The organism is Desulfuromonas sp. TF (genome assembly GCF_000472285.1).
Classification (GTDB): Bacteria; Desulfobacterota; Desulfuromonadia; order Desulfuromonadales; family ATBO01; genus ATBO01.
Genome location: NZ_KI421412.1, coordinates 1 through 49,556, shown reverse-complemented (window position 1 = coordinate 49,556; position 49,556 = coordinate 1). Strand labels below are relative to the sequence as shown.

The window sequence follows — 49,556 nt, the reverse complement described above, 5'->3', positions numbered from 1 at the left end:
GCTGCAAATTCGGCTGCTTGGCCCATATTTCAGCTCCTTTTCGGCCCATAGCTATGGCTATGAGCTCTCAAACGAGCCGAAATCTGGTCTCAAGCTTCCAAATTTTCGCTTCGGCCCGTATAGTCCGACACCCTCCTAGTCAGTTTCTTTTACCGGTATCTCATTTTCTCGCATTATCGTACAACATGTAGCGCGAGGTTTCATAGGCGCCGTGCGCAACTTTCCTGAGGCGATCGAACTCTTCCGGATGACGTCCGGACACATCCTCCAGGGGCGAATCCGAAGACAGCTCATGCAGGGTGGCCTCGCTGCCGTCGCAGTTCATTTTGACCAGGTATTCGCTGGTCACCGCTCCGATGACAGGAAAACTCCCCTCCTCCAGCACCAGCGGAACCGCCCGGTCACGTCCTTGGGAAGACAGCTGCAGATCGCGCCCCATGGTCCGGTTGGTGTACTCCAGCCCCGCCAGACCGGCGACGGTGGGCAGAACGTCCACCAGGTTGACCGCTTCGTCGATCACCCGGGGCTGCAGCAGGGCCGGCGCATAAATCATGTGCGGGACGTGGTTGCTTTCAAGCCCCAGCTGCTCGAAAGCAGGGGGCATATGGGGAATGGTGGTGATCCTGTTGTTGTGATCGCCGAAAAAGACGAAGAGGGTGTTGTCGAAATAGCCGCTCTCGCGAGCCATCTGGAGAAACCGGCCGATGTCGTAGTCAATGAGACGCACGGCATTGAACTGCTCCACGGAGCGAAAGCCCCACTTTTGAACTTCCTCGAGGGGCAGTTCGACTGTCTTGAAATCATCGTTGTCCGTGGGAATTGTAAAGGGGCGATGATTGCCGGCCGTCTGGATATAAGCGAAGAAAGGCTCATCCGCCGGCAGGTCGCGCAGGATGCGGTCCGCCTCCTTGAACAAGTTCAGATCCGAGATTCCCCACACATCGGCATTGGGCGACTGCCAGTCGCCTTCCTGGATAAGCTCCATCCCCGTGCTCTCGCGGATGAGGGCGCTCAGGTTGGCCCAGCCGGCGCTGCCGCCGATCATGTACAGTTTGCGATAACCCTCAAAGGCATTGAGCAGGGTATGCTGGCGGGTAATCAGAGGGTTTCGCGACGCCGTTTCCTCCCGGGAGACGTCAGGGATTCCGGTGATGCTGGCCCATACCGTCTTCGCCGTGCTCACCACCGGGATATAGAAATGACGGAAGAACCAGCTGTCCGCGGCGATGGCATCCAGATTGGGGGTCGGTTTCAGGGGATTGCCGTAGGCGCCTACCCGGCTGGCGCCGAGTGATTCGAGCATGATGAAGATCACATTCGGCGGACGCTCGACCGACAGCCGGTGCGGCTGAGTGCCGATGTGGCGAACGAAGTTCAACGCCTTCCGGTCCGGCTGGTCGATGCCCAGGTAGTCGACCATGGTGTCGTAATAATTTGCAACTGTCTCACGGTCGTAGGGATCCTGGGGTATCAGCAGGGTGTCATAGAGGAAAATGACCGGATTCAAACCCGCTGCGGCCAGCTGCCGGTCGCCTGAGAAGAAGGCGTCGCTCCAGCGCAGAGGGATGGGATTTTTGATATTGATGTCGCTCACCCGGCCCATCACGCCGAGAAAGACCAGCAGAACAACCACGGCGCTGCCGAGGGCGGCGGACTTGCGGGATATGCCGACCGGCCGGCGCTCCAGGGTGACCCGCTCGAGGGAAAACAGGGCGAGCAGGACGGCGGCGCAGCCTCCCAGCCAGCCCAGGGTGATCCACACCACCGGATAGCTTTGCCAGAGCATGGTGCCGGATATGTCCGCATCGCCGGCAAAACGCAATACGGTGGCGTTGATCCGCACGCCCAGGTAGTTGTAATGGCCGAAATCGATGACATAGACCAGGCCGACAGCCAGCAGCGCCACGGCCAGATACACATTGCCGAGAAGGCGCGCGCGTCGGCTTCCGGACATATTCCAGAATGGAAGATAGCACAGCAGGGCGAGCGGCAGCATGATCAGCAGCGCCAGCCGCAGGTCGAAACGCAGGCCGATTCCCACGGTCTTCCACAAGGCGGAACTGTCGATCGTGCGAAGGTCGATATCCGCGAAGCCGAACAAAAAGACAAAGCGCAACAGCGCCAGGGTGAGCAGCAGTATTGCGGTGGACCCGGCCAGATAACGCAGACGCCGGGATTTAATCCATTGCATCGATAATTCTCCTTATCTTTCAAAGTCTGTTCGTGTAAGGTTTAGCCATCTTGTCGTGCGGCAACTCACCCGATTCTCCGCTTTTCTCGATCTCGGGTCAAGTCTTTCCTCCGGCATTAAAGCTCTACAGGCCCAATTTCCCGAAGCTTTCTGCAACGATGGTTCATCCTTGAAGGGGCGCAATGACAGACTGGTATTTTTTCAGTATCGCCGCCCTGGTTCTTCTGGGGGCTCAGCGTTTTCTCTACAAGGTCGCGGCGGAGCGAAACTGCAGCTCGGCTTTGACAACCGCCGTTTTCATGGGAACCGTCACCCTGCTGAGCGGCGCCGCCTTCCTCGCCTCGGGTGAAAGCGCCGGCGAAATTTCCATCCTCCTCATGCTGGCGCTGGTCAACAGCGCCTCTTTCGCCCTGGCCACCGTCGCTCATATGGAGGCCCTCAAACATCTGCCGGCGACAGTCACCTTTCCAATCACCCGATTGAGCATCCTGGTGGTGATTTTTTTTTCCATTGTTTACTTCGGTGAGCGGCCGCAGCCGCTGCAGATGGCGGGAATGCTTCTGGGACTCTCGGTGGTCTTCGTGTTTGCCGGGGAAGCCGGAGACAAATCCGGGCACCGGGGCAACCCCCGTACCGGCTTTCTTTTTGCCGCGGCATGCGTGCTCTGCGGCGCCGTCGCATCCATATCGAGCAAATTCGCGGCGGTCTCCACCAGCAAGGCAGGATTCATGGCCCTGTCGTACCTGCTGGGGACCCTTTTCGCGCTGGCTCTGGAGAGGAAGAATCGGGGCGGGAAAAGCCCCGGGGTAAAGTCCGGCGAGGCCGTCTGGATCGGCCTCTGTATGGGCGTGCTCAATTTTTTCGGATTCTATGCCTTTTTGACCGCCCTCGAAAGCGGTCCTCTGTCGGTCATCGCCCTCATCACCGGGATGCATTTCGTCATCGCCGTCGCTCTTTCGGTCCTGCTCTACCGGGAGAGGATGACCCCCCGTCGGATTCTCGGAATCGGCCTCACGCTCCTGGCCGTTGCCTTTCTGCAGCTATGACCCGGCTTTTCCCTGCTCCGCAAACCGCGCCAGCTCCTCCGCCATCCGCCGGCTGAAATCGCCGAGGGTGCGACTCATCGCTGCCACAACTGCCTCGGTCCCTTCCCCCTGAAGCGGCGATTTCCCTTGAAAAAGACCGTTGCGGGGGGCTTTTTCGCTCTCCTGCGGCTCGATGGTCCACTGGACGGTGAGATGGGCGGCATCACCGGTGACGGCCTCGAAGCGCCTGATATCCATGCGGATCAGGTAACCCGGCTTCCGGCCGCTCCGCCAGGGGAAAGTCAGGATGCGTTCGCTCTCCAGGAGCCGGAAAAGGTTCTCCGCCGTCACCCGCAGGATATTCTCTTCCAGGGGCTCGGCCCATTTGGCGAATTCTGCAAGCCGGTACTCGTTGGGCGCATCGAGGGTGATCACCTGGGTGCGCTGCAGATAGTCCGGAAGATAAACAGGCCCGACCCCCACGCTCTGTCCCGCCAGGCCGAAACGGGGCTCGGCGGCGGAGACCGTCGGCTGCAGGGTATACAGACGGATCCGCTGCCTGGTTCCCTCTCCCAGATTGATACAGCCGGACAGCAGGATCAGGACGCCGGCTAAAATCATCGGATGGCGCATTCAGGGTTCTCCTATCGTCCGCCGGCCTCGCAGCAGGGCATCGGGATTCGCTTCCAGAAAATCGGCGAGGCTGCGCAGGGAGCGGGCGGCCAGGGCGACTTCCCGAAGGGTTTCGGTCAGCCGGTAGCGGATCTCAGCATCTTCTCCGGTCATTCCCTCAAGGGAATTCATGAACTGCTCCGCGCTCTCCAGGGTCTGCCGGCCGGTCCTGGATGTCTCCCGCAGCGTGCTCATCAGCGGTTCGACCTGGCGGTTCAGATTCTGAAGGAGTTCCTGCGCTTCCCGCAGGGTTGATTCAAGGCGTTGGTCCGTCGAACCGAGACGCTGATCCAGGGTCCCCACAAGTTCATGGACCTCCCTCAGCGTGGAGTCCAGGGAGCGCAGGCTGCTGGTCAGCTCGGGGGCGTTGACGAAACGCTCGATTCCTTCCAGGGTCAGGAACGTTTTCCGGACCATTTCCTCCAGGGGGATTTCCCCGAGGGTCTGTGAGAGCCTCTCCAGATTGGAAGGAATGGTGGGGATCTGGATGTGGGGCGTATCCACATCGACGAGACGCGGCTCCGTATCGGGATAAATGTCCAGGTTGATGAGCAGCTGGCTGGTGAGGAAGCTCTGCAGCTGCAGCTGGGCGCGCAGCCCACGGGCGATGAGGAGACGCGCCATTTCGTCAGGAGATCGCTCCTTTCCAATCGGGGGGCCGTCGAGTACGCTGATGTGCTCGGGATCGATCTCGATGAGCACGGGAATACGGAAGCCCATCTTCTCGGGGTCCAGCAAGATATTGACGTCCACCACCGAGCCGACCCGGACACCCCGCAGGAGCACCGGAGCCCCTTCATTGAGGCCGCGCACCGATCCGGGAAAGAAGAGGATGAAGGTGCGCGTGTCGGTGAAATACCGGCCGCTGCCGAAGACCATGATGCCGGCCACCACCAGGGCGATGGCCCCGAGGACGAAGGCGCCGATCAGGGCCGGGTTGGCTCTTCTGCTCATGCCGCCTCCCGGCCGCGAGTCAGAAAACGGCGCACCCGGGGGTCGTCCGACGAACTCAGCAGCTCTTTCGGCGCTCCCCGGGCGATCATGGTGTGGGACTCGGCATCGAGGAAGATTGAATTGGTGCCGATGGCGAAGATGCTGGCCAGTTCGTGGGTGACCACTACAACGGTGGCGGAAAGGCTGTTGCGCAGCTCCAGGATTAGCTCGTCCAGCAGTTGGGCGCTTACCGGGTCCAGACCGGAGGAGGGCTCGTCGAAGAAGAGGATCTCGGGATCGAGAGCCATGGCCCGCGCCAGACCGGCCCGCTTCTGCATGCCTCCGCTGAGCTCGGCCGGATAGTAACCCTCGAAGCCGGAGAGCCCCACAAGGGCCAGTTTGAGGGCGACGATTTCGCGGATCCGGGGCGGCGCAAGATTCGTATGCTCCTGCAGGGGAAAGGCCACGTTCTCGGCCAGTGTCATGGAACTCCAGAGCGCGCCGCTCTGATAGAGAACACCGCACGAACGGCGAATGCGGTTGCGTTCCCCTTCATCCGCCGCCCAGAAATCGGTTCCATGGAAGAGGACCTGCCCGTGAACGGGGGCATTAAGCCCTATCATGTGGCGCAACAGGGTGCTTTTTCCGCTGCCGCTGGCGCCCATGATGATGAAGATGTCCCCGCGATTGACCGTGAAGTCGAGATCGCGCTGGATGACGGTATCCCCGTAGGCCATGGTCAGCTCTCGAACGGTGATGGGAGGTTCGGCAAGGAATTTCTCTGTGGTCATGCGGCGTCCCTTCAGAGGCCGAGTACATGGAATATGACGGTGAGAATGGCGCAGGCGATGATGATCCAGACGATGGCCGTGACTACCGCCGATGTCGTCGCCGTGCCGACATCGGCGGCGCTGCGGCCGCAGAGCATCCCCCGCAGGCAGCCGGAAAATGCCACGATCCCGCCATAGACCGCGCTCTTGGTCAGACCCACCCAGAAATGCGTCAGCGCCACCGACTCCCGCGTCTGCACCAGGTACTGGATGGGAGTGATATCGAAGATGGCCACCCCGACCAGTCCGCCCCCCAGGATCCCCATCACGTCCGCATAGACGGTCAGAAGCGGTACCATGAGGGTCAGGGCAATGAGCCGCGGCAGCACCAGGTAGTCCACGGGCGAGATGCCCAGGGTGCGGAAGGCGTCGATTTCGTCGTTGCCCTGCATGGCGCCCAGCTGCGCGGCGTAGGCCGCCCCGGTGCGGCCGGCCATGATGATGGCTGTCATCATCGGCCCCATGTCCCGGGCCATCCCCAGGCCCACCAGGTTGGCGATGTAGATTTCGGCCCCGAATACCCGCAGCTGAACCGCCCCCATGAAGGCCAGTATCAGCCCGACCAGAAGGCTGGTCAGGGTGATGATCGGCAGGGCTCCGGCGCCGCTCTCCTGGATGTAGAGAAGCAGGTCGGAGCCGCGGAACCGCCCCTTGCCGGCTACAAGGCGAGTCACGCTCAGGAAGGTCTCTCCCATGAATGCCAGGGTGCCGGCGGTGGAACTGCCAAGGGCCATGGTCCTCTCGCCGAGCCGGATCAGATAGGAAGGGCGCCTCGCGCCCCGGCGCATCTCCTTTTTCTCCGGTACGGCCTCTGCCAGGGCAAGGAGCCTTCGCACCCCTTCGGCCAGACCGGCCGCGTCCACCGATATCCCTCGTTCGGCGCACCGGGCGTCAACCTGCAGCAGAAAAGTCAGCAAAAGACTGTCCCATTCTCCCATATCTCCCGAGTCGTAGGCGAGACGACGCACTTCGGGGGCGCCACGGAGTTGCGTTTCTACCGCTTCCGCCGGCGGCAGGCGAAAATCCCTGCGCCAAGTTCCGGCGATGCGCAGCCACAAGGTCTCCCCCTCCCGGCTCATCTCCAGACGCGGGGGATCATCTTCTTTTTCCGAATGGATATCGCTGCTGGTGTTCTCCATTATTCGCCCGGTCTTTTCTTTAAAATTAACACAAATTCCACCGATTTCCCGGAAACGGGCAGGCGGAACGCAGGTTCTGCCCCGAAAAACGTCAATATCGGGTTGAATGTGGCCGTTTAAAGATCTAGGAGTGAAACGAGAAAGAGCACTCTCTTTGAATTCGGACGGGCATCAAATACTCTCCCGACCTCTGGTGTTTTCGTGCAGAAAATCGATGAACGCACGGTTGGCCCGTGAAAGGTGCCTGTTCGCTTTCCAGGCGATCACAAGGTCCAGGTGAAGCGGCGGATTAAAGGAAACGGCCGCCAATTCAGGATCTCCGCTGACGACCATACGCAGAAAAGTCGAGATTCCCAGCCGCTCTTTCACCAGCGACCGCACCAGGGAGAAGAGGTTTGTTTCGAAGACGACCTTCGGTTTCAGGTCGATCTTCTCCGCCAGCTCGTCCATCAGCTCCCGCATATAATATCCCTTTTTGAAAACAATCTGGGGCTCCTGCAGAAAGTCTGAAAAGGCGATCGCATCGTGTCCGGCCAGAGGATGGTTTGCCGGCACGCAGGCGACGATCTCCTCGCGCAGGAAGTGCTGATACTCAAGGCCCTCCGGAATCTTGTGTCCGGCGATTACGCCCATATCGATCTCTCCCTTGGAGATCATCCTCTGGATGATTGCGGCTCCCTCGCCATTGACGGACAGTTTCAGGTTCGGATAGCGCACTCGGAAATCCCTGATGATCAGCGGGAAACAGTATGAACTCATCATCGGAGGAATTCCGACCCGCACCTCACCGCCGCCCAGCCCCCGCAATTCAGCCATCTCCGCCTCGGCCGCCCTGAAATTCTCGAGGATTCCCCTGGCATGGATCAGCAGGGCTTCTCCTTCGGCGGTGAGGCTCACGCGTTTTTCCTGGCGGTTCAGGAGGATGAGATCGAGTTCCTCCTCGAGTTTGCGGATCGAGATGCTGACCGCCGGCTGGGCAACGCGCAGGTATTCAGCGGCCCGGGTAAAGCTTCCCTGGCGGGCGACCTCGACGAAAACACGGAGTTGGCGCAAGTCCATCAGATATCCATAAAAAATTTATATCGTAAAAATAATAACAATATATTTTACTTATGCATAGCCTGGAAGTAAGCTTTTGATGGATAGTATTGAAAGGTGAAAAAAGAGGTTGAGCATGGGGAATGCAAAACTTATTTTCCGGGGAACCAGGGAGTACAGGAGGGCCAACTTCGCTCTTTTCATTGCCGGATTCGTTACCTTTTCCACCCTCTATGATTTTCAGCCCCTCTTTCCGAATCTGGTCAGTGAATTCGGGATTACCCCGACTGTAGCCAGCCTTTCCCTTTCCTTTGCCACCTTCGCCCTGGCTTGTACGCTGCCGCTCTCCGGAACTCTCTCCGACGCCCTGGGGCGGCGGCCTCTGATGGGACTGGCGGTCATCCTGACCTCTCTGCTGACCTTCGCCACCGCCTACGGCGAGTCCCTGTCGACTCTCCTCGCCCTGCGTCTGGTACAGGGGATCGTTCTGGCCGGCGTTCCGGCGGTAGCCATGGCCTACCTGAGCGAAGAGATGGAACCTCGGGCGGTCGGAAGCGCCATGGGTCTCTATATCGCCGGGAACGCCTTCGGCGGCATGACGGGGCGCATCCTTACCGCCTGGCTGGCCGACTTCATGCCCTGGCGGCCGGCCGTCGGGGTCATCGGGATGATCAGCCTGGCCTTGGGGCTGCTCTTTCTGCTCCTGCTGCCGCCCTCGCGCAATTTCGAGCGCCGCTCCTTCAACCCGGGGCAGCTCACGACGTCACTTCTGAGTCACCTGCGAAACCCCGGATTGTTTTGTCTCTTCCTGGTAGCCTTCACCTGCATGGGAGGATTCGTCACCCTCTATAACTATGTCACCTTCCGCCTCCTGGGCCCGGGATTCGGTCTGAGCCAGACCCAGGTGGCCTCCATCTTCCTCGCCTATGCGTTCGGCGCCTTCGGTTCGAGTTTCATGGGTTCCCTGGTCAACCGGTTCGGCCGAAGCACGATCCTCTTCGCCTCCTTTTCGATCATGGCGTCAGGGCTCATTCTAACCATGTTTTCCGGTTTGCCCGCCGTCGTGATCGGCATCGTGATTTTCACCATCGGATTCTTCGGCGCCCACTCGGTAGCCTCGGCCTGGGTCGGCTTCCTGGCCACCCATTACCGGGCCCAGGCGTCTTCCCTTTACCTGTTTTCCTATTACCTCGGGTCGAGCGTCTCCGGAACCGGCGGCGGTTTTTTCTACGGTCTGTGGGGATGGAACGGAGTCGTGCTGTTGATCCTGCTTTTGATAGGCCTGGCGGGAATTGCAGGGATGCGCCTTATGGCCCTGACCCGGGAGGCAGCGCCGGCGACACCCATTGCGGGGCAGGCGGAATGTGAATAAGGCGGGTTACGGAAAACTCGCCAGCACGTCCACTGCCGCCTGGGCAAGGAACGCCGCACCAAAAGGGAGGGCGGCTTCATCCAGAAGCATCCGGGGATGGTGCAGGGAGGTCGCATCCTGCTGCGGATCTTTCGTGCCGAGCAGGGCGAAGCAGGACGGGATCCGTGCGGCGATATAGGCGAAATCCTCGCCGCCCAGCATCGGCGGCACGGCGACGATCCCCGGCGTAGGGAATATCTTCGCCGCCGCCTCTCTGGCGACCGCGGTGACTCGGGGGTCGTTGCGGGTGACGGGCACGGCGTGCTCCACCTTGAAGTCGATGGCGGTATCATGCATCCGGGCCAGGTTGCGGCAGATGCTCTCGATGCGGCCGATATTCCTGTCGTAAGTCTCGTCATTGAGGGCGCGGGTGGTGCCGGAGAGGACGACCCGGTCGGCGACCACGTTGTAGTTAGATCCCCCTGCGATGGTGCCGATGCTGACGACGGCCTGGTCGTTGGGACCCACGTTGCGTGAGACCACCGTCTGCAGCAGGGTCACCAGTTCGGCGGCGATGACCACGGCGTCGATTCCGGCCTCGGGATTGACCCCGGCATGGGCCGAGCGGCCGTGCACCACGAAGCTGAGGCGGTCGGCGGCGGCCAGCACCGGCCCATCGCGCAGGCTGATGATTCCGGTGGGGAGCATCGGCGCCTGATGCAGCCCCAGCACCGCATCGACCCCCTCCAGAGCCCCTTCCATCAACATCCTCTTCGCACCGGAGAAGCCCTCCGCGTCCCCTTTGTTGTCCTCTTCCGAGGGTTGGAAGAGGAGGCGCACCCGGCCCGTGAAGGATGCCCCCTTCAGCAGCCGCGCCGCGCCGAGCAGCATGGCCACATGCGCGTCATGACCGCAGGCGTGCATGAGCCCCGGATGCTCCGAGGCGAAGGGGAGGCCGGTCTCCTCGGTGATAGGCAGGGCGTCCATGTCGGCCCTCAGAGCGACCGTCGGGCCGTCGCCCTGCCCGATCTCCGCCACCACGCCGGTGCGGGCGACTCCCCGTCGGCAGGGGATGCCGAGCGCCGCCAGTTCGCCGGCGATCAAGGCAGAGGTGAGCTCTTCCCGATATCCGAGTTCGGGGTGACGGTGGATCTCCCGACGGATGCGGATGATGTCCGCGGCGATGGCCTGCGCTCTGTTCAGCATGAGAATTCACCCGGTCGAAGATGAGTACGCTTCTTAAGTATATAAGGGCACGGCTGAAGTACCACCTGGACTGTAACTGCAATGGATTATTCCAAATGCGGACACCACCCTTCGCAAGGTTCACGCAGGCCGACTCAGGATCAGTCTGACACCTTCCGACCCGATGAACAGGGGATGACTTGACGGGTTGGAAAAGCGGGATACAGTGAATTCGCAAGAGATGGCTGATCCCGACAACGCCAAACCTGCCGAGAGGCAGGGACGGAAAGCCACGGGTCTCCGAGGCGAGAAGATGGCCGAGCTGCCGAAGGATGGATATCCTGAGAGGTGGTTCGGTCATTGTTTTTGGGAATTTTCCGGACGATACACCCGCTGCAGGCCGCGAAGATCGAAGGCCTGGAGATCTTCCACCCATCGATCAACCGTAGGAGGAGTCATCATGAGTAAATCGTTCACGTACATCCGGCTTTCTAAAGACGATGCCGCCTTGTTGCTGGTGGACCATCAGGCAGGCTTGATTTCGCTGGTTCAGGACTTTTCTCCTGGCGAGTTCAAGAACAACGTCCTGGCCCTGGCTGCCTGCGGCAAGTACTTCGAGCTGCCCACGATTCTGACCACCAGCTTCGAGAACGGCCCTAACGGACCACTGGTGCCGGAATTGAAGGAGATGTTCCCGAACTCGCCTTACATTGCGAGGCCCGGGAACATCAATGCCTGGGATAACGAGGATTTCGTCAGGGCGATCAAGCAGACCGGACGCAAGCAGCTCATCATCGCCGGTGTGGTGACGGAAGTCTGCGTGGCCTTCCCGGCACTTTCCGCGATTGAGGAAGGATACGAGGTTTACGTGATTACCGATGCCTCCGGAACCTTTAACGAGGTCACCCGTCACAGTGCCTGGTTGCGGATGCAGGCCGCGGGCGTGCAATTGATGAACTGGTTCGCCATGGCGTGTGAACTGCACCGGGACTGGCGCAACGACATCGAGGGTCTGGGCACGCTTTTTTCAAACCACATTCCAAACTACCGGAACCTCATGACGAGCTACTTCACCAGAAATCCGTAAAGCCCGCCGGGAGGACCTCAACAGGCCGGGGGCAAAGTTTTCGGAAGGTGTGCGCGAAAAATCACAGCTCTGGAGGCTTTCCGACCAGTTCGCTCGGGGGCGGTTGACTTTCCGCGAGAAGCTAAAGGAGAAACGTCATGTCAATAATGAGAGTCGTGCGTGGTTTTTTACCCTGATTCGGGTTTGGATCGAAGGCGCGGAAGGCGTCTCAGGAGCAATGAGATGTACGAGAAAAAACTGATGGCGGGCTGGGGCGACATGGACTTCAACGCACATATGAGGAACACGGCCTATCTGGACAAGTCCGGCGATGTACGCATGATATTTTTCTCGGAACATGGTTTTCCAATGAGCGAGTTCTCTCGACTGCGGCTAGGGCCGGTCATCCAAAAGGACGAGATCGAGTACTTCCGCGAAGTCAACCTTCTGGACGAACTCAAGATTACTCTCTCCATCGCCGGGCTTGCCGAAGATGGAAGCCGATGGATCATTCGGAACGAGTTTTTCCGTCCCGACGGTAAGCTTGCAGCCAGGGTGACCAGTGCAGGAGGTTGGCTCGACCTGTCGGCCAGGAAACTTGTCGCCGCGCCGGCGGGACTTCTCGAAGCTGTTAAAGCGCTGCCAAGGACCGATGATTTTCAACAGTTGCCTTCCAACGTCAGGGTGCTATAGGGACATTGCAGCCCTCAAGCAGGCATACGCGAGAGGATAGTATGAGAAAACTGGTTGTTCTGTCTTTCATAACCCTTGATGGAGTGATGCAGGCTCCCGGCGGGCCTGAAGAAGATCCCACTGGCGGGTTCGAGCACGGCGGGTGGGTTGCCGGTTACTTTGATGACTTCCTTGGAAAAGTGATGGACGGGCAAATGAACAAGCCCTTCGATTTACTGCTCGGCAGAAAGACGTATGAGATATTCGCGGCGTACTGGCCGTACAGGAAAACCGATGAAAATCTCATTGCAGCCGGATTTAACAAGGCGAAAAAATATGTGGCTTCAAAGACCCTGACAAGGCTCGACTGGAGCAATTCCAAGCTCATCAAGGGAGATGTCGCGACGGAAATTAAGAAACTGAGGGAACAGGACGGGCCGGAAATACAAGTTCATGGCAGCGGCAATCTCATTCAAACACTACTGAATCATGACCTGGTCGACGAGCTGCGGCTGAAAATATTTCCCATCACTCTCGGCAGGGGCAAGCGCCTGTTCGCCGAAGGCACGATTCCGGTCGGATTCAAATTGCTTGAAAGCGCGTTTTCACCAAGTGGAGTCATCGTTGCCACGTACGTCCGCTCAGGAGAAGTCAAGACCGGATCGTTCGCGCTTGAGGTCCCCACTGAGGCCGAGCTTGCTCGCCGCAAGCGGCTTGCCGCGGAAGATACTGATCAGCCAAAAGAGAAAACGCCTGGTTAAGGCATCTACCTGAAAAAGGAGAGGGTCACATGTCAGCCAGAAACAAAGAAATCGTGGAAAAGGTAAACGCCGCCTTTGCCCAAAACGACGTGGAAGGATTTCTGTCGTTCTGCGCGGACGACGTGAAGTGGACGATGGTCGGCGACAAGACCGTTACCGGAAAGAATGATATTCGCCAATGGCTGGCATCAATGGACTTTGAGCCGCCAAAGTTTACCGTCGACAACGTAATCGCCGAGGGTGACCTGGTTGCGTCCCACGGCGACATGACGATGAAGGACAAGGATGGAAAAACGGCGCCATACTCCTATTGCGACATCTACCGCTTCCGTGGCGACAGGATCGTCGAATTGAGATCTTTTGTCATGAGCACAGAGGGAAAGCAAATGACAAACTGAGATCGCCAATAAACAGGGGGAAGATATGGCAACAGAAGACTGCAAGACCAAGTAATAAAGCCCAGATCATGGAGATGATAAAGGTTCAGGCAATTGCCGTAATTGCAGGTCTATTGTTCTCGCTTGCAGCGGGCGCCGAGGATAAACAGACTCCCAAAGCAATGAAGAAAATCGAGCCGTTGCCGCGGGATCTGGAAATCCAGCTGGCGATGAGCGCGTTGCCGCCGCACCTCAGGGATAACGCAACAGTCTATGTACTAAACCTTGACAAGGGCTTCGAAGTTGCCCGCAAGGGTACGAATGGATTCCACGCCTTTGTTGCTCGAACCGGCGATGATGCGTTCAGGGGGTCCTGGCCCTTGACGGAATATAGAGACGATATTCTCTACCCGATTTCCTTTGACAACGCGGGCTCCAAGGCGCAGATGCGGATCTTCTTTGACGCAGCAGAGATGCAGGCCAAGGGTACTCCTCCCGGTGAACTGAAGAGAATCATGCAGGACCGTCACAAAGCAGGATACTACAAAGCGCCGGAACGAGCCGGCATCTCATACATGCTGTCTCCCATACTGAGAACGTACGACAACCCGGAAGAAAGCGACCGTGTCGTCATCATTAACTACCCGCACGTCATGTACTATGCCCCCAATGTATCCAAGGATGACATCGGCGGCGGGGAACTCGGCGGCATGTATCCTTTTATCATACTTCCCGGCCCCCATGGATACATGATCCAGCCTCTCGACCTGACGGAAAGGGCGGCAATTAACAAAGAGTACGAAGAGATGCTTGCAAGACTCTGCGAGATCAAAGAGGAGTGGTGTTTGCCGGAAGAGAAGGGTCAATAGCAGGCACGAGAGCTTTCCGGCAATTTTGTGCAGGTCGAATGGGGGAGGGGCATCGGCCGGAATTTCACAGGACCTGCCGATGCCGATGTGGTTCGTCATCGACGGGGAAAGGACTGCCGGGAATAAGGAGAGGAAATCATGGCTTCGGAATTGTCAATTCTAGGTTTTGCCGGCAGCCTTCGCCGGGGATCTTACAACAGGGCCATCTTGAAGGCGGCGCAGGAAATGGTTCCGTCCGGGGCGCAACTGGAGATTTTCGACCTTGAAGGGATCCCTCTCTTCAACCAGGACCTGGAGAATCAGCCGGCGGAGAAAGTCAGGGAGTTCAAGGCGGCCATTCGCGCCGCCGATGCCCTGCTGATCGTCACCCCCGAGTACAACTACTCAATGCCCGGGGTCTTGAAGAATGCCCTGGACTGCGCTTCCCGGCCTTACGGCGACAACGCCCTGGAGGGAAAACCCGTGGCGATCATGGGGGCCTCCATCGGCATGCTCGGCACAGCGAGGGCCCAGTACCACCTGCGCCAGAGCTGCGTCTTTCTGAATATGTACCCCTTGAACCGTCCGGAGGTGATGGTCCCCTTTGCTCAGGAGAAGATCGATGAGAAGGGCCGGCTGACCGACCCGAAGACGAGGGAGAAGATCGCGGAATTGGTCGAGGCGCTGATTGTGTGGGCGAGGCGTCTGAAATAGACGCGATGGAGGTCAAGCTACCGGCCCCGTTCACCCTGCTTCGGCCGGGCAAGCCGCTTCTCGATAAAGACCGGTGGCGCACCACGCTTCCCATTCCGAGCCGAAGCTCTCCTCCCCGAAAAGGGGATGAATTTATTTTTCCGATATCGTGAGGGAGGCCGGGTTGGGAAGATATTGGATTGATTGCCTGAATCGAAATCGATCAGAGCACTCCGGACTCCAACATCTTCCGGATGGTCGTCTTCAGCAGTGGAAGACGTCTGTCGATGGTTTGCCAGATAAGGGCGGGGTCGACGCCGAAGTAGAAATGGATCAACTTGTCCCGCATCCCGGCAACCTGCTTCCAGGGGATGTCGGGGTACCGTTCTCTAACCTCTTCAGGGATTTGCTTGACGGCCTCGCCGATGATTTCGAGTTTCCGGATCACAGCGCTGGCCGTCTTGTCATCAGCCCGGAATGTGTCGAAGTCCATCCCTGCCGTGAACGTCTCGATGCTCTCGATTGCGCGCAGGATGTCCTTCAGGTAGAGTGACCGGTCTCTCACAGGTAGCGCACCTCTTTGAGCACCCTTTCCCGGATTTCCTTCCGCAAAGCGGACTTCGGCACCACATCGACCTTATGATGGAGCCGCTCTTCGAGGAACTGGCTCAGTCCGATGAGATCGAGCAGATCGGCGCCTTCTCCCAGATCGACCAGGATATCGATGTCGCTTTCCTCCCGCTGCTCTCCCCGGACCACGGAACCGAAGACTCCGATTTCATGAACCTTGAAACGGGCTGTTAACTCTGATTTGGCTCGATGCAGGTCGTCCAAAATCCGATCGGCGCTCGACATGACAGATCCTTCCCGAATAGCTTACAATATCAGAAGGTTACCTTTAGTCACTCAGAATATCAATCTTTTTCAAGTAAGGGGGGCATAGGGTCCAAGTTTCCAAGTGCCCAGCTCGCTCTCGCCCCTTGGCCAAGTGTCCCGTGACGGCGGGAACCGTCGCAACAAAGGGACGGCTTGAATGGTCGTGAATTGGGAATAAAGTGAAACGGGCGCCTTGCCGGTTCCGACCGAGCCGAACCTGCGGAAAGGCAGGGACGGAAAGCGAGGGGAAGGGTGGTCAGCATGAAAACAACCCTGCTGGTGATGGTCGCGGCGGGACTGGTGATGGGATGCGCCGCCGCTGGGAGCAAGATCGATCATGCCGGCCCCGAAACGGCCGGGAGAGGAGAAACCGAGATGGAGACGATTTTGTCCTCCCGGACCTTGAGTGTAACCATCCGATGTGATCCCGGCAAAGTGTATGAATTTGTAACAAACCCCGAGAATCTGCCGAAGTGGGCGCAGGGACTGGGCGGGTCGGTAAGAAAACAAGGCCCCGATTGGATGGTCGACACGCCGCAAGGGCCGATGAAAATCCGGTTCGCCGACAGGAACAGTTTCGGGGTGATGGACCATTACGTGACCACGCCATCCGGGGACGAGGTCCATGTCCCCATGCGCATTCTCGCCAACGGTTCCGGCAGCGAGGTCATCTTCACCCTGTTCCGGCTCCCCGACATGTCGGATGAGAAGTACGCCGAGGATATGTGGCTGGTCGAGCGCGATCTAAGGGCGCTGAAGGACCTGCTGGAAAAATGACCGCCTCCAGCTCGGCCACCTCGGTCCCGGTCACCTGACAGCGACCTTTGCCGGATTCCGGCCTTACCCTTCGGCTCCGACTCACCGAATGCCCCGCGCCGGGTTTACAGGGGGACCTGCTCATAGGGCCTTGACCTTCGCGCCCATTCGCTCTGGGGGTACCTGGCCGACAGCGTCTCGAAGATTCGGCGCAGCGCCTTGGCGTCATGGGTCTTCCAGTAGCCGGCTACGCCATGCAGGAAAACCGCCTCGGGGGCCGCTCCCGCCTCCGAATGCCGGTCGACGACTGCCTGGAAATGGTTTCCCGCCTCAGCATACCGGTCCCGGTCGAAGGCGATCTTCCCCAGGCCCAGTTCCAGGTGGGCGAGAAAGTCGTCATCGGGGACATACCCCACTACCCGGTGGTGCTCCTCCCCCCCAGCGTCGAGAACCAGCAGGGTGGGGGTCCATTTGACGGCGAACCGCTTCATGAGGTCGGTCCGCTTGTCCCAGAAACACTCGCTCTTCACTGGGATGAACCGCTCTTCGATGTATTTTTTCACTTCCTGGCTCGAATACGGACCCGTATTCATGGCGATGCAGCCCAGTCACCCCTCGAACCAGAAATCGTGATAGATCGGCTTTTTCGCCGCCTTCGCCCGCGCCAGCGCGACGCTGAAGTCCCTTTCCCACTTGATCTCCGCCATGGCTCGTCTCCTTTCGCGCGGTTGAGAAAATGATCGCAGCTCCGCCGTCGGCTCCGTGCGGACTGTCTGCCAGCAATCTATCACCTGACGGCGGTCTTGCAACCGGCAGTGACTAGAGGATTGTGGAGAGTACCGCTGCACGGTCTGCTTGTTTTCGCTCACTGTTCTTATCCTTCCTGGAGAGTGCGAGAGACTCCAGCCTAGAACAGTGCCGGATTCACCACCAGAAGCAGGTCATCCTGCGCTGCGGGCATGGTCCTGCCATCTCGATTGCTGGTAAGGATATAGAGAAGCCCGCGCGGGCCGGCTGCCACGGTCCGCAGTCTGCCGAAGGCCCCTTCGAGACGGGCGGTCAGGACGGGGTTCTCCGCATCGAGATTGAACCGGTAGAGCGCTCTCCCCCGCAGACCCGCAATGAACATCGAATCACCGAGGATATCGGCCCCGGAAGGCGCCCACGTGTCGGAGCCGCTGTGCAGCACGGGTGATTCCATGCCCGGCGCTCGCTCATCGCCTTTAATGGCCGGCCAGCCGTAATTTTTTCCAGGTTCGATCCGGTTGATTTCGTCATGTCCCCTCGGCCCGTGCTCGGTAGCCCAGAGATTGCCGCCCTTGTCCCAGGCAAGCCCCTGCGGATTGCGGTGACCGGAGGAATAAACCGGGGAGCCGGCAAAAGGGTTGTCGGCGGGGATGGAACCATCATCGCGCAGCCGCAAGATCTTTCCCGCCAGTGAAGAGCGGTCCTGGGCGGCCTCGGGAGTTCCCGCATCGCCGGTAGTGACGTACAGCATGGCGTCGGGTCCGAATCTGACCCGTCCGCCATTGTGGATTTGCGCTCCGGGGATGCCTTCGATGATGGTCCGCGCCCCGGACAAGGCATGATTCTCCAATGTATAGGCGACCACCCTGTTGGCGAGGCCCTGCCCGCTCTCATAGGTGTAGTAGAGGTAAACCAGGCGGTTGTTCCCGAAATCGGGATGAACCGCCAAGCCGAGAAGTCCTCCTTCTCCCTGATGCCGGACTTCCTCCACCACCAGAACCGGTTCCGTCGCCAGGCCAGTCTGCGGATGCAGGAGCCTGACCCGTCCCGGCCTCTCGGTGACCAGGATCCGCCCATCCGGCAGAAAGTCGAGACTCCACGGAATCTCGAGATTGGCGGCGAGCACGCCATGACCCTCGTCGAGAGTCTTCTCCGACAGAACCTCCGGCGCCATTAACGACAGACATCTTTCCCTCTGGCCCATGAAGTCGTACCAGAAGAAAGCCAAACCGGCAGAGACGAGAACGATAAGGACTGCTGCAATCCTCTTGCCTGCGGACATGGTGTACCTCCCATTCCACAGTCTATCAGTTTCCTTTGGCCGTAGTCGCCCTGGTTGGGAGAAGTGCATGGCACAGCCTCTGACTTACCCTTTACCCAGGAGAATCATCTAAACTGAGGGTAAAGGGATTGGTGATGAAACGTCTCGCTGTGGTCTCGGTTCTGGTTTCGGGCTTGCTCCTTGGCGCCGGCAATGCTTCGGCAATGCGGTGCGGCAGCCAGCTTGTGCTCATCGGCGACCGGCACCACGATGTCCTGAGCAAATGCGGCGAGCCCGATGAAAGAGAAGAGCGTCCTGAGAAGCGCTATTTCCGCGTCTTCCGAGAGGGAGGGTTTTTCGAAGTGCTTCAGGAAGTCACTGTCGAGGAATGGACCTATAATCTCGGCCCGAATATGTTCGTCAGGATTCTGCGATTCGAAAACGGTCGTTTGGTGGAGATCGAAACGGGAGAATACGGATACTGAACTCCCCGGGACGGAAGCTCAGTCCTCGCTGGTGGCTTGGCGGAGCCTGACTGCCGACGTGGGATTCACCGCAAAAGCCCGGCCCGGTCTTTATTGACATCCGCCCGCCGGGTGCTACTGTCAGGGAAAAAAGGAGGCGGCTATGACCGGCAGACCCGAACTGATCAGCTTCAAGCTCTGACCCTACGTCCAGAGGGCGGTCGTCCTGCTGAACGAAAAAGGGGTCGAGCACGACGTCACCTACATCGACCTGAAAAACAAGCCCGACTGGTTCCTGCGTCTCTCGCCCCTGGGCAAGGTGCCCGTCCTCAAGGTGGGGGAGGCGGTCCTGTTCGAATCGGCCGTCATCTGCGAATATCTCGATGAGGTCCATCCCCCCACCCTGCATCCCCCGGATCCCCTGCGTAAGGCAGTCAACCGGGGATGGATGGAATTCTCCTCCGAGCTTTTCGTGGATCTGTACCGCCTTTACACGGCCGGGGAGGAGGCGGAGTCCGAAGAGAGCCGCCGGGAGGCCCGGCAGAAGCTGGAACGCCTGGAGAAACAGCTCGGAGAGGGTCCGTTCTTCAACGGTCCGCGGTTCTCCCTGATGGATGCCGCCATCGCCCCGGCATTCATGCGGATCGCCCTGATGGAGGAGTTCCGGCCCCTCGGGCTCCTCGACCGCCTGCCGAAGGTGCAGCGCTGGAGCGAAGCCCTCCTCGGACGGGATTCGGTCCGCACCTCGGTCGTCCCCGAGTTTCCGCAGCTCTTCCGGGAGTACCTCGCCACCGGCGGCGGCTACCTGGCGCGCGGAGCGGGGGGGAGCTGAGTTCTTTTCAGAGGAGGGGCGATAATCGAAGGTGGTGAAGGTTCTTAGGATTTTAAGGCAGGAGAATATCCATGATAAAAACAATCCCGGAAGGATATCACAGTATCACACCCTATTTCACATTCCAGGACGCCCGAAAGGCCATCGATTTCTACAAGCGGGCCTTCGGCGCGCAGGAGCGGTATGTCATGCCGGGGCCCGACGGCAAGGGGGTGATGCACGCCGAGATCCTGATCGGCGACTCGGTCGTCATGATGGGCGAGGAGCATCCGGAGCAGGCCTGCAGAAGCGCGGAAACCATCGGAGGCTCCCCGGTCAGCTTCTACCTTTATCTTGAGAACGTCGACGAGGCTTTTCGCGTCGCCGTCGCCGCAGGGGCCGAGGCCCGGATGCCCGTCCAGGAGATGTTTTGGGGGGACCGGGTCGGAACCGTGCAGGACCCCTTCGGTTACAGCTGGAGTCTGGCCACCCACACCAGGGATCTGACGCCGGAGGAGATCCGGCAGGGCGCGCAAGCCTTTTCCGCCCAGATGAAGGAATAACCTCGCCCCGGAGCTCAAGGATCAGGCGATCGGTTGCTGACCCAGCCGTGAGAGGAGCTCATTGATCGCCTCGCGCGCCCTCTTGCGCGGGAGCGCGGCGGTCAGCCCCCCGGACTCGATGGCCGTTTCCGGCTTTTGCCCGGCGAGAACGCTCAGGATCAGAAAGAAGTCCGCCTTTACCCAGGCCTCCAGGACGACCCTGCCCCCTTCGTGCCGGATCTCCAGAAAGGCCGGAGCCATGAGGAGCCCCCCTCCTTTCCGATAGAGCCGCCTGATCGACGATTTGTCCAGCTCGACGAAGCCGGTCTGCGCGGCCCAGCTCTCGATAAGGGGCCAGACGTCCCCTGTATAGGAGAAATCACGTACGGTGCGGCGGTTCAGTGCCATGGACGTTCCTCGTTCGGGAGAAGGGGAAGGCGGTTATTTTACGGCTTTGAGTCCGAACATCCCCTGGAGGGCCGCCGGGAGATCCGCCGGCAGGACCACCGTTTTGGCATTGGTGGAGACGCCCAGCTCCTGCAGGGCGGCGATATATTTTTCCCCCAGCAGGTACAGGGCCGGCAGCTGTTCGGAGCCGATCCCCTGCTGCACCAGCGACAGGGCATCCTTGGTGGCGTTTGCAAGCACGATGCGGGCTTCGGCCTGGCGCCGGGAGGCTTCCAGGTCCCCTTCCGCAGCCAGAATAGACGCCTGTTTTTTCCCCTCGGCGGTCAGGATGGCGGCCTGCTTCTCTCCTTCGGCTTCGGTTATGGCCGCCCGGCGGATCCGCTCCGCCGCCGCCTGCCGCTCCATGGAAGCCTGCATGGTCGAGGAAGGCTTGATGTCCTGGATTTCGATACTTTTGACGGTCAAACCCCAGTCCTCAAGATCGGTCGCGATCGCCTGGATCAGCTTGACCTTGATCTGCTCCCGCGAGCTGAGAGCGTCGTCGAGGTCCATCTGCCCGACGATGGCGCGAAGATTGGTCATCACCAGATTGCGGGTGGCATGCTCGTAGTGGTCGATCCCGAAAATGGCCTTATGGGGGGTATGAATGTTGACGAAGGCGATGGCGTTGGTGATGATCACCGCATTGTCCCTGGTGATGACCTCCTGGCTGGGGATGTCCAGGGAGATGTCCTTTCGGGTTACCTTGGCGGCAATGGTATCGATGTACGGAATGATGATGTTCAGACCCGGCTTCAGTGTCACCTGATATTTTCCGAGTCGCATGATGACATATTCATACCCTTGCGGAACGATCTTGATTCCGGCGAAGATCGTGACGATGACCAGAACTAAAATGGCGCCAATGATGATAAGAGCGATATTCATTCTTTTTCCCCTCGGTTTGGGTTGACAGTGTTCATCTGATTTTTTCGACCTTGAGAATCCGATGCGGTGCGCTGCCGGCTCCGTCCTCCCCTTCCACGGTCAGGACGGCTATGACCCTGAGTCGTTCCCCCGTGTTGATCGGTTCGCCGGATGTGTATTCCCACGATTCATGCCCCATGACCGGAACGGAAAACACCACCTGTCCGACCTCCCCGGGCGTCAGTGCCCGGGTGGCGGCAATTCCGGTCTGGCCGATGGCGAGTTGTTCGCCTGTCGCCGCCGGCACGTCCCTTTTTCCGGGACGGAAGTAGCGAAACCACAGGAAGGTGAAACCGATGCTCGAAGCGGAAAAGACGAGCAGTTGCCATGCGATGGAAAAATTAGGAAGCGCGGCCACCAGCAGTCCGGTCAGGATGGCTCCGAGGCCGAACCAGAAGATGGTGAAGGAGGGGACCGCCAGTTCCAGAATCACCAGGACGATTCCCAGTAAAATCCAATGCCACCAGAGAAGATTTTCCATGATCCCGCCTTTCTGGACACCGCCGATTTCACACAGCCTGCATCGACTTCGTCTCCCGGCATAGTTCCACAAACAGATCCATTAATCCATCCTATTTTGCTGCAGGCAACGAGCTCTGACGATCCGGAAGGAGCCAGGAACGTCGGCGGTCCTCCATGGGACGAGTCTCTCGGCAAACTTGTCGAAGCGTTCCACGCACGGCGGCGTTGAACAATATTTAGGCATTTGTGGCGTTCCTTCCTGCTCTCCCGGGGTCCCGGTTGAATCTCCTGGCAGTTCTTTCCTTGCCATGCTATAAAAAGAGGCGAAATCACGATTCAAGCCCCCTCCCTGCTGAACCCGGCTACAGAAGGAGTCTCAATGGAGAACGTCACCCGGATCACGACCGGCTATGCCGGCCTGGATAATATCCTCGACGGCCTGCGCATCGGCGACAATGTCGTCTGGAAAGTCGATTCGATCGAGGACTACCGCTATTTTATCGGACCCTTCGTCGACCACGCCTTGAAGGAAGGCAAGAGGGTCATCTACATCCGATTCGGAGACCACGAACCGCTGATCGGCGAATCGCCCCGCGTCACCTTGTACCAGCTCGACGCCCGTCGCGGCTTCGAGTCCTTCGCCGCCCGCATCCACACCATCCTCACAGAGGAGGGGCACAACGCCTTCTATGTCTTTGACTGCCTCTCCGACCTGCTCTCCGCCTGGGCCACCGACTTCATGGTGGGCAACTTTTTCCGGGTGACCTGCCCCTATCTCTACGAACTCGACACGGTGGCGTACTTCGCCCTGTTCCGCGACCGCCACTCCTTTCAGACCATCGAGCGCATCCGCGACACCACCCAGGTGCTGATCGATGTCTACAACCAGGACAACAGCTTTCACATCCACCCTCTCAAGGTGTGGAAACGCCGATCGCCGACGATGTTCCTGCCCCACCGCAAGGAGGGCGAGCAGTTCATCCCCCTGGCCAACAGTTATGAAGCCACCGAGCTTTTGAGCACCATCGCCAGGAGCAGGACGGGCAGCACCCACCGCCAGCTCGACCACTGGCACCGCCTCTTTCTCCAGGCCGAGACCCTGACAGCTGCTCCTTCGGCCGAAGAGGAAGCCGAGATGGTGAACCACATCTGCCGGCACATGATCGGCCGCGAAGAGCGTATCCTCGCCCTGGCCAGGAAGCACCTCTCCCTGCAGGATCTGCTCAATATCAAGTCGCGCCTCATCGGCACCGGATTCATCGGCGGCAAGGCGGTGGGCATGCTGCTGGCCCACAACATCCTGCTCGACGATCCTCTCTACCACTGGCAGGAACATCTGGAAACCCACGACTCCTTCTTCGTCGGCTCCAACGTCTATTACTCCTACATCGTTCACAACGGCTGGTGGAAGCCCTTCATGCAGCAGAAGACCCGGGAGGGCTACTTCAGCGCGGCCGCCGAACTGCGGGAGCAGATGTTGCGCGGCACCTTTCCGGAGACGATCCGCGAGGGTTTCCACAAGATGCTCGAGTACTACGGCCAATATCCGATCATCGTCCGCTCCAGCTCCCTGCTCGAGGACGGCTTCGGAAACGCCTTCGCCGGCAAATACGACAGCTTCTTCTGCGTCAACCAGGGCTCGCCCGAGGAGCGTCTCGGACAATTCGAGGAGGCGGTGCGCAAGATTTTCGCCAGCACCATGAGCGAGGAGGCCCTCGCCTACCGTCTTCAGCGCGGTCTCGACCAGCAGGACGAGCAGATGGCCCTGCTCATCCAGAGGGTTTCCGGAGCCTACCACAAACACTGCTACTTCCCCGATCTGGCCGGCGTCGGAGTCTCCTACAATACCTTCGTCTGGGACAAAGGGATGGATCCCAGGGCCGGAATGCTGCGGCTTGTCCTCGGCCTCGGCACCAGGGCGGTGGACCGGGTCGAGGGCGACTACCCGTGCATTGTGGCTCTCGATGCGCCCCTGAAAAAGCCGCATAAGGGGTTTGAGGACGCCCGCAAATTCTCCCAGCGCGACGTCGACCTGCTCAACATTGACGACAACGTACTGCAGACCGTGTCGCTGCTGGATCTGACCCGGGAGGTGTCCGACATCCCCTGGCACAGGTACGCCGTCAAGGACCATGAAACCACCCGTCTTCTCAAATCACGGGGGGGGAAGGGGGATGTGTGGCTGCTGACGTTCGACAACCTCCTCGCCGATATTTCCTTTACCGGGCTCATGCGGAAGATGCTGAAAACGCTTGAGGAAGCCTACCAATATCCGGTCGACGTGGAATTCACGATCAACTTCACCGCCGAAGGAACAGCCAAAATCGATGTCGTTCAATGCCGCCCGCTCCAGACCAAGGGCCTGGAGGGTCAGGAGGCTCAGGTCGACATCCCCGAATCTGTTCCTGAAGCGGCCACGGTCTTTCGTTCCGAAGGCAATTTCATGGGCGGCAACATCTCCCAGGCGATCAAGTGGATCATCTGGATCGAACCGGCTGAATACCTCCGGCTGCCCCTGGCTCATAAATATGAGGTGGCCCGTCTGGTGGGCCGCCTCAACAAGCGCATCGCCGACAGAACTGAAAACCACACCATCCTTCTGGGCCCGGGACGCTGGGGGACATCGACTCCGATGCTGGGGGTGCCGACCACCTTCGCCGAGATCAACAATTTCACCGCCATCGCCGAGGTCGCCTTCACCAGCGGCGACCTGATGCCGGAGCTCTCCTTCGGCTCCCATTTCTTCCAGGACCTGGTCGAAACTGACATCTTCTATGTGGCCCTGTTCCCCGAAAACAGGAACTGCTTCTTCAACGAAGCCTGGATGCACTCCCAGCGCAACGCCCTCGAAGGCCTGCTGCCGGCGAGCAGTCGTTACAAGAATGTGGTCAAGGTCTACCGGGCGCCGGATACCGGCATGCGGCTGACAGCGGATGTGGTGAGACAGAAGGTGATCTGTTTCATGGAGGAGGGGTAGAAAGGCCGAAGCTGTAAAATTTCCATTAGGATGCAAAAAGGCCCGGCAATTGCCGGGCCTTTTTATCACTCGCGAAAGCCGGCGATCAGATCACGCCCATCGCCACCATGGCCTTGGCCACCCGGATAAATCCGGCGATGTTGGCGCCGTTCACGTAATTGCCGGGGGTGCCGTACTCCTCTGCGGTCTCATAGCAGAGCTCGTGGATATTCTTCATGATCTGCTGGAGACGCTGCTCGGTGTACTCGAAGGTCCAGGAGTCGCGACAGGCGTTCTGCTGCATCTCCAGGGCGCTGGTGGCGACGCCCCCAGCGTTGGCGGCCTTGCCGGGGCCGTACGCGATGCCTGCATCGAGGAAGACCTTGATCCCTTCCGGGGTCGTCGGCATGTTGGCCCCCTCGCCGACGGCGATGCAGCCGTTCTTCACCAGCTTGGCGGCATCCTTGCCGTTGATTTCGTTCTGGGTGGCCGAGGGCATGGCGACCTGGCAGGGAATGTCCCAGATGTTGCCGCTCTCGATATACTTGGCATCCTTGTGGTAATTTGAGTAGTCCTTGATCCGGCGGCGCTCCACTTCCTTGAGCCGCTGCATCAGTTCGAGATCGAGGCCCTGCTCATGATAGATGACGCCGTTGGAGTCGGAGCAGGCCACCACCTTGCCGCCGAGCTGATGGATCTTCTCGATGGTGTAGATGGCCACGTTGCCGGAGCCGGAGACGGTGCAGACTTTCCCGCCGAAGGTGTCCTTGCGGGCCTTCAGCATCTCGTCGACGAAGAAGGTGGCGCCGTAACCCGTCGCCTCGGTGCGCGCCAGGGAACCTCCCCAATCGAGGCCCTTGCCCGTCAGCACTCCCGCCTCCCAGCGGTTGGTGATGCGCTTGTACTGGCCGAACATGAACCCGATCTCCCGACCGCCGACCCCGATGTCTCCGGCCGGAACGTCGGTGTGCTCACCGATATGGCGATAGAGTTCGGTCATGAAGCTCTGGCAGAAGCGCATGATCTCGTCATCCGACTTCCCCTTGGGATCGAAGTCGGAGCCCCCCTTGCCGCCGCCGATGGGGAGGCCCGTCAGGGCGTTCTTGAAGATCTGCTCGAAACCCAGGAATTTGATGATCCCCAGGTAGACGGAGGGGTGAAAGCGCAGGCCGCCCTTGTAAGGCCCGAGGGAGCTGTTGAACTCGACCCGAAAGCCGCGGTTGATCTGGACCTGCCCCTTGTCGTCCTGCCAGGGCACCCGGAAGATGATCTGCCGCTCGGGTTCGCAGATGCGCTCGATGATCTTGTGGTGGCAGAACTCGGGGTGTTTCACCAGAACGGGGCCGAGGGACTCGAGCACTTCCCTGACCGCCTGGTGGAATTCCGTTTCGCCCGGATTGCGGGCGAGGACCTCTTGAAAAATGGGTTCGACCTTCTCGTCAATAGCGGGTGACATGATACTCCTCCTTCTAAGCCAAAAGGGGTAGTGCACAAAATTTATGCCTTAAGGCCCGTGTGCACCATCGGATAACTCAAAGCCAATCCAGATCCCTTCACTCTCCATGCCAAAATGTCCATCATTTCATCATCGACCGCTTAACATATCGACATGATGTTAAAAATTTAGGCAATGGTTATGAATTTTGGTTGGTAAATATTAATAGTGTGATCTGGATTGAGTTGTCAGGAACTCAAAAATTACTTCTCTGTGTTTCCGGACTACTCTGGGGGATGCCGAGAGCCGCTTAAATAGGTTATGCGAATCGGAGGGGAACATCCTTGCAAAACGCACCGCTCTTGCTACGGTGGAAAGGACTCGATCTCCTAGTTACTGCTTCCATGGATAGTCGCAGGATCATCCGTCCCCAGGAGCCGGAAGATGAAAAGAATTGTGACCTTGACATTGAATCCCGCCATCGATCTGGCTGCCGATGCCGAGCAGGTGAAACCGATCCGCAAGATCAGATGCGAGAAGCTCAAGATGGACCCGGGTGGCGGAGGCATCAACGTGGCAAGGGTCATCGGCGAGTTGGGGGGGTGTGCAACGGCTGTCTACACAGAAGGAGGAAGCCTGGGGAAATTACTGCTGGACCTTCTGGACCGGGAAAGAATTGACGCTGTGCCGGTGGAAATCGCGAATCCTACCCGGGAGAGCTTTACTGTAAATGAAACCTCCTCGGGACGGCAGTTCCGCTTCGTTCTGACCGGCCCCGAACTGCAGGAAGCAGAATGGCGAAGATGCCTGAAGGTGCTGGAAGCTCTTGAGCCTTTTCCGGATTTCCTGGTGGCCAGCGGCAGCCTGCCCCCGGGAGTTCCCGACGACATCTATGCCCGGATGGCACGGATGCTCGAAGCCAGGGGCGGGCGCCTCCTATTGGACACCTCGGGCGAGGCGCTCGGTGCGGCTCTGGAGGAACGAGTTTATTTGATAAAGCCGAACCTGCGTGAATTGCGGGAGCTGACCGGCCGCGGAATAGAGAGCGAGCAGGAGCAGGAAGAGGCTTGCCGGGAGCTGGTGCTGCGGCGAAACGCTGAAATGGTGGCGCTGACTCTGGGCGACAAGGGGGCCCTGCTGGTCACCAGGGAGAGGACCCGCCGGGCGGCCATTCCGAAGGTCGAGGTGGTCAGCCCCGTAGGCGCCGGAGACAGCTTCATGGGAGCCATGGCATTGGCCCTGGCCCGCGAGAAGTCCGCCGAAGAGGCGTTCGTCTATGGAGTGGCGGCGGGAACGGCCGCGGTGATGACGCCCGGAACCGAACTTTGCCGGAAGGATGATGTCGAACGGCTTTTCAAGAGGCTGGCCGGACAGGGGTAGGGCTCACCGCGGATCTGAACTTCACCGCCTGTCCCACCGCAAGAGGCACGAGGCTCGCTGTCAGGATCAGCAGCCATTCGCGACCATCGGGGGGCGTCAGCCCGAGCACTCCGGCGAGGATCGGCAGGTAGACGGCCCCCAGCAGCATGGCGAGGCCAAGGGCGAGGGCGCCCCAGACGTAGGGGTTCGTGGTGATTTCGTTACGCAGCAGGGCGGTTCCGGGATCGCGCATGTTGAAGACGTGCCACAGCCGGGCGAGGACGAGGGAGGTGAAGGAGACCGTAACCGCGCGCTCGGCGGAAAGCTCGAAGAGGTAGAGGGCGACGGCGAAAGCCCCCAGAACGGCGGCGGCGAAGACCAGCGAATAGCCTCCGATCCCCAGCCAGTGAGATCGGGTGAGGACCGGCTCCTTCGGGTCGCGCGGCGGGCGCTCCATGATGCCGGAGGTCGCTTCTCCCATCCCCAGGGCCAGTGCGGGAAAGACGTCGCCGATGAGATTGATGTAGAGGATCTGAAGGGGAAGGAGGGGTAGGGGAGCGCCGGCCACCGTCGCCAGGGTGATGATGAGCACCTCGCTGACGTTTCCCGAGATGAGATAGAAGATAAATTTTCGGATGTTGTTGAAAATGGCCCGGCCGTAGCGGACGGCGGCGACAATGGTGGAGAATCGGTCGTCCTTCAGCACCATGTCGGCCGCTTCCTTGGCCACTTGGGTCCCCCGTTGTCCCATCGCTATACCGATATCGGCTTTCTTCAACGCCGGGGCGTCATTCACCCCGTCTCCTGTCATGGCGACGATCTCTCCGTTTTCCTGGTGCAGGGCAATGAGGGAGAGTTTCTGCTCGGGGGTGACCCGGGCGAAGATGGAGGCGCCCAGTATCTTTTCCCGCTCCCCGGCGGAGAGCTCCTCCGGCTTCCGCAGGCTCTCCCCTCTCAGGGTCTGGGACTCCTCCGATTCCAGGGCGATGGCCGCGGCGATCCCCAGGGCGGTAGCGGGCTGGTCGCCGGTGACCATGATCACCCGGATCCCCGCCTTGCCGCATTCTTCGAGGGCCCCCTGCACGTCCTTGCGGGGAGGGTCGAGAAGACCTGCAAACCCGAGGAGGGTAAGGTCCCGATAGGGTTCTTCGTCTTCACTCGCCGCCTCCTTCCGGGCCAGGGCGAGGAGGCGCAGTCCCCCTTCGGCCAGATCCCGGTTGCGCTCCAGCCATTCGCTTCGATCCTCTTCTCCGAACTCCTTTTCTCCGCCCTCCGCGGCCACCCGCGAGCAGACCTTCAGAACCGCCTCCGGCGCCCCTTTGACGGCGACGAGAAATTGACCCTCATGTTCGTGGACGGTGGCCATCATCTTGGTTTCGGTGCTGAACGCCTCTTCCCGGATCTCGGGATTTTCGTTCAGCAGGCGCTGCCTTTCGATCCCGGCGGCCCGCCCCGCGCGCAGGAGGGCCGTCTCCATCGGGTCTCCGATCTCGCCCTCTTCATCCAGCGACGCATTGTTGCAGAGGACCCCCACCTCCAGCGCCTGCCGAAGGTGCTCGTTTTCCGAAGGATCGACCTTTTCCCCGTCCAGAAGGAATTCCTCTTCCTTCAATTCGATGTTCCCCTCCGGCAGAGCGATCTGCCGCACCGTCATGCGATTCTCCGTCAAGGTGCCGGTTTTGTCCGTGAAGATGATCGTCGTCGCCCCCAATGTCTCCACCGCGGAGAGGCGATTCATCAAGGCGTTGCGCCTAGCCATGCGCCACATGCCGCGCGCCAGGGCGATGGTCGCCACCACCGGCAGTCCTTCCGGGACGGCTGCGATGGCCATGGCGATGGCCGTCTTGAGAACCAGCGCCATGTCCCTGCCTCCGATAAGCCCGGCCGCGGCGACGATGACGCCCATGACGAAGGTCAGCGCGATCAGACGGTACCCCAAGCGCTCCAGCCGCCGCTCCAGGGGGGTCGCCTCCTCTTCGGCCCCCTGGGTCAGATCGGCGACATTCCCCAACTCCGTCTTCATGGCGGTGGCGGTGACGATTCCGGACCCGGAACCGGTGGTGACGGCCGTCCCCCGGAAAAGCATGTTCGACCGCTCGGCCAGAGGGATGTCGCCCTCCAGGGGCTCGGTTCCTTTGTTTGCCGGGACGGACTCTCCCGTGAGGGCCGATTCATCCGCCTGGAGGTTGTTCGATTCCAGCAGGCGCAGGTCGGCCGGGACGAGGTCGCCCGCGTCGATCAGGATGATATCCCCGGGAACGAGATCGTCGGCGGAGATTTCGGCACTCCGGCCGTCTCTCCGGGCGCGGGCTCTGGTCTCTCCCAGTTTGTGCAGCGCTTCCATCGAGCGGGTCGCCTTCAGTTCGGTGAAGAATCCGATGGCACCGTTGATCACCAGGGCCACGGCCACGGCGACCCCCTCCAGCCATTCTCCGAAGAGAAAGGCTGCAATGGACGCGACCCCGAGCAGAATAATGATCAGGTCCTTGAATTGTTCGGCAAGAATCTTCCAGGCGCCGACCCTTTTTTTCTGCCGCAGCCGGTTGGAGCCGAAGGAGTCAAGCCTCTGCCGCACCTGATCCGGACTCAACCCCCGTTCGGGTTCCACCCCGAAATGGGCGGCGATCTCCTCGGCGGACAGGGACCAGGGGGATGACGGAAGTTCCGAGTGGTTTTTGCGGGCTTCCTGCATGGGGATATCTACCTTGTGATTGCGCTGCCGAAAGCATCCGAGCATCTTTCGTGCACCGAGAGGCATACCCCCTCAATCCATATCAGATCGCCCGGAGGTTGCAAGGGACTCTCTTTATAGTGATTCGGTGGGCCGATACTAAAAAAGCAGGAGAGGACATGGCGTCCTCTCCTGCTTGATTGCAGAGAGGGAACAGGCGCAAGGCCTGTTCCCTATTGTAAAAGGGGAACTCAGTTGACTCGTTTCACGAAGCCCTGGGCGCCTTCGCGGCCGACGACCAGGGGCTGGGCGTCATTGTTGAGGCCATAGGCCTGACCGGAATTCTCGGACAGGGTGACCGGGGTTGCGCCGTCCCATACCGTGGCGAGGCTGGCGGCGCCGCTCCAGCCGGCGATGCGGCCGTTTTCGTTGATCGCCACCGCGCTGCCGGCGGTGGCCAGCGAAGCGGGGGCCGAGGCGACTCCCAGGTCGCTGATCGTCCAGGAAACGGGAGAGAGGCCGGCGTCGGACTCCCCGACGACCTGACGGGCACCGTTGACGGCAAAGGCGATATGGTCAATACCCAGGCTGCTGGCGGCAAAGGTGGTGCCTCCATTGACCGAGCGCCACAGGGCCGCGTGGAGATCGCCGTTTCCGGCTTCGGCTTCCCCGACGACCAGGATTTCCGTATCGCCCACGCGGGCGACTCCGCTGGCGGAGCTAAAGGGACTCAGGTCCGAGCCGCTGGCAAAGGCCGCAAAGGGAAGAACCGTGGGAGCAGCGGTGAAAACCCCAGGGGTATCCGCGATCCAGAGGACTCCGCGGGTGCGCGAGCTGGCATCCTGTGCTTCACCGACGATCAGGGTGCCGTCGGCGCTGATGGCTAGAGCCTTGCTGTTGCCGGCGGCGGTGAGAGCGGGGAGTTGAACCGGAGTCGCTCCGGCAGGCCAGATGACGGCCACGAGTTGCGTCCCCTTGGCGGACTGCCCCACGGCGTTTCCGTTCTCGTCGATGGCGAAGGCCGCGCTGAAGGTGTTGCCGTCGATGGGGTTCAGGGCCGCGGGAGCGATCGCTGCGTCGCCGGCGGCGTCCACGGTCCACAGGGCGGCGGTGAAGGGGGCACCCGCCGTGACTTCGGCGAAGCCGATGACCTGGTTAAGGTCGTTGATGTCGAGGGCGCTGGTGAAGTTGGCCGTTACGGGATTGCCCGCGTTGTCGGCCACTTCACCGGTGCTTACCCCGGTTCCCCCGGCATCCAGGGCGCCTGCGACGCCACCACCACCGCCTCCTGCGGGAGGTGCGGAGGAGCTGCTGCCTCCCCCTCCGCAACCGGCGAGCAACAGGGTTGCAAGGAATAATACGCTCAGGTTCTTAATAAATGAGTTCATCAATACCTCCTTGATCAGCGCACGTCGAGCGGTTGGGTAACCGTCGTCGCGTCGGGAGAGTCGGAAACAAGAGTCACCTCGGTGATGTTGGTCGTCGACGTGCCGCGGAAGCTCCAGCGACCTCTGTCGTCCACCAGGGCCGTGCCGATGAGCGCTCCTTCAGCCGTTCCGGCGTGGATGGTCAGGGTGCTTCCCGGAACGTTGCTGGTCCCCCGCAGGTTGATGCTGAGATTGCGGGTCCGGAACTGCGACCGGTTGACGGTGATGGTTTCCACCGGGACAACCGTGATGGTCACGATGGCGTTGTTCGAGGTCAGCCCGGTGCTGTCGACGATGTTGTAGCCGAAGGTGTCGACTCCGCCAGAGGCGGCAAACGCTGCGCTGGGGGTGTAGGTCACGGTGCCGGCAGCATCATTGGCGACGGCCGTGCCGTTCTCTGGGCCGAAGGTCTCGCCGGCGGGGAGCACGGTGATGTCAACGAGAGCCCCCTCGGCGAAGGTATCGTTTGCCGTGACGTTAACCGTTGCCGAAGTGGCTGTGGCGATACTCAGCGTTGCCGCGTCGTTGACCGCCACCGGCGCATCGGGATTGATGGAGAACTCGAAGGTCGCCGGATCGTAGAGCTTGCCCGAAACCGCGAAGAGGTCAGATTCGGCCACGACTTCCCAGTCCCCGTCATTCAGGTACTCGACGCGGAAGAAGTTGGTGCCGAAGGGACTGCCCGTGACTTCATGTTCGACCCCAGGGTTGCCGACGTGATAGTTGTTCAACTCGGGATTGGCCGCGTTGGGAGTGACCAGAAGGGGTTCAGGATAAACGGCCTCCGGTTCGAGTGTGGCAGGATCGACGAAGGTGGTCCATTTGAGGACGGTCGGGCCGATGTCGCTGTACAGGGTTCCAGCAAAGCCGAGGTCCGGATCGGAAGAATCGAAGATGCCGATGTCGGCGGTGTAGTTGATGCCATTGTCGTCCACGGGCACGTCCTCGAAAAGCAACACGCCGTAGGGGTGGGTGATCCGGTAGGTTCCTGCACGGTCCGTGTCGACGCGGACGCGCACCCGGCCGAAGGAGACCTGGCCGCCGTCGGTGATCGATTCGTCGCCGCCGAAGGTTCCTTCCAGGCCCAGCACCAGGATGGCCCGGCCGGCCGGAAGATCGTCGATGACGGCGTCGGCCGACCACCAGAAGCTCTCGCCGCCGGTGCGGAAGTCGAGCTGGTTCGGATCATTGGGGTCGATGGGGTCGGAGATGCACATGGCGTCTCCCGGGGTGCAGAGGGTGAGCTGCAGGCCGCCTTCAAACAGCGGAAGCTGGGTCAAAGGATCGATGGCCTGCTCTCCCGTCTCCGGGTCAATCACCGGCAGTTTTTCCTGATACCAGAGCGGGTAGCCGAAGGCATAGTCGAATTCTTCACCCGTGACTTCGGCGGTCGAGGCGGGGTTGAAAGGGTCCACGCGGTTCACGGGGCCGACGGCGAAAAGGTTCTGTTCCGGGACGCCGGGGAAGACATGGGCGACGAGGGGAACCGTGGTGTCGTACACCTTGCCCATGACGAAGAACTGGTCGGTCTCCACGAAATCGATCCCCACTCCGCCGAGGTTCGAACCCGCGGGGCCGTCAACGCGGAAGACGTTGCCGTTTGTACCGCCCACTACGGTGCTGGCGACGTTGGGGTTGCCGACATACTGCTCCAGGAGAGGTCCGGGTTCCTCGGGGTTCTCGGGATCGACAGGGCCGCGCACCTGCAGGGACGGATTGTTCTGATAATCGGGCCATGTCAGGAAGGGAACCTCATCGGGACCGAAAGCCGCCAGGGTCCCCTGGAAGCCGAGAGCCGGGAAAAGGAAGTTTGCGGCGCCGATGTCGGCGGTGTAGTTGATCCCTTCCTCTGGATCCGCCACCTCGAATATCTGGGTGCCGTAGGGGTGGTTCACCGTATAGGTGCCGGCGACCGGGGTGTCGATGCGGATGCGGGTGCGGCCGAAGGAGATCTGCTGCCCGTCGATCGGGGCCTCGGCCCCACCGAAGGTGGCCTCGACGGCCAGAGTCAGCTGAGCCTTGCCGCCGGGGACGTCGATAGCTGTTTCCGCCAGCCACCAGAAACTCTCGCCGGTGAGAACCAGGGGATTGATCGGATCACCGTTTTCATCCAGTTCAAGGGGATCACCAATGCACAGGTCCGGCCGGGAGGCGTTGCCGGCGGGCGGAGGGACGCAAAGCTCCAGTTGCAGACCTGCGGCGTCCTCATACCAGACCGGGTAGCCGTGGGGGTCGATGGGGGTACCCAGGTCTGCCAGAGCCGACCAGGCCGACGGGGCGGCGAGTGCTACAAAGAGCAGTACCGCCATAATTGAAAGAAATCTCTTCACCATCTGTATTTCTCCTTTCCTGAAACCTTCATTTTCCCTGTAAAAGGATTGAGAGGTTTGACGGCCCGCCTCGGCATCGACATCGCCGGGCGGGGCCGAGACCCCCGACTGACTGAGTCGCGGATGACGCATCCGCGACCCTTTTTGAACTGTTATTACTGCGGCACCGCTACGAAGGCCTGACCGGCAGAGACACCGACGGTCAGGTTTTGTTCGTTCAGGCCGTACGCCTGGCTGAAGCTGCCCTCTTCCAGGATGAGGTCAACCAAGGAGGTGTTGCGGGTATCCCAGACGCTGGCCAGGGAGACCCCGTCGCGGCCGTCCCACCCGGCGATACGGCCGGATTCGTTGACGGCGTAGGCGCTGCTGTCGGCTCCGGCGACGCCGAGATCGGCGATTTCGGAGGGGACGAGCGTGGCGGGATCGAGGGTCCACAGGGTGGCGTGGATTTCACCGTCCGCTGTTTCGGATTCGCCCGACACCCGGCCGAAGTTGTCCACGCCGAAGGCGATGCTGGAGATGAAATCGTCGCCGGCGGTTCCCAGGGCGATGGGGCCATGGGTGATCGCTCCGGTCGCATCGACCATCCAGACCACGGCGGAGGTGTTGCCATTTTCCAGCTCGGCTTCTCCGACGATCAGTCCGTTGTCGCTGATATGGTAGGCCGCGCTGAAGGCGCCGCCGAGGGTGCCCAGGGAGACCGGGTCGGCGCCGCCGGCGTTCCACAACACCGCGACCAGGCCGCTGTCGGTCAGGGCCTCGCCGACGATCTGACCCTCATTATTGATGGCGTAGGCTGCGCTCGTCGGCCCGAAGCCGCCGGAAAGGCTCAACTCCGCGGGTGTCGTTTCGCCGGCGCCCCAGAGGACCGCCACGAAGTCGGATCCGTCCTTCTCCGATTCGCCGACAGCAACCCCGGTGTCGTTGTTGCCGTAGGCGGCGCTGTAATCGTTTTCACCGATGGGGGCGAGCACTGCGGGAGCACCGGCCGTCCCGGCGTCCGCATCGACAGCCCAGCGCACACCCTTGATCGAGGTTCCGTCATCTGCCAAGCCGACCACCTGATCGTTGTCGTTGATGTCGACGCCGGTGCTGAACACGCCGTCCAGGGTGTCGAGCAGAATCCGGGTGAAGGCGGCGAAACGGGTGTCGTCGTTCGGAAGAGTATCATCGCTGTTCGGGATACCGTCGCCGTCGCTGTCGCTGTTGCCGGCGGGATTCGCAGCACCACTGTCACTGCCTCCTCCACCGCCACTGCATCCCGGAAGCCCGAACGCCAGGGCCGTCACGAGGCCGATCAGCATAAGAAGTTTAAAACGTTTCATAAGGTCCTCCCTCTTTCCGTGAATCTGAATATGTGTTCCGAACAACAGCTGTCTCATCTATCAAGGGTTGTAATGAAAGTTTTCCAGTTCGGCTCCCTCCAGGTTGTCGGCCAGAAAGGGCTTGAGCGGCCCCTGGCCCGCGGTGCGTCCTCCGGCTCCGACGGCGGGGATCTCCCGCAGCCGATCGGACAGGACCCGGGTGCGCTTGGGGTTCCCCTCGATCCGGTTGTCGTGACCGTCCGGAATCAGGAGCTGGGGGTGGTCAAAAGGCGCCCTCTCCCACCGGACTCTTTCGTCGGTCAGCGCCAGCAGGAAATCCACCAGCTCTGCCTTCCGTTCTTCATTTCCAATCAGGGTTCCCGTGGCGGCGATGGCAGGATCAAGATCGGCGAGATTTTCGTCGTGGAAATTCCCCCCTCTCGCATAGAAGTTGACCACCTGCATCAGGGAGAGCATGCCGCCGTTGTGCATGTAGGGGCCGGTGAGCTCCACGTTGCGCAGGCCCGGGGTCTTGAAAGCCCCATCGGCGGCCTGTCGGGAATTGATGTCTTCGGCATCCGGGCAGATATTCGGCGGATCGGCAAAGAAGTCGTTGATGCACCCAGGCTGGGCGATGGGGGTAAAGCCCAGGTTGGCTTCTCCGGCGAAATGCTGCCCGGTGAAGGACAGGGGCATGGGTTCACCGTTGGCCATGGAAAACGGGGCCGTGCCGCCTCGTCCGGGATCGTCCTCTGTGGGGGTTACACCGATGTTGTAGAAGCCGATGTCGTAATTGGCCTGAAGACCGTCAGCCATCGTCATCAGTTCGACGAGTCCCGGCTCCCCTTCGGCGCGGGCAAAAGAGACCGAAGCGCCCGTGAGTTCGGCCCCGACATGGCAGTCGAGACATTTGCCGCCGCCGGAAAAGACGCTCCAGCCGCGCTGGGCGCTCTCGCTCATGGCCAGAGTATCCCCCTGCAGGAACCTGTCGAAAGGGGTCTGGTCGGATATGAGGGTCGCCTGATAGAGCTGAAGGGCGAGGCCGAAGAAGAGGGAGAAGTTGTTCTCCATCTGGCTGAAGCCGTCCACGGTGGCGGCGCTGTTCCAGAACTCGGTCCGGAAGGCGGCGCGAATCATGGCGTCGTAGGTGGTGCTCAGCCCTTTTCCGCTGCCTTGCCGCAGAAATTGCAGACGGCTGTCCTGGGGATGGACCTCCTGGGCCGCCAGAGGGCGAAGGCTCAGCATCTTGCGACCGACTTCGGGCCAGGTGCGCCCGATCCAGGACATCTCGACATCGGAGAGCACCGGACCCGTGGCCTGAGAGGCAAGGCTGGCGTTGTTCAGGGCGTAGGGATTGGTCGCCTGTCCCTGAGCATCCAGCCGAAGGTCGACCATGTCGAGGAGCGCCAGTCCATTGCCGGTGTTGATATAAACCCTCGCCTCGGAATTCATGGGCCCGAAAGGATCCACGCCATTGAAGAAATGGTTGGCGCGCCCATCCAGGAAGTTGGCGAAGTTGAAGACGGCGTTGATGACGCTCGGTGCGTTGCGTCCGGTGGCCTGGCGAACGTTGCGGCCATTCCTGGTAAAATCGGGATCGCGAACGATGCGCCCCGGTTCTGCGGCCTGTCCGGAACCAACCCCTAGAAACCGGGTCTTATTCACCCCCTGGGCGCCGACGCGGTCGTCACGAACGGTTCTGGCCGATGAGCGGTCTTCGGGATCGGCGAAGGCAACAAAGGGAAAGTCAACCAAAGTCAGGTCGGCATTAGAGCCGCTGCCCTCATCGAAACTCCCGTTGATGCCGGCATGCAGGGTGTTGCGGGTTCGGTTGTCGGTACCGGCATGGAAATGGCAGCTTGCGCAGGCGGTCCGCCCGTCACTTCCCACCTGCATATCCCAGAACAGGGCCTTTCCCAGGCGGATGGCGGCATTGCGGTCCTGGACGAAGCGACCCAGGTTGACCGGCTCGGGCACCGGCACCTGACTCAGAGGCACGGGGTCGGCCGCCGGGGCCGGAGCCGCCAGCATCGACAGCAGGAGAACTGGAAGAACGGTTCGAAGAACTGCTTTCATCAAATAGTATCCTCTGGAAAGACTTCCAATTACGCCCCGGCCGAGTTGACCTGGATAGGCATGCGCACCGTAAATAGTCGGTTTTTCGTGTACCAGTGGAGGAAGTCCACTTCCACCACATGCTGGCCGAGTCGGGAGGCGGTCCCCGTGTCGATGAGAATGTCCCATCGCTGAGCGGTGGTGAGCTCGAACTGGTGGTTGATGCTGGCCAGCGAGTATGGCTCCGAATACCGGCCGAAGGGGGAGCGCCCCAGAGTCCGGCCGTCCACCGCCACCACCGTCCCCTGCACGGTGGCGGGGAAGCGCCAGCGGGTGGTGCAGTAGGCGGCGTTCAGGGCTCGGACCAGCACTTTGTCCCCCAGGGTCGCGGTGGCCTGGGCGCCGGAGAGAAGGGCCCCGTCCTGTCCGAAGGGTGCCGCCACGCCCGAGACGACGAAGACATCGGGGTTGAAATCGTGCAGCCGGGGGTTTACCGGATTGTTTATCGAAACGAACTCACCTCGCACGATCCCGGCCCGCTCGTGGTAGTTGGGCTGGTTGAGGATATGCCAGCGTCGGTCGATATCGTCCGGGACCCAGATGGCTTCGACATCATAGGAGACCGGTTCGTCACGCATCATCACGGCTCCCGGCCCGCCATCGGTGAAGGGAGCCCCGGGGACGTCGGGATCGATGATGAGCATGCCGTACATCCCCATCTCGAAGTGCAGCACGGTGTTGACGTGGCAGTGGTAGAAGTAGGTCCCCGACTCTCCGGCCAGCCACTGGTACTTGTAGCGGAGGCCGCCGCCGATATCCATGGTGAGATGCCCCACGCCGTCGTTCATCGGCGTCGGCTCGATGCCGTGGTGATGAATGGTATGCGGACCGCGCCGGTTGGACATGCGGCTGTGGATGACTTCGCCCTCCTTGACGCGGATGGTCTTGGCCGGCCAGGAGGAGGTGCCGTCGAGGTTGTCGCGGAAACTCCACATATTGACGGGCCCGAGGCCGGGGACAATGAGGGGAAGGTCGATGCTGTCGTGGATTCCCCGGCGTTCGAAGGAGCGGTCCGGCGTCACCTCGTCGGGGGTGGGGAGGTCCAAATCCAGGGCCTCATTTTCGTTTTCGGCGTCGATGAGCGGCAGCCCCGCCACCAGCGCGGGATCGAGCATGCGCACCGCACGACTCATGGGGGTCAGCCCCTGCAGGTCTTCGGCTAGCTGTCCGGCGGTCGGAGGGACGGTCCAATCGTCCCAGTCCCGCTGTTCCAGGGTATCTTCAGGGTTGAAAGGGGTGCCGAGGTCGCGCCCGATGAAATCTATGTCATTCGCCATGAATCATCCTCCTTGGTCTTTTGAAAACTTCCGGGTGCCTACCGTGCACGCAGGGGTACGGTACGCGATACGCGGGCGTGACTTTGATCGCCGTTTTCGTCGGGTCGATGATAGACCGCGGTGACAAAGCCGCCTCCGGAGAAGGCCTTGAGGGCCCTTCCTCGGCACTCCCAGCGTCCCTGGCTGTCCACAGGCAAGCCTTCCAGAAGGATTTCGCCATCGGCGCCGCCGGCATGGATGTCGACAGTGAGTCCGCTCTGGGGGACGCTGGAGAGGCGTCCCTTGAGCTCAAAGCGTCCTGTTCTGACCCTCAAGTCAGCGCGATCCACGAAAATCACCAGATTATGAGGGTCCATCGGGCCGGAGATCTCCCAGTGGGTGGAGAGCCCATGGGGATAGTTTCCCCCCGCCGCCGTATTGGAGATCTCGTTGTGGTCGTGCATCGGGTAGAGCAGAGGGAAGAACTCCTGCTGCGGCGGCCACTTGGCTGGCGGAATGTCCGGCGGCTGAATGAATGGGATCAGCATGTCCTTGATGTCGCCGGGGGCGAGGGTCCAGGCATCGAGCATGGTCAGATTGTTTGAAATCATGCGCGAGCCGTTCAGGTAGTTGGCGTGGCTGAGGGGGTAGAGGTGGTTGCCGTGGATATGCAGCGAATGCCACATGAGGCCGGCGTTGACGCAGCGGATGACGGCGGGCTGCCCGACATTGCCGTGGATGGCGACATTGGACTGGGTGTCGAAAATGCCCTTCTCGATCGCGGCCCAGTTGAGATGTTCCACGTCGTGCCTCTGATCACGCAGTCCGCCGGGGTTGAGCGTGGGGAAGAGCGACTGGCCGTGCTGGGCGGCGAAAAAGCCGCTCTTGCCGTTGAGGGTGAAGTACTGGGGGAGGATGCCGCTGAGGAACTGCTGCGACGAAACGGTCCCGGAGGTCTCGGCCACCTGCTCGCATTTGTCGGGATCGATGGTGTTGGTCACCCAGACGGCGTTGCGCTCGCCGTTCCAGGGATGGCCCGGGAAATGAGGCGCACGACCGAGGTCTTCGAAGAGCTGCCGCACGTTCTGAGTCGGAGCGTCGTAGGGAGAGCCGTTGGCCCCCACGGGGTGGGGGAGCACCACCAGCACGCCGTGCAGACCCATCATTCGGTTGACGGGAGCGTTGGTCGGATCGAGATAGACGTACGTTCCGGGCGCCGGCGCGGTGAACTCGATCTCCACGTCGTCTTCTCCCCGCTCGATGCTCACCTGCTGGACCTGCTCTCCGTCGACGGTGAGGGGCACGCCGGGGATGGCGAACCGCTTGATGTCGCCTCCGCGGTTGATGTCATTGGCGATGCGCAGTCGAACCCGGTCTCCCGCCAGGGCCACAAGGGTCAGGCCTGGGATGCGTGGAATGTAGGGGGAGTCGTAGGGGTTGGCGGCGATGTGCGCCTCGTCCCGGTCGCGGTCGCCCGTGGTCAGGCGGAAGGACCACATGGGCACCGCGCGCAGGTCGACCATTTCGGCTTGGATCTCGGCCATTTCCAGCCGGACCACGCCACGGCCGGGCAGGGTCGCCGCATGGGCTTGCCCGGCGCCCCAGAAGGCCGGCCACTCGGCCATGGTGCCGACCGCCACGACGGCCAGCCCCGTTGAGGTGAATTTTATGAAATCACGTCTTTTCATGCTCACTCCATCCTGGAATTCGCCTGTTTCCTTCTTGAAGGAGCCAGGCTTTATTTCATCCGCAGGGGGGTATCCAGAGTCTGGACGCCGCTGCCGGATTGTATGCTCACGCTGGATATCAAGCCCGGGGCCACGGGAGACTTGCTCCTGAACTCCCACTGACCGTCCCCGGACACGTCGGCCCTTCCGAGCAGGGGTCTTGTGATCTGTCCCTGGAGTTCGCCGTCGGGGAAGGCGACGGTGTGGACCTTGACGTAGGTACGTCCATTTCGAATCGCCTCCAGCGCGTCGGTAAAGGTGCTGATGCCTTGGGCCGGGCGCGGCTGGAACTCGAAGATGCTCAGGGTTCTATCAAAGCTGCCGCTGAAATCTCCATCGAACAGGTCGAAATACAGGTTGAAAAGGATAGGATCCACCCCCTGTTCGGCCTCCAGGAAGATATTGATCTCAACCACCTCGCTCTGCGGCAGGGGAGAGACCGTCAGGGCAAAGGGAAGAGCGATTTCAGACAATCTCAAATCGAGTTGACCGGTGGATGCGCCGGCTTCCGTCGGCGCCAGGTGCGCTCTCGGTCCGCCAAACACTTGAAGGGTGTTTTCAACGACATTCGAACTGGTGCCGCCGATGTGCCATCTGCCCGTTCTCGGCCGATAGTCGGCCCTGGAGATCTCGAGTTTTTCGACGAGCACCTCGACGACCGCGGGAGCAGAAATCAGACCTCCTGCATCCTGGACCACATACTCGAAGGTGTCGGTCCCGGTGAACCCTGCGGCAGGCGTATAGGTGAAGGTGGTATTTCCGGTAGCAATGACGGTGGTACGGCGTACGGTACCCCCGTTTTCGGTCGTCAGGGTTTCCGTGAGCAGGATTTCTGACAGGGGATCTTCCGCCGGACCGACGGGAAGGCCGAGCGCCCGCGAATCGATGCCGTGAGCATTTTCGGGACCGATCACGTCGGTATCGTTGGCGAGAACGTCGATAGAGACCGGAACGTTCATGGCGGTAACCGCGGAATCATTCGCCGCGACCGGCGGCGCGTTCGCCGCGTCGTTGAAAATCTTCCCCGTCAGTTGGAAATCCTCAATGAGGATCTCCTGGGAGCCGGCGGCGGCGTTCAGGAAGAAATTGGCCGGAGGGTCGAGGAGCCGGATACGGAAGAAATTGGCGAATCCGGCCTCTCCCTCGGGGATGAATGCGCTGCCCGCAACCGGAGAAGTGATGGGATTCAGCTCCGTCCCCGGGTTGGCAAGGTATTGCCGTCCGTCAAGGGCCTGCAGGAAAGCGAGAGGATTGCCTCCGGGCGCGTCGGCCGCCACCAGGAAGGGGCCGATACCCGTTGCCTCTGTAGAGACCAGGGGGGCATTCTCTGCCGGGAAACCTGCAGGGATCAGGACGTCTGCCGGATCGGGCCCGTTTCCTAAAGCCAGGAGAAAATTGCCGGCGGGCGGGGGGCCCGGCTGGAGGAAGTTGCCGATGTCCTGGGTCTGATTGATCTCGCGGTCGGCGGAGACGGTGCTGACGACATAGTCGCGTTCGCCGTAGGGATGGGTCACCCGGTAGGTGCCCGGGACGGGAACGTTGATCCGGATGCGGATGCGGCCAAAGGCCACCTGGTCGCCGTCGACGGTCACGTCGTCGGCGAACGCCGCCTCCTGAGCCAGCACCAGCAATGCGTCGCCGCCTCCGACGGTGCTGGTGAAGGTGTCAAAAGCGACGGCGGACCACCAGAAGGCCTCGGGTCCGAAGTTGCCGGGAAACGATATCGGCGCGCCGGGGAAGAACTCCTCCGTCAGGCAGGGCCTGGCGGGACCGACAGCAGTCTCCACAGACTGGTCCAGGCAAAGCTGCAGCCTCAGTCCGTTGCTGTCTTCGAACCAGAGGGGAAAGCCATGGGCCAGGCTCACCGCAACGGCATCCGGCTCTCCGGAGAGCCCCACCACATCGAAGGCCGGGTCAGGAGTTCCCGAGATGCCGGTCAGCCCGGCGTGTACGATCGAGACATGGACAAGGAAGAAAAGGATTGCCGGAACGGCCAGATACAATCTCATACTGCAACTGCTCCCATACCTTCATTCAATCATGATATTATTGATTACTAATCCTATATTCTTAGTGGGTTTATATTAAATATGACCGGTTGGAAGGTCTCGGTCTATGGGGGATTGCACGTAATTGGGGGGAGGGGATTCCCGCCTTGGGGCTAACATGTTGAAATGCCTGGAGCGGTGGGAAAATAAATTTTTCGGCTTGTAACTTTCCGTGAGAGCGAAAGATTTTCGTCAGCTCTCCCAGAATTCAGGATCGACCAGGCCCAGGCGTACTGCGTACTTGAGCATTTCAATAGGGTTAGCGATGTCCAGTTTGCGGGAGATGCTCCCCCGGTGCTTTTCCACGGTCTTGTAGCTGACGCAGAGGATCTGGGCAATGGCCGTCGTCGAATGGCCTTCGACCAGCAGGCCGAACACCTGACGTTCCCTGTCGGTGAGCAGTTCATATTTGCCCCGGGAGGGCTGCTTGGGGGGGGTAGTGTCGAGGTAGCTCCGGATGAGGTCCGTGGTGATGCGGGCGCTGAAATAATATCCGCCGGCATGTACTGCGCGGATGGCGGCCACGATGTCGGAGTGGCTCGCCCCCTTGAGGACGTAGCCGCTGGCTCCCGCCTGGAGGGCCTGGCGGGCGAAAGACTCTTTTTCGAACATGGAGAGGATCACGATCCGGGTTTCGGGGACGATCTCGTGAACCAGTTTGGCGGTTTCCAGCCCGTTCATCCCAGGCATGGCCACATCGAGGATGAGCACATGGGGGCGAAGCTGCCGGGTTTTCTTCAGGGTTTCGATGCCGTCGGCGGCTTCGCCGACGATCTCAATGTCGGCATGGGTTCCCAGCAGTTCGCGCAGCCCGTTTCGAATGAGGACGTGATCGTCCGCGATGAAAATCCGGATCATGTTACGGCAAGCTCCCGTAGGCAAGGGGGATTCTGGCCCATATCCGGGTACCTTTCCCGAGGGTCGAACTGATCATCAGGCGTCCCCCCACGGCCGCGATGCGCTCCCTCATGCCGATGAGACCCACTCCCGGGGGAGTTCCAGCCATTTTCGGCTGTCCCGAATCGGAGAACCCCCGCCCGTCATCTTCCAGAATCAGACCCACCCGGTGAGAATCATAGAACAGACGAACCCTGGCGCGGCTGGCTCCCGCATGCTTGGAGACATTATTCAGCCCCTCCTGACAGATCCGGAAAATCGTGATCTCGATATCCGGATCAAGGCGGGGGCACTCCTCCAGCTCCGTCTCTATTTCGAAGCCGCAGCCATTGGTTTTCAACTCTTCGACATGCCATTGCAGGGTGTCGCCAAGACCGCAGTTTTCCAGAAGGGGAGGACGCAGGTCGGAAGTGATATCCCGGATGTGATCGCTGAGCCGGCCCACCAGTTTCCGAAGGTAGTCGAGCTGACGCCGCTCTTCGGCTCCGGCTCCCGGCTGGGAGCTGCGGATGGATTCAATTCCGAACTGCAGCGCCGTCAGTGTCTGGCCGAACTCATCATGCAGTTCCCGGGCGAGATGTTTTTTCTCGCTTTCGATGGCGCGGATCATCTGACTCGAAAGGCGCTGGATCTCCAGATCAGACCTGAGATGTTCGGCGTAATGCTTTTTCAGCGGCAGGAAAAGAAAATAATAGGAGGGGGAAAGGAGCAGCAGCAGGATGGTGGCATCAATGATCGGCTGGATCACCCCGGTGACGGGAGGCAGTTGCGACATGATCAGCATGATGACGACTTCGGCGACGAAGACGGCCACCGCAAGAATAATCAGCAGACGAACTGGGGTAAGATGCCTGGGCCACTCGGGTGATATCCAGCGTCCGATGACGGCTTCGCCGTGAAAGGACTCCTCCCGCATTTTTTCGTCGCGACGGATCATCCGCCAGCCTCCTGCATATCAGTCTATTATTTAGATCGCACCCTCAGAATAGTGCATTTCATTCCCCCTGGTAAAGTCTTTAAATCATAAAAGCCTCACTAAATTTGTCACTTAACCTTTTGTCTAGCCATTTTTGTAAAATGATTCTCACTTGACATCGCGAGAATTCTCCCTTCTAAATAACCGGACTGAATATTCACTCCGCGAGGAGAGCATATGGAAAAAAACGGCAAACGAAGCATCATTTTGAATGCAGCTCTGGACCTCTTCGCGGAGAAGGGGTTCCACGGAGCGCCCACTTCCCTGCTGGCCCAGGCGGCGGGGGTGGGGGTGGGGACCATCTACCGTTATTTTAAGGACAAGGACGAGCTCATCCGCGAACTGTACCGGGAGGTACTCGAGCGTGTCCAGGCCCGCGTCTACGGGGATTCCCCGCCCGGGCTGCCGGTGCGCGAACGCTATGTCCGGGCCATGTCCCGGCTGCTGCGTTTTTTCCTCGAGAATCCCCTGGAGTTCCGGTTCATGGAGCAGTATTACTTCTCCCCCTTCTCCAGTGACGACGACTGCGCCGCTCCGGAAGAGAATGAAACCATCCGACAGCTGCTGATTACGGCCCGGACCGAGCGGGTTGTGAAGGAGGCGCACCTCTCCGTTCTGCAGGCCCTGGCCTTCGGCCCGATCGTCGCTCTGGCCAAGGAGCATATCAACAGGAGCCTGGCCGTGGATGAGGAGATGATCCGACAGACCGTCGAGGCTTCCTGGGATGGTTTGAAGCGGTATTAGATAAAAGATAATTTCCGGTTTGTTTTTCTTTCGGAGTGAACACCCACTTCCAAAGGTGACGAGGATGACAAGAGAGATAGAGAAGAAGAGCGTTTCTCCACTGAAGCTGCGACGTCCCGCCTGGATGAAATTTCTCTGGCCGGCAGGGATAACGAGCATCCTCATGCTCAGTCTGCTGGTCTTCTCCCTCGGTCCCTCCGGGGTAGAGGCGGAGAAGGCGGCGCCTGCGCCGGCCGGAGCGCCGCCGGGGATGCCGGTGGAAGCGGCGCTGGTCACGACGGCGCCGGTAAACCGCGAGCTGAGCGCCGTGGGGACGCTGCAGTCGGATGAGTCCGTGGTGGTCAGCGCCGAGATCGCCGGTCGGGTGGAACAGATCGCCTTCTCCGAAGGGGAGCAGGTCAAGGCCGGCCAGGTGCTCCTGCGGCTCGATGATTCGGTCCTGAAGGCGGAGCTCGACAGGTCGGCCGCCAGTCTGGGGCTCAGCCGGGCCAATTACAAGAGGGCCGAGACGCTCCTGAAGGACCGGGCCATCTCCGAACGAGAGCGGGACGAGGCTTATGCCAAGTGGCAGCTGGACGAAGCCACCCTGCGGCTGGCGGAGGCGAATCGGGCCAAAACGGTCATCCGCGCTCCCTTCACCGGCCGCCTCGGGCTGCGCAACGTCAGTCCCGGCAGCTACCTGCGCCCCGGCGATTCCATCGTCACCCTCGATGCCATCGATCCCATCAAGGTCGATTTCAGGGTTCCGGAAGGTTTCGCCCGGCAGGTAAAGGTCGGTCAGAGCCTGCAGGTGAACGTCGATGCCGTCCCTGGACGCACCTTTTCCGGGGAGGTGATCGCCGTCTCCCCCCAGCTTGACGCCCAGGGGCGAAGCATGCTGCTGCGAGCCCGCCTGTCCAATGAAGAAAAGCTGCTCAACCCAGGCATGTTCGCCCGGGTCACACTGGTCCTCGAGGAGAAGGCCGAAGCCCTCATGATTCCGGAGGAGGCGCTGATCGCCCAAGGGGACAGCCAGCTCGTCTACAAGGTGGTGGACGGCAAGGTTGAGGCGGCCCCTGTGAAACTGGGCATTCGGCAGAAGGGGCGGGTGGAAATTATGGAAGGGGTGCAGGCGGGGGACACCGTCATCACCGCCGGCCATCTCAAGGTGCGGCCGGGCATGCCCGTGACCGTCCTCCCCACCGTAGCCGCCGATGTAAAACCAGCGAAGACCGAAGGATGATAACTCAGAGGATGGCTGCGCCATCAAGGATAAGTAGATAATGGTTCTATCCGATCTTTCCATTAAACGCCCCGTCCTGGCGACGGTGATGAGCCTGGTGATCATCCTGATCGGCCTGATCAGCTATCAGCGGCTGTCTGTGCGCGAATATCCCAACATCGACGAGCCGGTGGTGAATGTGGAGACCCGCTACCCGGGGGCCACCGCCGAGATCATCGAGTCGCAGATCACCCAGCCCCTGGAAGAGAGCCTCGCCGGCATCGACGGCATCGACCTTCTCACCTCCCTCTCCCGGCCGGAGACGAGCCAGATCACGGTTAAATTCCGCCTCAGCCGCAACCCCGACCAGGCCGCCAACGACGTGCGCGACCGCGTTTCGCGGGTGCGCGACAGGCTTCCTGATGAAATCAGCGAGCCGGTGATCAGCAAGGTGGAGGCCGACGCCCAGCCGACCATCTACCTGGCCTTCTCCTCCAGCAACCACACGCCGCTGGAGATCACGGATTACGCCGACCGTTACGTCAAGGACCAGCTGCAGAACATCAGCGGCGTCGCCAACGTACTGATCCTAGGAGAGAGGCGCTACGCCATGCGCCTGTGGCTCGACCCGGCGCGCCTGGCCGCCTACGGCATGACCCCCCAGGACGTGGAGAACGCCCTGCGGAGGCAGAACGTTGAAATCCCCTCCGGGCGCATCGAGTCGACGGAGCGGGAATTCACGGTCCTTGCGGAAACCGACCTGCGCACCCCTGAACAGTTCGAGACGATGATCCTGCAGGACCAAAGCGGCTACCTGGTGCGTCTCCGGGATGTGGGACGGGCCGAAATAGGCGCCGAGAGCGAGCGCAGCGTGGTGCGCTTCAAGGGAAACGCCGCCGTGGCGCTCGGTGTGGTGAAACAGGCCACCGCGAACCCCCTGGACATCTCCAAGGCCGTGCGTACCATGGTCCCCGAAATCGAGGCAGGCCTCCCCGAGGGGATGAAGGTCGCCGTCGCCTACGATCGCGCCATCTTTATCGACCGCTCCATCCAGAACGTCTTCCGGACCATCGGCGAAGCGGTCCTTCTGGTCATCCTGGTGATCTTCATCTTCCTGCGCAGCTTCCGTTCCACCCTCATCCCGCTGGTCACCATTCCGGTCTCGTTGGTCGGCGCCTTCGGCGTCATGTACGTCCTCGGCTTCTCGGTGAATACCCTCACCCTCTTGGCGATGGTGCTGGCCATCGGCCTGGTGGTGGACGACGCCATCGTGATGCTGGAGAATATCCACCGTCACATCGAGGCGGGGATGTCCACCCGGGAGGCGGCCTTCAAGGGGAGCCGCGAGATCGCCTTCGCGGTCATCGCCATGACCCTGACCCTGGCGGCGGTCTACGCTCCCATCGGCTTCATGGAAGGGCGCACCGGCCGGCTTTTCACCGAATTCGCGCTGACCCTCGCCGGTGCGGTTCTGATCTCGGGCTTCGTCGCACTGACCCTCTCGCCGATGATGTGCTCCAAGCTGCTGCGTCACCAGAAGAAGCATTCGGCCGTCTACAACTTCATCGAGCGGGGGATGGTGTCCATGACCGACGGGTACCGCGCCCTGCTGCGCTGGTCCCTGCGCGGAAGCGTGGTGGTGATCCTGCTCGCCCTGGGGACGGCCGGAGCGGCCTGGTTCCTCTTCGGCACCCTCAAGTCCGAACTCGCTCCCACCGAGGACCGGGGGACCATCATCGGCGTCGGCATCGCCCCGGAAGGGTCGACCATCGCCTACACCGACAAGTACGCCCGCATGATCGAAAAGGTTTATGCCGAGACCCCCGAGGTGGAGCGTTATTTTGTGCTGACCGGCCGGCCGGTGGTCTCACAGATCATTGCCTTCGCCGGCCTCGAGGATTGGAACAAGCGGGATCGCAAGCAGCAGGCCATCGTTCAGGAGATGCAGCCCAAGCTTTTCGGCGGCATCCCGGGGATCATGGCCTTTCCCCTCAACCCCCCCTCCCTGGGGCAGAGCGCCCTGTCCAAGCCGGTGCAGTTCGTCATCCAGACCAACGCCGATTACGGGGAGCTGCAGAAGATGACCGATGCGGTCATGGACGAGGCCCGCAAGTGGCCGGGATTCCAGAACCTCGATTCCGACCTGAAGCTGAACAAGCCCCAGCTCTCCGTCCAGGTCGACCGGGAGAAGACAGTGGACGTCGGCGCCGATGTCGCCACCGTCGGACGCACCCTCGAGACGATGCTCGGCGGACGGCAGGTCACCCGCTTCAAGCGCGAAGGGAAGCAGTACGACGTCATCGTCCAGATCGAGGACGTCGAGCGGGTCACCCCCTCGGATCTCTCCGCCATCTATGTGCGGGGAAACGGGGGCAGGATGGTTCAGCTCTCCAACCTGGTGACCGTCGATGAGACGGTGGCTCCCAAGGAGCTAAACCATTTCAACCAGCTGCGCGCCGCCAAAGTCACCGCGAGCCTGGCGCCGGGCTATGCCCTCTCCGACGGAATCGCCCAACTCGAGGAGGTCGCCGCCCGGGTCCTGCCCGGCAACGCCATCGTCGACTACGACGGCCCCTCCCGGGAATTCAAGGAGTCGAGCGCCAGCCTCTACGTAACGTTCCTGCTCGCCCTGGGATTCATCTACCTGGTGCTGGCGGCGCAGTTCGAGAGTTTCGTCGATCCCTTCATCATCATGCTCTCGGTCCCCTTGAGCGTCACCGGGGCCCTGCTGGCTCTCAACCTCAGCGGCCACACCCTCAACGTGTACAGTCAGATCGGCCTGGTGACGTTGGTGGGACTGATCACAAAGCACGGCATCCTCATCGTCGAGTTCGCCAACCAGCTGCAGGAGGAGGGGTGGAGCAAGTTCGACGCCGTCGTCGAGTCGGCCTCCCTGCGCCTGCGACCCATCCTCATGACTACCGGCGCCATGGTTCTGGGTGCCCTTCCCCTGGCCCTGGCCCACGGCGCCGGAGCGGAGAGCCGCCAAGCCATCGGCTGGGTCATCGTGGGGGGGATGAGCCTCGGAACGGTGCT

General features: G+C 60.8%; 42 protein-coding genes, 1 pseudogene and 1 riboswitch. Of the genes and pseudogenes, 18 read left to right on the top strand and 25 right to left on the bottom strand.

Annotation, left to right across the window (positions count from 1 at the left end; genetic code table 11):
- Window positions 1-160: 160 nt before the first annotated feature.
- Window positions 161-2,191 carry an LTA synthase family protein gene (locus DTF_RS0100215; protein ID WP_027713697.1) on the bottom strand — a complete coding sequence of 677 codons (2,031 nt, stop codon included), beginning with the start codon at window positions 2,189-2,191 and terminating at the stop codon, window positions 161-163.
- Between the two features lie 182 nt (window positions 2,192-2,373).
- Here DTF_RS0100215 and DTF_RS0100210 point away from each other — a divergent pair, with 182 nt between their 5' ends.
- A complete protein-coding gene (locus tag DTF_RS0100210) occupies window positions 2,374-3,237 on the top strand; it encodes a DMT family transporter (RefSeq protein ID WP_027713696.1) in 864 nt (287 codons plus the stop codon).
- Here the strand turns inward: DTF_RS0100210 and DTF_RS21050 are convergent.
- From DTF_RS21050 to DTF_RS0100185, 5 genes are all read right to left on the bottom strand, one after another.
- Window positions 3,232-3,849, bottom strand: coding sequence for a membrane integrity-associated transporter subunit PqiC (locus DTF_RS21050; protein ID WP_051360576.1), 618 nt, complete (start codon window positions 3,847-3,849; stop codon window positions 3,232-3,234). The genes DTF_RS0100210 and DTF_RS21050 overlap by 6 nt on opposite strands.
- A complete protein-coding gene (locus DTF_RS0100200; protein ID WP_027713695.1) occupies window positions 3,850-4,842 on the bottom strand; it encodes an MlaD family protein in 993 nt (330 codons plus the stop codon).
- The gene (locus DTF_RS0100195) at window positions 4,839-5,612 is read right to left on the bottom strand and encodes an ABC transporter ATP-binding protein (protein ID WP_035055052.1); all 774 of its coding nucleotides are present in this window, start codon (window positions 5,610-5,612) and stop codon (window positions 4,839-4,841) included. Before DTF_RS0100195 ends, DTF_RS0100200 begins: the two co-directional genes overlap by 4 nt.
- A gap of 11 nt (window positions 5,613-5,623) precedes the next feature.
- On the bottom strand, window positions 5,624-6,790 hold the full coding sequence (locus DTF_RS0100190; protein WP_051360574.1) for an ABC transporter permease: 1,167 nt from the start codon (window positions 6,788-6,790) through the stop codon (window positions 5,624-5,626).
- A gap of 171 nt (window positions 6,791-6,961) precedes the next feature.
- Entirely contained in the window at window positions 6,962-7,849 is an 888-nt protein-coding gene (locus tag DTF_RS0100185; protein ID WP_027713692.1) for a LysR family transcriptional regulator, read from the bottom strand.
- A gap of 115 nt (window positions 7,850-7,964) precedes the next feature.
- Between DTF_RS0100185 and DTF_RS0100180 the strand changes: the two genes are divergently transcribed.
- Complete coding sequence (locus tag DTF_RS0100180; protein WP_027713691.1) at window positions 7,965-9,200, top strand: MFS transporter; 1,236 nt, start codon at window positions 7,965-7,967, stop codon at window positions 9,198-9,200.
- Between the two features lie 6 nt (window positions 9,201-9,206).
- On the opposite strand, the gene DTF_RS0100175 is transcribed toward DTF_RS0100180, so the two are convergent.
- Complete coding sequence (locus DTF_RS0100175) at window positions 9,207-10,385, bottom strand: M20 family metallopeptidase (RefSeq protein WP_051360572.1); 1,179 nt, start codon at window positions 10,383-10,385, stop codon at window positions 9,207-9,209.
- A 228-nt stretch (window positions 10,386-10,613) separates the two neighbouring features.
- Window positions 10,614-10,694, top strand: a riboswitch (cyclic di-GMP riboswitch).
- Window positions 10,695-10,824: 130 nt separating this feature from the next.
- Here DTF_RS0100175 and ycaC point away from each other — a divergent pair.
- The 6 genes from ycaC (at window position 10,825) to DTF_RS0100145 (ending at window position 14,802) form a co-directional block, all read left to right on the top strand.
- Window positions 10,825-11,451: an isochorismate family cysteine hydrolase YcaC gene (gene ycaC, locus DTF_RS0100170; protein WP_027713689.1), complete on the top strand. Its 627-nt coding sequence runs from the start codon at window positions 10,825-10,827 to the stop codon at window positions 11,449-11,451.
- A 222-nt stretch (window positions 11,452-11,673) separates the two neighbouring features.
- Window positions 11,674-12,123 (top strand): thioesterase family protein, encoded by a 450-nt coding sequence (locus DTF_RS0100165; RefSeq protein ID WP_027713688.1) that lies wholly within the window; start codon window positions 11,674-11,676, stop codon window positions 12,121-12,123.
- A gap of 41 nt (window positions 12,124-12,164) precedes the next feature.
- Window positions 12,165-12,863, top strand: a complete 699-nt coding sequence (locus DTF_RS21045; RefSeq protein WP_051360570.1) for a dihydrofolate reductase family protein — start codon at window positions 12,165-12,167, stop codon at window positions 12,861-12,863.
- A 29-nt stretch (window positions 12,864-12,892) separates the two neighbouring features.
- A complete protein-coding gene (locus DTF_RS0100155; protein ID WP_027713687.1) occupies window positions 12,893-13,261 on the top strand; it encodes a nuclear transport factor 2 family protein in 369 nt (122 codons plus the stop codon).
- A 68-nt stretch (window positions 13,262-13,329) separates the two neighbouring features.
- A complete protein-coding gene (locus DTF_RS0100150) occupies window positions 13,330-14,109 on the top strand; it encodes a hypothetical protein (protein WP_027713686.1) in 780 nt (259 codons plus the stop codon).
- 138 nt (window positions 14,110-14,247) lie between these two features.
- A complete protein-coding gene (locus DTF_RS0100145) occupies window positions 14,248-14,802 on the top strand; it encodes an NADPH-dependent FMN reductase (protein ID WP_027713685.1) in 555 nt (184 codons plus the stop codon).
- 202 nt (window positions 14,803-15,004) lie between these two features.
- Here DTF_RS0100145 and DTF_RS0100140 read toward each other — a convergent pair whose 3' ends face one another.
- Window positions 15,005-15,346 carry a DUF86 domain-containing protein gene (locus tag DTF_RS0100140; protein ID WP_027713684.1) on the bottom strand — a complete coding sequence of 114 codons (342 nt, stop codon included), beginning with the start codon at window positions 15,344-15,346 and terminating at the stop codon, window positions 15,005-15,007.
- Entirely contained in the window at window positions 15,343-15,636 is a 294-nt protein-coding gene (locus DTF_RS0100135) for a nucleotidyltransferase family protein (protein WP_027713683.1), read from the bottom strand. Before DTF_RS0100135 ends, DTF_RS0100140 begins: the two co-directional genes overlap by 4 nt.
- A gap of 282 nt (window positions 15,637-15,918) precedes the next feature.
- Between DTF_RS0100135 and DTF_RS0100130 the strand changes: the two genes are divergently transcribed.
- On the top strand, window positions 15,919-16,434 hold the full coding sequence (locus DTF_RS0100130; RefSeq protein WP_226989091.1) for a hypothetical protein: 516 nt from the start codon (window positions 15,919-15,921) through the stop codon (window positions 16,432-16,434).
- Between the two features lie 104 nt (window positions 16,435-16,538).
- Here DTF_RS0100130 and DTF_RS21040 read toward each other — a convergent pair whose 3' ends face one another.
- Together DTF_RS21040 and DTF_RS0100115 are read right to left on the bottom strand one after the other, a co-directional pair.
- Entirely contained in the window at window positions 16,539-16,976 is a 438-nt protein-coding gene (locus DTF_RS21040) for a thioredoxin fold domain-containing protein (protein ID WP_051360568.1), read from the bottom strand.
- Window positions 16,977-17,320: 344 nt separating this feature from the next.
- A complete protein-coding gene (locus DTF_RS0100115; RefSeq protein WP_027713681.1) occupies window positions 17,321-18,442 on the bottom strand; it encodes a PQQ-dependent sugar dehydrogenase in 1,122 nt (373 codons plus the stop codon).
- 134 nt (window positions 18,443-18,576) lie between these two features.
- Between DTF_RS0100115 and DTF_RS0100110 the strand changes: the two genes are divergently transcribed.
- The 4 genes and pseudogenes from DTF_RS0100110 (at window position 18,577) to DTF_RS0100100 (ending at window position 20,259) form a co-directional block, all read left to right on the top strand.
- Entirely contained in the window at window positions 18,577-18,906 is a 330-nt protein-coding gene (locus DTF_RS0100110; RefSeq protein ID WP_027713680.1) for a DUF2845 domain-containing protein, read from the top strand.
- A gap of 193 nt (window positions 18,907-19,099) precedes the next feature.
- Window positions 19,100-19,273, top strand: a pseudogene (locus tag DTF_RS27540) (glutathione S-transferase family protein); the annotation flags it as partial.
- Between the two features lie 60 nt (window positions 19,274-19,333).
- Window positions 19,334-19,717 (top strand): glutathione S-transferase C-terminal domain-containing protein, encoded by a 384-nt coding sequence (locus DTF_RS27535; protein WP_255342716.1) that lies wholly within the window; start codon window positions 19,334-19,336, stop codon window positions 19,715-19,717.
- Window positions 19,718-19,788: 71 nt separating this feature from the next.
- Window positions 19,789-20,259 (top strand): VOC family protein, encoded by a 471-nt coding sequence (locus DTF_RS0100100; RefSeq protein ID WP_027713679.1) that lies wholly within the window; start codon window positions 19,789-19,791, stop codon window positions 20,257-20,259.
- A 21-nt stretch (window positions 20,260-20,280) separates the two neighbouring features.
- On the opposite strand, the gene DTF_RS0100095 is transcribed toward DTF_RS0100100, so the two are convergent.
- Genes DTF_RS0100095 through DTF_RS21030 form a run of 3 tightly spaced genes read right to left on the bottom strand, consistent with a single transcriptional unit; the run spans window position 20,281 to window position 22,093 of the window.
- Window positions 20,281-20,646, bottom strand: coding sequence for a hypothetical protein (locus DTF_RS0100095; protein WP_027713678.1), 366 nt, complete (start codon window positions 20,644-20,646; stop codon window positions 20,281-20,283).
- A 33-nt stretch (window positions 20,647-20,679) separates the two neighbouring features.
- Window positions 20,680-21,573 carry an SPFH domain-containing protein gene (locus DTF_RS0100090; RefSeq protein ID WP_027713677.1) on the bottom strand — a complete coding sequence of 298 codons (894 nt, stop codon included), beginning with the start codon at window positions 21,571-21,573 and terminating at the stop codon, window positions 20,680-20,682.
- Between the two features lie 31 nt (window positions 21,574-21,604).
- Window positions 21,605-22,093, bottom strand: coding sequence for an NfeD family protein (locus DTF_RS21030; RefSeq protein WP_051360567.1), 489 nt, complete (start codon window positions 22,091-22,093; stop codon window positions 21,605-21,607).
- Between the two features lie 360 nt (window positions 22,094-22,453).
- Between DTF_RS21030 and DTF_RS0100080 the strand changes: the two genes are divergently transcribed.
- Window positions 22,454-25,051, top strand: coding sequence for a PEP/pyruvate-binding domain-containing protein (locus tag DTF_RS0100080; RefSeq protein WP_027713676.1), 2,598 nt, complete (start codon window positions 22,454-22,456; stop codon window positions 25,049-25,051).
- Between the two features lie 85 nt (window positions 25,052-25,136).
- Here the strand turns inward: DTF_RS0100080 and gdhA are convergent, their stop codons facing one another.
- Window positions 25,137-26,486 carry an NADP-specific glutamate dehydrogenase gene (gene gdhA / locus DTF_RS0100075; RefSeq protein ID WP_027713675.1) on the bottom strand — a complete coding sequence of 450 codons (1,350 nt, stop codon included), beginning with the start codon at window positions 26,484-26,486 and terminating at the stop codon, window positions 25,137-25,139.
- A 423-nt stretch (window positions 26,487-26,909) separates the two neighbouring features.
- Here gdhA and DTF_RS0100070 point away from each other — a divergent pair, with 423 nt between their 5' ends.
- Entirely contained in the window at window positions 26,910-27,845 is a 936-nt protein-coding gene (locus DTF_RS0100070) for a 1-phosphofructokinase family hexose kinase (RefSeq protein ID WP_027713674.1), read from the top strand.
- Here the strand turns inward: DTF_RS0100070 and DTF_RS0100065 are convergent.
- The 10 genes from DTF_RS0100065 to DTF_RS21005 all read right to left on the bottom strand — a co-directional run bounded on the left by DTF_RS0100065 (window position 27,820) and on the right by DTF_RS21005 (window position 44,536).
- Complete coding sequence (locus tag DTF_RS0100065; protein ID WP_304412831.1) at window positions 27,820-30,561, bottom strand: cation-transporting P-type ATPase; 2,742 nt, start codon at window positions 30,559-30,561, stop codon at window positions 27,820-27,822. The two genes, DTF_RS0100070 and DTF_RS0100065, sit on opposite strands and share 26 nt — an antisense overlap.
- 185 nt (window positions 30,562-30,746) lie before the next feature.
- Window positions 30,747-31,883, bottom strand: a complete 1,137-nt coding sequence (locus DTF_RS0100060) for a hypothetical protein (RefSeq protein WP_027713672.1) — start codon at window positions 31,881-31,883, stop codon at window positions 30,747-30,749.
- A gap of 14 nt (window positions 31,884-31,897) precedes the next feature.
- Window positions 31,898-34,255, bottom strand: coding sequence for an Ig-like domain-containing protein (locus tag DTF_RS24930; RefSeq protein WP_155890623.1), 2,358 nt, complete (start codon window positions 34,253-34,255; stop codon window positions 31,898-31,900).
- 152 nt (window positions 34,256-34,407) lie between these two features.
- A complete protein-coding gene (locus DTF_RS0100050) occupies window positions 34,408-35,577 on the bottom strand; it encodes a hypothetical protein (protein WP_027713670.1) in 1,170 nt (389 codons plus the stop codon).
- 60 nt (window positions 35,578-35,637) lie between these two features.
- Window positions 35,638-37,632 carry a cytochrome-c peroxidase gene (locus DTF_RS21020; RefSeq protein WP_051360566.1) on the bottom strand — a complete coding sequence of 665 codons (1,995 nt, stop codon included), beginning with the start codon at window positions 37,630-37,632 and terminating at the stop codon, window positions 35,638-35,640.
- A 29-nt stretch (window positions 37,633-37,661) separates the two neighbouring features.
- Window positions 37,662-38,948 (bottom strand): multicopper oxidase domain-containing protein, encoded by a 1,287-nt coding sequence (locus tag DTF_RS24925; protein WP_051360565.1) that lies wholly within the window; start codon window positions 38,946-38,948, stop codon window positions 37,662-37,664.
- A 38-nt stretch (window positions 38,949-38,986) separates the two neighbouring features.
- Window positions 38,987-40,615, bottom strand: coding sequence for a multicopper oxidase domain-containing protein (locus DTF_RS0100035; protein WP_027713669.1), 1,629 nt, complete (start codon window positions 40,613-40,615; stop codon window positions 38,987-38,989).
- A 50-nt stretch (window positions 40,616-40,665) separates the two neighbouring features.
- Window positions 40,666-42,663, bottom strand: a complete 1,998-nt coding sequence (locus DTF_RS24920) for an Ig-like domain-containing protein (protein WP_155890621.1) — start codon at window positions 42,661-42,663, stop codon at window positions 40,666-40,668.
- A gap of 231 nt (window positions 42,664-42,894) precedes the next feature.
- Window positions 42,895-43,560, bottom strand: coding sequence for a response regulator transcription factor (locus tag DTF_RS0100025; RefSeq protein ID WP_027713667.1), 666 nt, complete (start codon window positions 43,558-43,560; stop codon window positions 42,895-42,897).
- 1 nt (window position 43,561) lies between these two features.
- Window positions 43,562-44,536, bottom strand: a complete 975-nt coding sequence (locus tag DTF_RS21005; RefSeq protein ID WP_051360563.1) for a sensor histidine kinase — start codon at window positions 44,534-44,536, stop codon at window positions 43,562-43,564.
- A gap of 216 nt (window positions 44,537-44,752) precedes the next feature.
- Between DTF_RS21005 and DTF_RS0100015 the strand changes: the two genes are divergently transcribed.
- The 3 genes from DTF_RS0100015 to DTF_RS0100005 all read left to right on the top strand — a co-directional run.
- Window positions 44,753-45,319: a TetR/AcrR family transcriptional regulator gene (locus DTF_RS0100015; protein WP_027713666.1), complete on the top strand. Its 567-nt coding sequence runs from the start codon at window positions 44,753-44,755 to the stop codon at window positions 45,317-45,319.
- 64 nt (window positions 45,320-45,383) lie between these two features.
- A complete protein-coding gene (locus DTF_RS21000) occupies window positions 45,384-46,541 on the top strand; it encodes an efflux RND transporter periplasmic adaptor subunit (RefSeq protein WP_051360561.1) in 1,158 nt (385 codons plus the stop codon).
- Window positions 46,542-46,581: 40 nt separating this feature from the next.
- A partial coding sequence (locus DTF_RS0100005; protein ID WP_027713665.1) for an efflux RND transporter permease subunit occupies window positions 46,582-49,556 on the top strand: 2,975 nt, incomplete at its 3' end.

Bases quoted from the DNA above. Each gene is read 5' to 3' on its own strand.
- DTF_RS0100050 (WP_027713670.1), bottom strand. From the start codon at position 35,577: ATGAAACGTTTTAAACTTCTTATGCTGATCGGCCTCGTGACGGCCCTG.
- DTF_RS0100145 (WP_027713685.1), top strand. From the start codon at position 14,248: ATGGCTTCGGAATTGTCAATTCTAGGTTTTGCCGGCAGCCTTCGCCGG.
- DTF_RS0100015 (WP_027713666.1), top strand. From the start codon at position 44,753: ATGGAAAAAAACGGCAAACGAAGCATCATTTTGAATGCAGCTCTGGAC.
- DTF_RS0100110 (WP_027713680.1), top strand. From the start codon at position 18,577: ATGAAACGTCTCGCTGTGGTCTCGGTTCTGGTTTCGGGCTTGCTCCTT.
- DTF_RS24925 (WP_051360565.1), bottom strand. From the start codon at position 38,948: ATGGCGAATGACATAGATTTCATCGGGCGCGACCTCGGCACCCCTTTC.
- DTF_RS0100035 (WP_027713669.1), bottom strand. From the start codon at position 40,615: ATGAAAAGACGTGATTTCATAAAATTCACCTCAACGGGGCTGGCCGTC.
- DTF_RS21050 (WP_051360576.1), bottom strand. From the start codon at position 3,849: ATGCGCCATCCGATGATTTTAGCCGGCGTCCTGATCCTGCTGTCCGGC.
- DTF_RS0100100 (WP_027713679.1), top strand. From the start codon at position 19,789: ATGATAAAAACAATCCCGGAAGGATATCACAGTATCACACCCTATTTC.
- gdhA (WP_027713675.1), bottom strand. From the start codon at position 26,486: ATGTCACCCGCTATTGACGAGAAGGTCGAACCCATTTTTCAAGAGGTC.
- DTF_RS0100165 (WP_027713688.1), top strand. From the start codon at position 11,674: ATGTACGAGAAAAAACTGATGGCGGGCTGGGGCGACATGGACTTCAAC.
- DTF_RS0100070 (WP_027713674.1), top strand. From the start codon at position 26,910: ATGAAAAGAATTGTGACCTTGACATTGAATCCCGCCATCGATCTGGCT.
- DTF_RS21005 (WP_051360563.1), bottom strand. From the start codon at position 44,536: ATGATCCGTCGCGACGAAAAAATGCGGGAGGAGTCCTTTCACGGCGAA.
- DTF_RS24920 (WP_155890621.1), bottom strand. From the start codon at position 42,663: ATGAGATTGTATCTGGCCGTTCCGGCAATCCTTTTCTTCCTTGTCCAT.
- DTF_RS24930 (WP_155890623.1), bottom strand. From the start codon at position 34,255: ATGGTGAAGAGATTTCTTTCAATTATGGCGGTACTGCTCTTTGTAGCA.
- DTF_RS21030 (WP_051360567.1), bottom strand. From the start codon at position 22,093: ATGGAAAATCTTCTCTGGTGGCATTGGATTTTACTGGGAATCGTCCTG.
- DTF_RS0100060 (WP_027713672.1), bottom strand. From the start codon at position 31,883: ATGAACTCATTTATTAAGAACCTGAGCGTATTATTCCTTGCAACCCTG.
- DTF_RS21000 (WP_051360561.1), top strand. From the start codon at position 45,384: ATGACAAGAGAGATAGAGAAGAAGAGCGTTTCTCCACTGAAGCTGCGA.
- DTF_RS0100090 (WP_027713677.1), bottom strand. From the start codon at position 21,573: ATGAATATCGCTCTTATCATCATTGGCGCCATTTTAGTTCTGGTCATC.
- DTF_RS21045 (WP_051360570.1), top strand. From the start codon at position 12,165: ATGAGAAAACTGGTTGTTCTGTCTTTCATAACCCTTGATGGAGTGATG.
- DTF_RS0100195 (WP_035055052.1), bottom strand. From the start codon at position 5,612: ATGACCACAGAGAAATTCCTTGCCGAACCTCCCATCACCGTTCGAGAG.
- DTF_RS0100200 (WP_027713695.1), bottom strand. From the start codon at position 4,842: ATGAGCAGAAGAGCCAACCCGGCCCTGATCGGCGCCTTCGTCCTCGGG.
- DTF_RS27535 (WP_255342716.1), top strand. From the start codon at position 19,334: ATGGAATTCTCCTCCGAGCTTTTCGTGGATCTGTACCGCCTTTACACG.
- DTF_RS0100135 (WP_027713683.1), bottom strand. From the start codon at position 15,636: ATGTCGAGCGCCGATCGGATTTTGGACGACCTGCATCGAGCCAAATCA.
- DTF_RS0100175 (WP_051360572.1), bottom strand. From the start codon at position 10,385: ATGCTGAACAGAGCGCAGGCCATCGCCGCGGACATCATCCGCATCCGT.
- DTF_RS0100210 (WP_027713696.1), top strand. From the start codon at position 2,374: ATGACAGACTGGTATTTTTTCAGTATCGCCGCCCTGGTTCTTCTGGGG.
- DTF_RS0100180 (WP_027713691.1), top strand. From the start codon at position 7,965: ATGGGGAATGCAAAACTTATTTTCCGGGGAACCAGGGAGTACAGGAGG.
- DTF_RS0100115 (WP_027713681.1), bottom strand. From the start codon at position 18,442: ATGTCCGCAGGCAAGAGGATTGCAGCAGTCCTTATCGTTCTCGTCTCT.
- ycaC (WP_027713689.1), top strand. From the start codon at position 10,825: ATGAGTAAATCGTTCACGTACATCCGGCTTTCTAAAGACGATGCCGCC.
- DTF_RS0100150 (WP_027713686.1), top strand. From the start codon at position 13,330: ATGGAGATGATAAAGGTTCAGGCAATTGCCGTAATTGCAGGTCTATTG.
- DTF_RS0100025 (WP_027713667.1), bottom strand. From the start codon at position 43,560: ATGATCCGGATTTTCATCGCGGACGATCACGTCCTCATTCGAAACGGG.
- DTF_RS0100065 (WP_304412831.1), bottom strand. From the start codon at position 30,561: ATGCTCGGATGCTTTCGGCAGCGCAATCACAAGGTAGATATCCCCATG.
- DTF_RS0100215 (WP_027713697.1), bottom strand. From the start codon at position 2,191: ATGCAATGGATTAAATCCCGGCGTCTGCGTTATCTGGCCGGGTCCACC.
- DTF_RS0100185 (WP_027713692.1), bottom strand. From the start codon at position 7,849: ATGGACTTGCGCCAACTCCGTGTTTTCGTCGAGGTCGCCCGCCAGGGA.
- DTF_RS21020 (WP_051360566.1), bottom strand. From the start codon at position 37,632: ATGAAAGCAGTTCTTCGAACCGTTCTTCCAGTTCTCCTGCTGTCGATG.
- DTF_RS0100130 (WP_226989091.1), top strand. From the start codon at position 15,919: ATGAAAACAACCCTGCTGGTGATGGTCGCGGCGGGACTGGTGATGGGA.
- DTF_RS0100095 (WP_027713678.1), bottom strand. From the start codon at position 20,646: ATGGCACTGAACCGCCGCACCGTACGTGATTTCTCCTATACAGGGGAC.
- DTF_RS0100080 (WP_027713676.1), top strand. From the start codon at position 22,454: ATGGAGAACGTCACCCGGATCACGACCGGCTATGCCGGCCTGGATAAT.
- DTF_RS0100155 (WP_027713687.1), top strand. From the start codon at position 12,893: ATGTCAGCCAGAAACAAAGAAATCGTGGAAAAGGTAAACGCCGCCTTT.
- DTF_RS0100190 (WP_051360574.1), bottom strand. From the start codon at position 6,790: ATGGAGAACACCAGCAGCGATATCCATTCGGAAAAAGAAGATGATCCC.